The sequence below is a fragment of the Pseudocitrobacter sp. 2023LY-00077 genome (assembly GCF_055796175.1).
Window position 1 is genome coordinate 173,015 of record NZ_JBSPEI010000006.1, and the last position, 56,897, is coordinate 229,911.

The window sequence follows — 56,897 nt, forward strand, 5'->3', positions numbered from 1 at the left end:
GCGCCAGCGTCTCGGAGGCGGCATAAATTTCACAAGCGCTCTGCACGAAATGGCAGCGTCCGCCGTAAAACTCAATCTGTTCGATTTTGCGTTTTGCCGTGCATGAGGGCATGACGGCGATAAACGGCAGCCCCAGCAGGCGAGCAAAATAGGCTTCCGACACGGCGGTGGAACCGGAAGACGCTTCAATAATGGGCGTGCCTTCTTTGATCCAGCCGTTGCACAGGCCATACAGGAACAGCGACCGCGCCAGACGATGTTTCAGGCTGCCGGTTGGGTGAGTGCTTTCATCTTTTAAGTAGAGCTGAATGCCGGGAAACGCCGGCAGCGACAGACGAATCAGGTGCGTGTCGGCGCTACGTTGATAATCGGCGTTAATTTCGCTAATGGCGTTTTTGACCCAGGTGCTGTTCATGGTGATTTTCCATTTGTCATTTTGTGCCTAGCTTAGCGAAAGATGCGGAAAAAATTGTTGCTATCTCCACTTTAAAATAGACTTACAGGAGAAAAATTTTCTCCTGAGGTGGGCGATGTTAGATAAAATTGACCGCAAGCTGCTTTCGCTGCTGCAAACGGACTGCACCCTCTCTTTGCAGGCACTGGCCGATGCCGTTAATCTGACCACCACACCCTGCTGGAAGCGGCTCAAGCGGCTGGAAGATGACGGCATTTTGCTTGGGCGCGTGGCGTTGCTGGATGCGGAAAAACTGGGGCTCGGCCTCACCGCGTTTGTGCTGATAAAAACGCAACATCACAGCAGTGAATGGTATAGTCGTTTCGTGAATGAAGTCAGCCAGATGCCCGAGGTGCTCGGCTTCTGGCGCATGGCGGGCGAATATGACTACCTGATGCGGGTACAGGTCGCCGACATGAAACGCTACGATGATTTTTATAAAAGCCTGGTGAATCGCGTCCCCGGACTGTCGGACGTCACCTCAAGTTTTGCGATGGAACAGATTAAATACACCACTGCGCTTCCCATCGAATAACACTATCTCTGGAATTTTACTGCGTGCGATTATTTGCTCAATTAAGCTGGTATTTCCGCCGGGAGTGGCGTCGCTATCTTGGCGCCGTCGCGCTGCTGGTGGTTATCGCCATTCTTCAACTGATCCCCCCGAAGGTGGTGGGCTACGTCGTTGACGGCGTCACCCAACAACACTACACCGCGACGACCATCTGGATGTGGATTGGCCTTATGGTGGCGATTGCTATCGTGGTCTATCTGCTGCGCTACGTCTGGCGCGTGCTGCTGTTCGGGGCGTCCTACCAACTCGCGGTCGAACTGCGGGAAGACTTTTATCGCCAGTTAAGCCGCCAGCACCCGGAATTTTATCTGCGTCACCGCACCGGTGATTTAATGGCGCGCGCCACCAACGATGTTGACCGTGTCGTCTTTGCCGCCGGGGAAGGCGTGCTGACGCTGGTCGATTCGCTGGTGATGGGCTGCGCGGTGTTGATTGTGATGTCCACGCAAATTAGCTGGCAGCTCACGCTGCTGGCGCTGTTACCGATGCCGATTATGGCGCTGGCGATTAAGCGCTATGGCGATATGCTGCACAACCGCTTCAAGCTGGCGCAGGCAGCATTCTCCAGCCTGAACGACCGCACACAAGAGAGCCTGACCAGTATTCGCATGATTAAAGCCTTTGGCCTGGAAGATCGCCAGTCGGCGCTGTTCGCCGCCGATGCGGCGGATACCGGGGCGAAGAATATGCGCGTGGCGCGTATTGACGCCCGTTTTGACCCGACGATTTATATCGCCATCGGTATGGCAAATCTGCTGGCAATTGGCGGCGGAAGCTGGATGGTGATGCAGGGAACATTGACGCTCGGTCAATTGACCAGCTTTGTGATGTATCTTGGCTTAATGATCTGGCCGATGCTGGCGCTGGCGTGGATGTTTAATATCGTCGAGCGCGGCAGCGCCGCCTACAGCCGTATTCGCGCCATGCTGATGGAAGCGCCGGTGGTCAATGACGGCACCGAATCGGTGCCGGACGGGCGCGGCGTGCTGAAGGTCGCCATTGACCAGTTCCATTATCCGCAAACGGAAAAAGCGACGCTGACGAAAGTCCACTTCACGCTGCAGCCGGGGCAGATGCTGGGCATTTGCGGCCCAACGGGCTCCGGCAAATCCACTATTCTGTCGCTGATTCAGCGCCACTTCGACGTGGAAAAAGGCGAAATCGATTTTCACGATATCGCCCTGCCAAAACTCAAACTGGATGCCTGGCGCAGCCGCCTGGCGGTAGTCAGTCAGACGCCGTTCCTTTTTTCCGACACCGTAGGAAATAATATTGCCCTTGGTCGGCCCGGCGCGACACAAGAAGAGATTGAACACGTCGCCCGACTTGCCAGCGTCCATGAGGATATTCTGCGTCTGCCGCAGGGTTACGATACGGAAGTGGGCGAGCGTGGGGTGATGCTCTCCGGTGGGCAGAAGCAGCGCATTTCGATTGCGCGTGCGCTCTTGCTTAACGCAGAAATCCTGATCCTCGACGATGCGCTCTCTGCGGTGGACGGTCGTACCGAGCACCAAATTTTGCACAATCTGCGCCAGTGGGGCGAAGGCCGCACGGTGATTATCAGTGCACATCGTCTGTCGGCGTTGACGGAAGCCAGTGAAATTATCGTGATGCAGCACGGGCATCTCTGCCAGCGCGGGCAGCATGAACAACTGGTGACGCAGCCGGGTTGGTATCGCGATATGTACCGCTATCAGCAACTGGAAGCGGCGCTGGATGAAGAACCGTCGGAGGTGACCGATGCGTAATTTTGGTCAACTGTGGCCGACATTAAAAAGATTGCTGGCCTACGGCTCACCGTGGCGCAAACCGCTCTCTATTGCGGTGGTGATGTTGTGGGTAGCGGCAGCGGCGGAAGTCTCGGGGCCGGTGCTGATAAGCTACTTCATCGATAACATGGTGGCTAAACACACGTTGCCGCTGGGCACCGTTGCGGGGCTGGCGGCGGCGTATATCGGCCTGCAACTGCTGGCTGCAACGCTGCACTATAACCAGTCTCTGCTGTTTAATCGCGCGGCGGTGGGGGTGGTGCAACAACTGCGTAGCGATGTGATGGATGCCGCGCTGCGTCAGCCGCTGAGTGAATTTGATACGCAACCTGTCGGGCAACTGATTTCGCGCGTCACCAACGACACGGAGGTGATCCGCGATCTCTACGTCACCGTCGTTGCCACGGTGCTACGCAGCGCCGCGCTGATTGGTGCGATGCTGGTGGCGATGTTCAGCCTCGACTGGCGCATGGCGCTGGTGGCGGTTTGCATCTTCCCGGCGGTACTGACGGTGATGGTGATTTACCAACGCTACAGCACGCCTATCGTGCGTCGGGTGCGGACGTATCTGGCGGATATCAATGACGGTTTTAACGAAGTGATCAACGGCATGAGCGTGATCCAGCAGTTCCGTCAGCAGGCACGCTTTGGCGAACGCATCGGTGAGCATAGCCGTCAGCACTATCTTGCGCGTATGCAAACGCTGCGTCTGGATGGCTTCCTGCTGCGTCCGCTGCTCAGCCTCTTCTCTACGTTGATACTGTGCGGTCTGCTGATGCTGTTTGGCTTTACGTCGGTGGGCACGATTGAGGTGGGTGTGCTGTATGCGTTTATCAGCTACCTGGGCCGTCTCAATGAACCGCTGATTGAACTCACCACCCAGCAGTCAATGCTGCAACAGGCGGTGGTCGCCGGGGAGCGCGTATTCGAACTGATGGACAGGCCGCGCCAGACCTACGGCGACGATGCGCGTCCGCTGGAAAGCGGCGATATTGAAATTGATAACGTCTCCTTTGCTTACCGCGATGACCGGATGGTGTTGCAGGATATCTCGCTGTCGATTCCCTCGCGCAGTTTTGTGGCGCTGGTGGGGCATACGGGCAGCGGGAAAAGCACGCTTGCCAGTCTGCTGATGGGCTATTACCCGCCGAATTCAGGTGAAATTCGCCTGGGCGGTCGTCCGCTTGGCAGTTTGAGTCATCAGGTGCTGCGCCAGGGCGTCGCCATGGTGCAGCAGGACCCGGTTGTCCTGGCGGACTCTTTCTTCGCGAACGTCACGCTTGGCCGTGATATCAGCGAAGCGCAGGTATGGCAGGCGCTGGAAACGGTGCAACTGGCGGAACTGGCGCGTGGGCTGAGCGATGGTATCTATACGCCGCTGGGCGAGCAGGGGAACAATCTCTCTGTCGGGCAAAAACAGTTGCTGGCGCTGGCGCGCGTGCTGGTTGATACCCCGCAGGTGCTGATTCTGGATGAAGCCACCGCCAATATCGATTCCGGTACCGAGCAGGCCATTCAACAGGCGCTGGCTGCCGTGCGTGAACACACCACACTCGTGGTGATCGCGCACCGCCTTTCCACCATCGTCGATGCTGACACCATCATGGTGCTGCATCGCGGGCAGGCGGTGGAGCAGGGCTCGCATCAGCAACTGCTGGAAGCCAAAGGCCGATACTGGCAGATGTATCAGCTTCAACTGGCCGGGGAAGAGCTTGCCGCCAGTGCACAGGATGAAACGCTGACTGCCTGATGCACTTTTTTTAAGCAATTTACTAACAGACGCACCAGCGCGTGCAATTTTAAAACGCACCCTGCACTCGCATGGTGCGTTTTTGTTTCATTTCTTACTAAAACGCGTGCATGACCTTTCGCCTCATGCCGTTACCCGCCCATTCTTCTCAATTTTCATTTCTGGCACGCCCCTTGCTTTATCTATCTCGTGTAGCAGCAGCCATTACCGAATTCTGACTGGAGGGGATCTATGAAGCTGGTTACCGTGGTAATCAAACCATTCAAACTCGAAGACGTCCGCGAAGCGCTGTCTTCAATTGGTATTCAGGGACTGACCGTGACGGAAGTGAAGGGCTTCGGTCGTCAGAAGGGGCATGCCGAGCTGTATCGCGGCGCGGAGTACAGCGTGAACTTCCTGCCGAAAGTGAAGATTGACGTCGCGATTGCCGACGACCAGCTTGATGAAGTCGTGGATGTGGTGAGCAAGGCGGCGTACACCGGAAAAATTGGCGACGGTAAGATTTTCGTCGCCGAGCTGCAACGTGTGATTCGTATTCGTACCGGCGAAGCCGACGAAGCGGCACTGTAATTCCTGGCGCACAGTGATAGGGATCGAGAAAATGAAAATAGCAAAATTGAAAACCGGTTTGGCGGCTCTGGCGCTGTTGCCGGGCCTGGCGATGGCGGCTCCGGCGACGATCGATAAAGCCGATAACGCCTTTATGATGATTTGTACCGCGCTGGTGCTGTTTATGACCATTCCGGGAATTGCCCTGTTTTACGGTGGCCTGATTCGTGGGAAAAACGTTCTCTCTATGCTGACACAGGTGGCAGTGACGTTCGCGCTGGTCTGTGTGCTGTGGGTGGTTTATGGCTACACGCTGACCTTCGGTACCGGCGGCAGCTTCTTCGGTAACTTTGACTGGGTAATGTTGAAAGGCATTGCGATAACCGCACCGATGGGCACGTTTTATCAGTATATTCATGTTGCTTTCCAGGGCTCGTTCGCCTGTATCACTGTTGGCCTGATTGTCGGCGCGCTGGCGGAACGTATTCGCTTCTCAGCGGTGCTGATTTTCGTGGTTATCTGGCTGACGCTCTCCTATATTCCGATTGCGCACATGGTGTGGGGCGGCGGTCTGTTGGGCTCGCACGGCGCGCTGGACTTCGCGGGTGGTACGGTTGTACACATTAACGCGGCGGTTGCGGGTCTCGTCGGGGCGTATCTGATTGGCAAACGTGTCGGCTTTGGCAAAGAAGCGTTCAAACCGCACAACCTGCCGATGGTGTTTATCGGGACTGCCATCCTTTACTTCGGCTGGTTTGGCTTCAACGCCGGTTCAGCGAGTGCGGCGAATGAAATTGCCGGTCTGGCTTTCGTGAACACCGTAGTGGCAACCGCGGCTGCGATTCTGGGCTGGGTATTCGGTGAGTGGGCGCTGCGCGGTAAACCGTCGCTGCTGGGCGCGTGTTCTGGGGCGATTGCGGGCCTGGTGGGTATCACTCCGGCGTGCGGATTTATCGGTGTCGGCGGCGCGTTGATCCTCGGTATCGTTGCGGGTCTGGCGGGGCTGTGGGGCGTCACTATCCTGAAACGCTGGTTGCGTGTGGATGATCCTTGCGATGTCTTCGGCGTTCACGGCGTGTGTGGCATCGTGGGTTGTATCCTGACCGGTATCTTTGCCTCTACCTCCTTCGGCGGCGTGGGTTATGCGGAAGGCGTCACCATGGGCCATCAGGTGCTGGTACAGCTGGAAAGCATCGCCATCACCATTGTCTGGTCGGGCATTGTGGCATTCGTTGGCTACAAAGTAGCAGACCTGACCGTAGGGCTGCGCGTTCCTGAAGAGCAGGAGCGCGAAGGGCTGGACGTTAACAGCCACGGCGAAAATGCGTACAACGCCTAATCAGTGCTAACAAAAAAAGCCTCCGCTTGCGGAGGCTTTTTTGCTTTCAAACGTAATCTTATCCGCGATTACGCATCACGCCTTCCTGTACCGTCGATGCCACCAGTACACCATCCTGAGAATAGAACTCGCCGCGCACAAAGCCACGCGCGCTGGAGGCGGACGTACTTTCCACGCTGTACAGCAGCCACTCATTCAGATTAAACGGACGGTGGAACCACATGGAATGGTCAATTGTCGCGACCTGCATCCCTTTTTCCAGGAAACCAATGCCGTGTGGCTGAAGCGCGACCGGCAGGAAGTTGAGATCGGACGCATAGCCCAGCAGATTCTGATGTACGCGTAAATCATCCGGCACCGTCCCGTTAGCACGCAGCCAGACCTGACGTTTTGGCTCCGCGACGTGGCCCTTCAGCGGGTTGTGGAACTCAACCGGGCGAATCTCCAGCGGGCGCTCGCAGAGGAATTTATCTTTTAGCACCTGCGGCAACAGATGTTCCAGTGAACGGGCGATATCGGTTTCTGACGGCAGGCTCTCCGGCGCGGGGGCATCGGGCATGGTTTTCTGATGCTCGTAGCCCGGTTCTGGCGCCTGGAATGATGCGGTCATATAGAAAATGGGTTTACCGTTCTGAATCGCCGACACGCGGCGAGCGCTGAAGCTGTTACCGTCGCGCAGCACTTCGACGTCATAGACAATCGGCTTCAGGCTGTCGCCAGGGCGCAGGAAGTAGCTGTGGAATGAGTGAATCAGGCGCTCAACGGGAACCGTTTCTTTTGCGGCATAAAGAGCCTGACCCACAACCTGGCCGCCAAATACCTGACGCAGCCCCAAATCTTCGCTCTGCCCGCGGAATAATCCTTCTTCGATTTTTTCCAGATTCAACAATGCCAGTAAGTTAGATAGCGCCTGACTCATAAATTTCCTCAATAATTTTTATCATCGCCGCGGCGAGGGATTAGCACAGTATAACGCAGTTTTGCAGCTGGTCCGATGGGTGCAAAAGTCTGAATAAAGGGCACTTTGCAGGAAAAAAAAGGAGATCTGTGCCACACTTAACCCGTTATGACTGTTTATGAATGGTCGCTCTGGCAGGAAAAAATCCTGCGGATGCATGAGCGAAAAGGAGAACGCAATGAAAATCGTGCCAATGTTAAGTGGAATAGCCATCGCCGTCGCCCTGTCTGCCTGTGCAGATAAGAGTGCTGACATCCAGACCCCGGCGCCGAATCCGAGTGCTGCGGGTGCGACGCAAGCGGCGATTCAGCAGCCGAGTGTCACGGGTACTGTATGGATCCGTCAGAAAGTAGCTCTGCCACCGGATGCGGTGCTGACCGTTACCGTTTCTGATGCGTCGCTCGCGGATGCGCCGTCCAAAGTTATCGCCCAGAAAGTGACGCGCACCGAAGGGAAACAGGCACCGTTTAGCTTTGTGCTGCCGTTCAACCCGGCGGACATTCAGCCTAATGCCCGTATTCTGTTGAGCGCAGCCATTACGCTGAATGATAAGCTGATCTTTATTACTGATACCGTGCAGCCGATTATCAACCAGGGCGGCACCAAAGCTGACCTGACGCTGGTTCCGGTACAGCAGACGGCCGTGCCGATGCAGCAGAGCGGTGGAGCGGCAACGACCGTGCCATCAACGTCGCCGACCCAGGTTAATCCGTCTTCTTCGGACCCGGCGCCGACGCAAATCCCATAAGTCTTTCAATGCCCTCCTCGTGAGGGCATTTTTTTAGTAGATCCAGCGATACTTCTGCAAATCAATCTTCCCGCCGCCTGATACCTGCACGCCCTCGGCGAGCAGCGCCTGACGCTGACGCTGTAAATCAGGGCCGGTAAGGGAAATCGAGCCATGACAATTCACCACCCGATGCCAGGGGAGAGTAGAACCTTCCGGCAGACGCTTTAATACGCCGCCAACCTGCCGTGCTGCGCGCGGCGAACCCGCCAGACGTGCCACATCACCGTAGGTGGTGACAAAGCCCTCGGGAATCGAGGCGACAATTTGCCAGACTTGCTGGGGAAAGGAATCGAATGCGTCCATAGTCTGTTCCTGATAAACCAGCGTCCAGCATAATCAGCAACCTGCGTGCTGTGAAGGGGCGATTGCGCAAGAATCCAGCAGGTAACCGCAGATGGCTTGCAATTGCATGGCGCAGCAGGGATAATGCGCCAGCGCGTTAGGTAACTAACGCTCTCAATGGGGGCTCTGTTGGTTCTCCCGCAACGCTACTCTGTTCACCAGGTCAGGTCCGGAAGGAAGCAGCCAGGGCAGATGACGCGTGTGCCGGGATGTAGCTGGCAGGGCCCCCACCCATTTCTGCTCCCCAATCTCAACGTCTCTTATTTCCCTTTTTATTCTCAGGGTTATTTCCTTTGTTTTCATATTCTCGTCATATAGCTGTCATTCTTCTGTCATAAAAGTCCATTACTTTATTATTGGGGTATATTTTCACATTTGCGCTCATAAATATATTTGTGGATCGGTTATTTAATTTCCTGTATTAGTGATAATAACTTTTACAGGGGAAATGTTAAAAATGACCAGCGCCGTTTTGAATGTAAAAATCGACGAGACGTTAAAAGAAAAGCTTCGCCACTATGCGCAGGATAACGACCTTAATTTAAGTGTGGCAACGCAGCGACTCATCGCACTAGCGTTTGCTACCGAAGAGGCTGGTGTAACCGGACATGACGTGGACAGTCAACATACGGAAGAGGACACTTCCGCTTTTACGCCGAAAGAAATCAAAGCATTACGTAAACTGCTGAAGAAGAAAAAATGAAACAACAACCTTCTGTCGCCTGTAACTACACCGAAGCCTGTGAGCTGTTACGTTCAGGGTATGCGAAACATGTTCGTCTGAACTGGAATGTGGGCAGTGATGAATTCTTTCGTATTGCCTCGGACTGGTGCGATACCGGGGCAAAAATAAAAAAAGAGGGCGATAATTTTATTATTTCTCTTAAGGGCTTCCCGATCCCGCCACAACATTAATATCGACAGGATCGCAAAAGCTGGTTATATAATTTTGCGTAAGCGATTGGTATTCTGCTGCCCGGCAAGTGTTTGCCAGGGTGGCTGTAATAATTCAAAGGCATTACGCAATGTTTCATCCGGCAGCGTAAAAGGCAGGCGCAGGTTGCGTTCAAACGCGCCCGCCAGCCCGAAGCGCGTGCCTGTGCCCAGATGTATTCCCACGCTTTCCGCCCGGGCAGCAAACTGCGTGGCCAGCATCTCGGGCAGTTCAACCCAGAAAGAGAGGCCGCCTTCAGGCTGGGTAAAGCGCCACGCCGGAAAATAATCCTGCATCAGTGCGGCACACATGTCGCGACGTTGCGCCAGCATCGCTCTTCTGGCAGGCAATAAATGATCGCTATTTTCCAGTAACCACAGCGCCGCTAACTGTTCCAGCAGCGGTGAGCCGAGATCGAGCGTATCGCGCGCCTGAATCAGCGACGCGAGCGTGCGTGTCGAAGCCCGGACCCAGCCTAAACGTAACCCTCCCCAGAAACTTTTCCCGGCAGAGCCGATGGTAATCACCGGTGCATCGGAATTGAATGCCGCCAGCGGCGGGGGAGGCGGGGCGTTGTACCATAAATCGACCATCGTTTCGTCTACCACCAGCGTGGTGCGCGTGCGAGCACTAAGATCGGCGACAATCTGTCGTGTGGCGTGGTCCATGCAGCGACCGGTGGGATTGTGAAAATCGGGCATCAGCCACGCCAGACGCGGCGCGGTTTGCGCGATTATGGCCGCCAGACCGTCGGTATCCCAGCCCTGCGTGGGTAAAGATAAACCTACGGGGCGGCAGGATGCGCCCTGAATCGCGGCAATCGCTAATGGGTAAGTGGGATTCTCAACCACCACGCGATCGCCCGGCCCGGTCATTGCGCGCAATACCAGCGCCAGCCCGCTGAGCGCGCCGTTTACCAGCATTATCTCTTCCGCTTTTGTCGGCAGGCCGCGCGCGCAGTAGCGACGCGCAATGGCTTCCCGTAGCACCATCAGACCATGCTGGTCATAACCCGTGTGGTGCAGATAGCCCGGCAACATGGTTAATGCATGGCTGTAGGCCTGATGAATTTCAGCGCCTGCGCTCAGCGCGGCGGTAGAAAGATCCAGCGCTTGCGGCGCCGACATGCGGGTCGGAATTTCGCGGCGGCCTTCCGGTAACATTACCCACGAACCGCTACCGTGGCGACTTTGCAGATAACCTTCCTCACGCAGCTGCGCCAGTGCGCTGGCAATAGTGGTACGGCTGACGCCCAATACCGTGGCAAACTCACGTTCGCCGGGTAAACGACTCTCCAGCGGTAATCGCCCATCGAGGATCAGCAAACGCAGCGCCTGCGCCAGCTGTCGCCACAGCGGGGTGCGTGAGTTGGTCTCCTGCCAGTGGCCAAGCAGGCGAACCAATGAGTGTGTGGCCGAGCGTCGCGGTGTCATATGCAGTCCACTTTTTTAAAACTGGTCATTAATCATAATGCCATTTTCACGGATGATGAAGTTCTGAACGCTTATTCTGAGGTGCATCATGCTCCGTCGTCTTATCCAGCTTTATATCGGTTTGGCTCTTTACGGTGTCTCCACGGCGATGTTTGTTCGTGCGGATCTGGGCGCCGATCCGTGGAACGTGTTTCATCTCGGCGTTGCCAGCCTGCTATCGATGAATATCGGCCTGGTGATTATCGCCACCGGCGTGCTGGTGCTGCTGTTCTGGATCCCTCTGCGCCAGCGTCCGGGGCTGGGCACAGTCAGTAACGTGATTGTGCTGGGGCTGACCGCCGATGCGACGCTGGCTATTCTGCCGCCGCTGGAATCTCTGGTGGCGCGTAGCGCGCTGCTGGCTGCGGCAATCGTGGTGAACGCGCTGGCCACGGGGATGTATATCGGCGCCGGTTTTGGCGCGGGGCCGCGCGATGGCCTGATGACCGGGCTGCACGCGCGTACCGGCTGGTCGGTGCGGGTGATTCGTACCACGATTGAACTGTCAGTACTGGTGATTGGCGTGCTGCTGGGCGGAACATTTGGCGTTGGCACCGTGCTGTATGCTCTGGCGATCGGCCCATTAATTCAGCTTTGCCTGCCGTGGTTTCGTCAACCCAGCGGAACGCGCAGCGCGGCGGTAATTTCCTGAGAGTATTGCCGCGCTCACACTTGCTTTTTCGCCTTCAGGGTACACTCAGCCGCATGATTGAGTGACCCGAAGGCTATGAAAACCCTGAAGTTTAAGCGGATTTTGATAGAGGTGGTTTCGGCACTCTGCGTAACATTTTGTTTATTCGCAAAGAGGTTGAAATGACGCATCTCTCTTCATTATCGCTGCAACAATGCCTGGCGCGTCGCGACTGGGAAAATCCGCAGCTTACCCACTGGCATCGGCTGGCGGCGCATCCACCATTTAATAGCTGGCGTTGCAGCATCGACGCGCAGCATGACAGCGCATCGGCGGCTCGCCTGGTGCTGAACGGGGAGTGGCAATTTTGCTTTTTCGATTCTCCCGAAGCCGTGCCCGATTGCTGGATTAACGAAGAGTTACCGCAGGCCGTCGCCATGCCGGTGCCCTCGAACTGGCAAATGCAGGGTTTTGATACGCCCATCTATACCAACGTCACTTATCCGATTCCGGTTACGCCGCCAACGGTGCCTGCACATAACCCGACCGGCTGTTACTCACGCACCGTTCAGGTTGATGCGCAGTGGCTGGCGCAGGGGCAGACGCGCATTATTTTCGACGGCGTCAATTCGGCGTTTTATCTTTGGTGCAACGGTCAGTGGGTGGGCTATTCCCAGGATAGCCGATTGCCCGCGGAGTTCGATCTCAGCGCGTATCTTCATGCGGGCGAGAACCGTCTGGCGGTGATGGTGTTGCGCTGGTGCGACGGCAGCTATCTGGAAGATCAGGACATGTGGCGGATGAGCGGTATCTTCCGCGACGTCACGCTGCTGCATAAGCCTGAGACGCGTATCGCGGATTATCAGGTGACGACTGCGCTGAATGGCGAATTGACCCACGCGATGCTGAATGTGGCGGTGACGCTGGAGGGGGCGTTTGCGGCAACGCAGGTGACCGCTACGCTGTGGGAAGGCGAGCGGCAGATCGCCCAATGCAGCCAGTCGCCCGGCAGCGCAGTGGTGGATGAGCGCGGAGGCTGGGCCGAGCGTCTGACGCTGGCGATGCCGGTTGATGCGCCCAGGCTGTGGAGCGCTGAGACGCCAAACCTGTATCGGCTGGTGGTGGCGCTGCATCGCGCGGACGGTGAATTGATTGAAGCCGAAGCCTGCGATGTGGGTTTCCGTCATGTCGAAATCAGCAACGGCCTGCTGAAGGTGAACGGGAAACCGTTACTCATTCGTGGTGTAAATCGGCATGAACATCACCCGGAAACGGGTCAGGCGGTGGATGAAGCCACAATGCGCCGCGACATCGCGCTGATGAAGCAACATAACTTTAATGCGGTGCGTTGCTCTCACTACCCTAATCATCCGTTGTGGTATCGGCTTTGTGACCAGTACGGCCTGTACGTTGTCGATGAAGCCAATATCGAAACCCACGGGATGGTGCCGATGAGTCGTCTGGCGGACGATCCGCTTTGGCTTCCGGCGATGAGCGAGCGCGTAACCCGGATGGTGGCCCGCGATCGCAACCATCCGTCGATCATTATCTGGTCGCTGGGCAATGAATCCGGGCATGGCGCGAATCATGATGCGCTTTACCGCTGGCTGAAGAGTGCCGATCCTTCTCGCCCGGTACAGTACGAAGGCGGCGGGGCGAACAGTGCGGCGACCGATATCGTGTGCCCAATGTACGCGCGCGTCGATCAGGATCAACCCTTCCCGGCGGTGCCGAAATGGTCGATTAAAAAGTGGATCGGCCTGCCGGATGAGACGCGTCCGCTGATCCTGTGCGAATACGCCCACGCGATGGGCAACAGCTTTGGCGGCTTCGCCAAATACTGGCAGGCGTTTCGTATGCATCCGCGTTTGCAGGGTGGTTTTGTCTGGGATTGGGTCGATCAGGCGCTGACCAAAACCGATGAAAATGGCCAGCCATTCTGGGCTTACGGCGGCGATTTTGGCGATACGCCAAACGATCGCCAGTTCTGTATGAACGGGCTGGTTTTTCCGGATCGCACACCGCATCCGGCGCTGTATGAAGCCCAGCGCGCGCAGCAATTTTTCCAGTTCCGCCAGGTGAGTACCGCGCCGTGCGTGATTGAGGTGACCAGTGAGTATCTTTTCCGCCAGACGGATAACGAGCAGCTGCGCTGGTCGCTCACGTGCGAGGGTGAGGTGATTGCACAAGGGGAAGAGACGCTGGATATCCCGCCGCAGGGCACCCAGCGGATCACGCTTTCCATTCCGACTTTACCGAGCGGCGAAAGCTGGCTCAACGTGGCGGTGCATCAGCAGGATGCCACCGCCTGGTCGCCAGCTGAACACTTATGCGCGTGGGATCAGTGGCGACAGCCGTCACCGCTTGCGCTGCCAGAAGTACCCCCGGCGGGCTTTGCACCCCAGCTGGCAACTAGCGAAACCGCGTTTGACGTCATTCACGGCCAACAGCGCTGGACGTTCGATCGGGCCAGCGGGTGTCTGAGCCAGTGGTGGCGCGATGGAGAAGAAAGTTTGCTGACCCCGGTCAGCGATAATTTCACCCGCGCGCCGCTCGATAACGATATCGGCGTCAGCGAAGTGACGCGCATCGACCCGAACGCGTGGGTAGAGCGCTGGAAAGCGGCAGGGATGTACGCGATGACGTCGCGCTGCGTGCTGTGTCGGGCTGAGCAACAGGCTCAGGCGGTAAGCGTTGAAACGCAGCATGTGTGGGAATATCAGGGCAACGTACTGTTTATCAGCCACAAACGCTGGCAGATAGATGCGCAGGGCGTACTGCACGGTGATGTCGAGGTTGAGGTTGCCCGCGATATTCCCGAACCGACGCGTATTGGCCTCAGTTGTCAGCTTACCGCTGTTGAAGCACAGGTAAGCTGGCTGGGCCTGGGGCCGCATGAAAACTATCCCGATCGCCAGCTTGCCGCCCGTCAGGGCCGCTGGACGCTACCGTTTTCTCAGCTGCACACGCCCTATATATTCCCGAGCGAGAATGGGCTGCGCTGCGACACCCGGCAACTGAATTACGGCCGCCATCGCTGGCAGGGTCATTTCCACTTTGGCCTGAGCCGCTACAGCCAGCAGCAGCTGCATGAAACCAGCCATCATCACCTGTTACGCGAAGAGCCCGGCTGCTGGCTGAATCTCGATGCTTTTCATATGGGCGTCGGCGGTGATGATTCATGGAGCCCCAGCGTATCGCCGGAGTTTTTGCTCCAGGCGCGGCGGGTACGCTACGCGTTTAGCTGGCAGCAGAACTAAACTTATCACCAGACGCAGCCAGGTTTTCTGGCTGCGCTGTCACTTCGGAGGTTTACCTGATGAAGTATGTTGATGGTTTTGTTGTTGCTGTTCCCGCGGAAAATAAGGAGGCATACCGCGAGATGGCCGCAAAAGCAGCGCCGCTGTTTAAAGAGTTCGGCGCAACCCGCATTGTGGAATGCTGGGCGGATGATGTGCCTAACGGCAATCTGACCGATTTTCGCATGGCGGTGCAGGCCGAAGAGCACGAAGAAGTGGTCTTCAGCTGGATTGAATACCCATCTAAAGACGTCCGCGATGCGGCGAATGAGAAAATGATGAACGACCCGCGTATGAAGGCGCTGGGGGAATCGATGCCGTTTGACGGACGACGCATGATCTACGGTGGTTTCCTGCCCATCGTCGACGAGTAGCCAGGCTGGCTGTGCGGCGTGCCGCCAGCCAGACGCATGTCAGGAGACTTTGGTAAACAAGCAGTGGCGGTCAATTACCTCGCCGTCACCGCGAAAAATCCCGCCGCCTGTATAATGCAGCGTTTGCGGCCATTCTGGCTCGGGCTTCACGCGCGCGGCGACCACTTCAAAAATAAAGAAGTTGTAGCGCTCGACCAGCGCATCATCATACAAACGACACTCAAAGCTGGCGTGGCATTCCGCAATGCCCGGCGCAGCGACCTGTTCGCTTTTTTCTGCCGTAAGATCAAAATGGGCGAATTTATCGGTGCTGTCGCCGCGACAGTTGCCGATGCCGGAGACGATATCGGCCATGCTGGCGTCGGGCAGATTAATCACACATTCGCCGCTCTGGCGGATTAAGGAATAGCTGACGTTGCCGGCAGAAATCATCAACCCCACCAGCGAGGGCGAAAACTCAAGAATGGTGTGCCAGCCCAGCGTCATAATGTTGTTTTTGCCCTGCCAGTGGCTGCTGACCAGCACCACCGGGCCGGGCTCCAGCCAGTGACGCACGTCTTCCAGAGGCCAGTTTTGCTTGTTCATCGCGCTCTCCTTCTCGTTGGCTTTACCTTAAGCATAGCCCTTAGTGCGAGCGCAAATTCTCCTCGGCCCAGATAATAAAATCGGTTTTTGGCAGCGCTTTGCTGTACAGCCAGCCCTGGCCGTAATGCACGCCGTGCTGGTACAGCCACTCCTGTTGGCAGGCATTTTCGATCCCTTCGGCCACCACATCCAGCTTCAGGCTTTTCGCCATTTCGATGATATGCGGCGTGACCTGCTGGTATTCCAGGGCATCCACAAACGATTTATCGATTTTCAGGGTATCGACTTCCAGGTCCTGCAGATAACGCAGGCTGGAATATCCGGTACCAAAATCATCGATATAAATCGCGTGCCCTGCTTTGCGATAGCTCGCGATGGCAGGCAGCGTGGTGGTTGGGTCGGCAAAACCGCGCTCGGTTAATTCCAGGGCAATTTGCGAGGGCCTCACCTGGCTGTGGTTGAGCTGCTGTCTTAATAGCTCAGGGAGCGTTGCAGAACGGAGATCCTCAACCGAGAGATTAATGGAGATATGGAGCTCCGGATGAACATGGAGCCATTTCCCCAAATCGTGGAATACGTTTTTTACCACCGTTTCCGTGAGTCGGGTGATAAGCCCGGTTTGTTCGGCGAGTGGAATAAAGATCTCCGGCGATAAATAGCTGCCATCAGTTTGCTGCCAGCGCGCCAGTGCTTCAGCCCCAACGATTCGCCCGCTTTTTAGCGAAACAATCGGCTGATAGTGAACGGTAATGGCCGATTCATTTAAGGCGTCCAGCATGCGGTGATGGGGAGATTGCAGGCGTCGTAACAGGCGCATAATAAACCAGGCGGCCAGTAAACTGATTAAGATGCCAATCGGTAACCAGATAAGCAGTTGATGATGCCAACTGGCGACTTTCGGTTGGACCGGCGACCAGGTGACCACGGCCAGATCAAGCTCGGGATAATGCCGTACGGTGTAAATCGTGTTATTGACCGTCAGGGTTTCCAGCCCCTCTTTTTGCATACGTTTGAACACCGCAATATCAATAGGCTGACTGCTTGCCAGCACGCGATCTCTTACCGTGCCCAATAGTGCTGACTGAATATTGCTGAGTTCAGAGGGAATAACGTCGATAAAGGAGAGGGGGTCAATAATCACCATATGCTGCTTACTGGCAATGGCAATCATGTGATGATCAAGGCCAAGATCGTTCTTCGCGGTAAACCAGGTTCGGTAGCCATCGGTTGTCACGCGATCGGGTTCCGGGTAAGTGACGGGGGCGCTTTGCACCTCCAGCGAGGAACATATCGGCGTTGAGCCCTTGAGATAAAGCACTTCCTGAACATAGCGCCAGGAGTAGGAGAGGCGGCGCATTTCAAGGAGTTGCTGTGGGCTACAGCCCGGATTTTTCGAGGCGTCAATCTGGACAAGCGCGGCTTTCGCTTGATCCAGCACCTGCAGCGTGCGCGCCATCACGCGAGAAGCATAGAGTTCCTGTTCATCCCTGAACTGGGCGTCCGCTTCTCGATGAGCCAGCCAGATGCTCAGTAAAATCGGCAAAAATATCGCCAAAATGAGCACGCCCGTCACCAGACCCACCAGATGTCGTGTTGTCACAGCGTTGTCCTTAATGTGGCAAAGTACGACAAGTATATCCCATCAAAATAATAAGCTTATTAAACAATAGGGTTATTCTGAGATTGATTGCGCAAATTATCGTCGATGTGCCAGCGCGCGCACCAGACGATCGCCGATCATCTGCACGCCCTGCACCATAATGACCAGCGTCACGACCGTCGCGACCATGATTTGATCGTTAAAACGCTGATAGCCGTAACGAATGGCTAAATCGCCCAGACCACCGCCGCCAATCACGCCCGCCATCGATGAAAAACCAATCAGCATCACAACCGTTAAGGTGATCCCCGCCAGCAGGGCCGGCAGCGCTTCCGGTAGCAGCGCTTTGCTGATCACGTGCCAGGTGTTGCCGCCCATTGAGAGCACCGCCTCAATTCGCCCGGAATCGACTTCATCCAGCGCATTTTCAGTGAGCCGCGCGAAGAAAGGAAAGGCACCAAGGGTAATGGGGACAATCGCCGCCGTACTGCCGAGCGTTGTGCCAATTAGTAATCGGGTGAACGGGATCAGCGCAATCAGTAGCACAATGAACGGCAGTGAGCGTCCGGTATTGACCAATGCGCCAAGCAGCGCATTTAAACGCGGCATCGGTACCAGCCCGTGGCGGCGGGAAATAAACAGCAGCACGCCTAATGGCAGGCCGATCAGTACCGTAAACAGCGCCGCCAGACCCACCATATACAGCGTCTCCAGCGTGCCGTTGAGGAGAATGGGCCAAAGATCGTTCCAGCTCATGCGACCACGCATAAAGGCCTCCCGTTGATACCGTGACGAGCCAGAAAGCGACGCTCTTCATCGGCATCGCCTAGCAGCATTTCACGCAAGCGCGACCAGGGTGATACCAGCAAGTCGGCAATTTTTCCGCTCTCCTGCAATTCACCGTTTTCCAGCAATGCTGCGTGGTCGCAGAGGTTTTTCACCACTTCCAGTTGATGGGTGATGAGGACAATCGTCAGCCCAAGCTGACGATTGATGGTGTCGAGCAGCGTTAACACCGAGGCGGTGGTTTCGGCGTCCAGCGCGCTGGTGGCTTCATCGCAAAGCAGCACATCCGGTTTCGCCGCCAGCGCGCGGGCAATGCCGACGCGCTGCTTCTGGCCGCCCGAAAGCTGTGAGGGAAATGCCTGCGCTTTATCCGCCAGCCCGACTAAAAACAGCAGTTCTTCAATACGCTGCTGACGTTCTGCTTTCGCCACGCCCGCGATTTCCAGCGGAACGGCGATGTTGTCCGCCACCGTTCGCGCATGAAGCAGATTAAAGTGTTGAAAAATCATGCCCGTGCGCAGGCGGTGCGCCCGAAGTTGGGGTTTATTGAACCGCAAGATATCTTCGCCGTTGAACAGAATGCGGCCCGCCGTGGGCCGCTCCAGTAAATTCAGGCAACGAATCAGCGTGCTTTTCCCCGCGCCACTCCGCCCGAGGATACCGTAAATGGCCCCCTTCGGGACGTGAAGCGAGACGTTGTTAAGCGCCGGTCGGCCTGTTCCGGCGTACTGTTTACTCAGCCCGTCGAGCGTAATCATGACTGAGGCGCACTGACCGGGATCACCGAACCGTTGTAGTGCTGGCGGATAAATTCCGCAACCTGCGGTGAGGTCAGATCTTTCGCCAGTTCTTTGATGCGCGGATCGTTGGCGAGCTGCGGGTTAGTCACCAGAATATTGGCATACGGATTATGGGTCGCGCTTTCCAGCCCCAGCGCATCTTTCGCTGGCGTTAAACCGGCCTCCAGCGCGTAGTTGCCGTTAATCACGGCGAGATCCACGTCGTCCAGCGACCGCGGGATCTGCGGCGATTCGATCTCCAGGATCTTCACGTTATGGGGATTTTCGACAATGTCTTTCGGCGTCGCGAGCGTACTCGCCGGATCGCTGAATTTGCTATCGAGTTTAATCAGCCCTTTACTTTGCAGCAGGAACAGCGCGCGGCTTAAGTTGGTGGTGTTATTGGGTACGGCGATGGTCGCGCCTTCCGGCAGCGATTTCAGATCCTTATGCTTGTGAGAATAAATGCCCAGCGGTTCTATATGCACCGTTGCCGCCACGGCGAAGGTTTTTCCTAATGCTTTTTCCTGGTCTTTAAGATAAGGCACGTGCTGGAAGTAGTTCGCATCCACATCGCCGTTTGCCAGCAGCTCGTTGGCGTTGACCCCGCTGGTGAGTTCCACCACCTGCAGGTCGAGTGACGGGTCCTGTTTTTTAATAAAGTTGAGGATTTCCGCGTGCGGAACCGGGTCCGCCGCGATGCGCAGCGGTGCGGCACCTGCGCTCCAGGCCAGAGAAAGAGAGAGCGCGATACCTGCCAGTTTGAATGCAGCATTTTTCATGGTGTGATTCCTTTATTATTGTTTTCAGGCGATAAGTTGTTCGCTGCGAGCGCGAAGCACATCGGAATAATGACGTTCCGCGACGTCCGGATGCGAACGCAGGCGGCCTTTTAAGTAGTTCCAGCCCACATCGCGCAGAAGCGGATTGTGCGGGTCGCTTTGCGGCCCATGCGCTTCTCGCGCCAGTGCTTCCGGCAAATCGTAGACGGGGACGACCGCATCCAGTTGGGCACCGAGAAAGAAGGCGATCGACAGGCGGTCCTGATGGGCGGGAGGTGAAACTACGCGATGCACGGTTGCGCGCAGATACCCATTGGTCGCCAGCTCGAGTAATTCGCCAATGTTGACGACAAAACTACCCGGTAGCGGGGCGGCGTCGATCCACTCACCTTCACGCACTTCGACCTGCAACCCTTTTTGTTGATCCTGCAACAGGAAACTGAGGAAACCGGAATCTTTGTGCGCGCCTACGCCCTGGGTGCTGCTTTGCGTCTCCTGCTGGCCCGGATAGCGAATCAGCTTGATATGTTCGTTAGGCTTGTCGCCATACAACGTATCAAAGGCATGCGCAGGCAGTTGCAGCGCTTGCGCGAATGCGCGCAGCAGCGTCATTGCCATCTCCGTCATCGCACGTTGCCACGCCAGAAGTACCGGTTTCAGCGTGGGCAGCGCCTGCGGCCACAGATTGGGCCCCTGTAAGCGCAGCCAGCGCGGATCGTCCGCATTCAGATGCAACGCCTGACGCTCCGCGCCAATATCAAACTGCTCGCGCCAGTCGGGCTGGCCGCGTGTCAGTTCCGCAGCGCTGCGGTTGTAACCGCGAAAATGCGGGGAGTGGACCATCGCCACCTGCTGTTTTTGTGCGTCTGGCAGGGCAAAGAACCGTCGGGCCTGATGCTGGAGTTGCTGCGAAAGGGTGTCATCGATGCCGTGATGCGTCAGGTAAAAGAACCCTACGTCGCGTGCGGCATGACGCAATTGTTCAAGAAAAACATCGCGTTCAGCGGCAGAGTGATAGTGCGCCAGATTGAGAACGGGCAGTGTCGTCAGGCTCATTGTTATCTCCAGAGTGCTGGGGGAAAAGGGCATTTTTATGAGTGAAGGGATAACAACAACAACGCATGATGATCGCTCCTGATGAGATGAGATGAGATGAGATGAGATGAGATAGCGCCAGCGTGCCTGATCCGATGACGCGTCACCAATAACGATATTTTCTATTTTATGCCGTGGGTGGGTGCTGAGCTTTTGCGAAAAAGAGATAAGGCCAAAAACCGTAATAAGTGAAGGGTTGATCGTCACCGAATAATGCCTTAGCATATTGTTATGTTATAACATACGAGTTGAGGGCGTTATGAAAACAAATATCCATCCGCATTATCGAACCGTGGTCTTCCACGACACCAGCGCCAATGAGTATTTTAAAGTCGGGTCGACCATCAAGACCGATCGCGAAATTGAGCTTGAAGGAGAGACATATCCCTATGTCACTCTTGAGGTTTCCGCGAAGTCGCATCCGTTTTATACCGGGAAACAGAAGTCGTTTTCCAGCGAAGGTAGCGCCGCGAAATTCCGTCAGCGCTTTGGCCGTTTTCTTGATGTGAGAGGCCAGTAATGCAGGTACTGAATTCATTACGCAGTGCAAAACAACGCCACCCGGACTGCCAGATTGTGAAGCGCAAAGGGCGGCTGTATGTCATTTGCAAAACCAATCCGCGTTTTAAAGCGGTGCAGGGTCGTAAAAAAAGACGTTAATTTTTTCCATTATTGCGCCACTGTTCCAGGGTTTTTCGCTGCTTGCCGTCGGCATCGAAGTTGTCGGCGGCAAGCCAGTGACGAAACGCCGTATCAAGCGCGGGCCATTCGCTATCCAGAATCGAAAACCAGTCCGTATCGCGGTTATGCCCCTTAATCACCAGCGCCTGACGAAAGCGCCCTTCAAACTGGAAGCCTAAACGCAATGCAGCATTGCGCGACGGTTCATTCAGACTATTACATTTCCATTCGTAGCGACGGTACCCGAGCGTATCAAAGGCGTAGCACATCAGTAGCCACTGGGCTTCCGTTGACATCGGTGTGCGGCTAAGCAGCGGCGAAAAGTGCACGTGCCCAACCTCCACCACGCCATTATTGGCATCAATGCGCATTAGCGACAGTGAGCCTACCGGCTTATCGGTACTTTTATCAATCACCGCAAAATGGATAGGATCGCTGAGATTTTCCACGCTGGCGACCCACTGGCGAAAATCGTCCACACAGCTGTCGGGTTCGCGCAGCAGCCATGTCCAGCTGCGCGTATCGGCGGCAAGCTGGTGGGCGGCAAACAGCGCATCAGCATGATGAACGGCCAGGGGCTCCAGGCGACACCAGGCGCCGTCAAGCACCACACGTGCCGGATGAGAACGCGGTTGCCAGTCGGGTAATGCATCACCAACGGGTTGATTAAACTGATTAAGCTGACTCATAACCTCTCCTTGCTGTAAGTGGACGAGATGAGAGTAGAGACTTACTGGTTCCATAAAAAGTGCCATGGATGTATCTTTTTATGGTGCCACGAGGAGCCCTGATGAATATCCCTGACGATCCCTTTTTTACTTTCCTGCAACGCGCGCTGGCAATGCGCGGCCCGCAGACGCTACAGCGCGCCCTTTACAACGCGCTGAGAGACGCCATTTTGCAGGGGCAACTGCAGGCAAACAGCCGCCTTCCTGGTTCGCGCATTATGTCGCAGCGGCTGGTGATTTCCCGTAATACGGTCAATAGTGCGCTGGAGCAGCTGGCGCTGGAAGGCTATTTACTGCGCGACAGGCAGGGAACGCGCGTGGCGTCACTCCCCAAATCGCAGGCGACAGCTTCACCGCCGACGTTACCCGCCGCCGTGGCCGCGCGGTTTCGCCAGCTCCCGCCCGCGACGCCCCGTGAATCGCCGCCGATGCTCTTTACGCCGGGAACGCCCGCGATTAACTATTTTCCCTTACCGTTGTGGCGGCGGTTGCTCGATCGTACCTTGCGGGAGGAGGGGAGCTTGCTGCTGGGCTACGGTGATTCCGCCGGAGAACCGTCGCTTCGCGAGGCGATTGCCCGTCACCTCGCGCTTTCACGGGGAATCGACTGCGATGCCAGCCAGGTCGTTATCACCGAAGGCGCGCTGAAAGGGGTAAATCTCTGTACCCAACTGTTGAGTGAGCCGGGGCAACTGGCCTGGGTGGAAGAGCCGGGTTACTTTGGCGCAAAAAGCGCCTTTCTGGCGGCGGGGTTATCGCTTGAGGGGATTCCTGTTGATGATGAAGGTATGCAGTTTGCGCAGGTCGCTTCGACGCCGCGTCTCATTTTTACCTCACCGTCGCATCAGTATCCCACGGGCAGCGTGCTGAGTGCGGCGCGGCGTCTGGCGCTGCTGGAGTTTGCGCATCGCGCGGGTGCGTGGATCATTGAAGACGATTATGACAGTGAGTTTCGCTACAGCGGTGAGCCGATCCCGGCGATGCGCGGAATGGTGAGAGACGCGCCGGTAGTCTATTTGGGGACCTTCAGCAAAACGTTGTTTCCGTCGCTGCGGTTGGGTTTTATGGTGTTGCCGCCTGCGCTGGTCGCTGCCGCGCAACCGGCGATTCGCGCCCTGCTGCGCGGTGGGCATCGCGCCGAGCAACGCACGCTGGCGACGTTTATTGAGGAGGGCCATTACGCGCGGCATCTGGCGGCGATGCGACGGCTTTATCGTAAACGGCAAACACAGTTACGCGAAGCGCTGGCGCAGGAGCTGTTGATTCCGCATCAGGTACTGGCCGGTGAGGGTGGGCTGCACCTGACGGTTCTTATCGACGGGATTGATGATGTGGCGGTGGTAAAACTTGCCCGCCAGCAGCAGATGTCGCCGGCGGCGCTCAGCCAGTTTTATCTGAATGCGCAGCATCAGCGTTCTGGCCTGGTGCTGGGTTATGGCAATACGTCCGCATCGCGCTTTATTCCAGCGATACGGACGCTTCAGCGGATTATTGCGTCGCTTCCGCGCGGGTCAGGGTGAAGACATCGTAGAACGAGAGTTCGCCTTTTCTGGCGACCATTTTTTCAAGCTGCGCCCGGGCCTGCGCGCTGACGCGGGGTGAGTTCTTGATGGATTGAATCAACTCTTCCGGCACGAAGCGCGTGTTGTACCACTCGCCGTTATAGCAGACGCGGAAATCCAGCACGTCAATATCTTCGTAGTGATAACGCGGGTAAACGTCGAAGAAGAAAAACGCATTCAGCAGGGCAAACAGTACCCACAGCAGCCAGACGGAACCTTCGAGCGTTTCAGAGCGCATCATGACAATCAGCGTGGCGAAAAACGCCGCGTACATCGCCAGGAAAAGGCCGGGGTGATTGCGGATAAAACTGATGCTAAAGCGCGGCCTGTTGTCGCGCTTTTCACGGATATTCAGTTCATTGATAGTTTGCGTAAGTAATCGCTGGATTTCTGTCATCATTGGGCTCTGCAACTCAGGGCGGATTCACCTATTCTATGTTGCATTAACCAATACAAAAAGTAACAGATTAGTTTCAAAAAAGCATAACAGTCGTATCAGCTCAGCATTTTAAGAATGCGGGCCGGATTGCCCCCAACGACCGCGTTATCAGGTACATCTTTCACCACCACCGCGCCCGAAGCCACCACTACGTTATCCCCAAGGGTGACGCCAGGGTTTATTACCGCACGTCCGCCAATCCAGACGTTATTACCGATAACCACCGGTTTGCCATATTCATAACCGCTGTTGCGTTCGGTGGCATCCAGAGGATGGGTCGCCGTATAAATATGTACGCCCGGCGCGAGCATGCAATTATCGCCGATGGTAATGGGGCACACGTCCAGCATTACGCAATCAAAATTGGCGTAGAAATTGGTGCCGAGAGTAATGTTATAGCCGTAGTCGCAGCGGAAATTGGGCTCAATATAAGCATCGTGGCTTTTATCGAAGAGTTCAGCCAGCAACTGATGGCGTAATGCTTTTTCGTCGGGCGACGAATGGTTGTAGCGGTGCAACAACTGTTTGGCGCGCAGGCTATCGGCTCTGAGCGTTGCATCAGCCGGGCGATAGAGTTCGCCGGCGATCATTTTACGTTTCTCTTCACTCATTGTGACACTCCTCGTCAGTCGAGAGTGTTCACCATAAGAGGCACAGGAGCAATTGGGAACGTTCCCTGTTAATCAATGTGAAGTTAATCACAAACTTACCTGGGGAAGTGGAACGTTACGATCGTTAGTTGACTTGACTGACGCCTGTAGCAATTGCAGAAAATAGCGATTAACGAATAAATTTCCAGACGGTGGATGGGATCTTGTCGTACAGCTTATTCATCGTCAATTCAGCCAGACGATGATCGGCAGCTGAGTAAAATACCGCCAGTTCATTGTCAGAAAGTTCATATTTATTTTTTTCAATGACGCGTTCCAGCGTATCAATTGACTGGCAACGGCGCAGTCGCATCAAATAATCCGTTTTAGTTAATGGTTTCTCAGACATAATTCACCCATGTGATTGTAATTATCTTAACAAGAGAGACTAACGGGGTTAGCCCGGCTGGCGTTGACGAAACAGCGGAAGAGTTTGTTCCCGGACTTGCGCCATTTTTGCAAGTCTTCACTATTTATGCCGTAGTTACTGAACAACATGAAAGTATCATCCAGATATTCGTCAATTTGTGCAATCAATTTATTATCTTCGTTGTACTTAATTTTATAATTAAGCGCAAAAGTTGCGATATGCTCGATCAACTCATTAAGTTGAAGATTGATAGCCGAGGTGGGGTCATTAACCCAACCATGGTTACTCTCTTCAAGATTGGCGAGGCAGTCATGATAGAGCGTTTCGCAGAGGAATCTGAGTTGCGCGATATCATGCCTTTTTGGCGAGTATTCGTCCATAACACATCCCCTTATTCGTGAGTAAACGACGAGAACAAACAGTGTGTGGGATGGGGTAACTACCGGCTTACCTGGCGCAGACGCACAGTCCTTATGCACTAACTATAATCTACTCTGAAAGAGATTTCACCGAGCTATTACGAAAAATTACAATTAAGTCTGTTTTCCTTAATTCCCCGATAATGAAATGTGGCTCAGATTAAGATTTTTCAATGTATCGCCAGAGAAACATTATTTGAATCATTAGAATTCATTCACTTACCCATTATCCACACGAATATTGCGGCAGGCAGATGCCTGGATTTTCAGCAGGTCTAAGGCGATTCGCCGCAGAGTATCAGAGAAAACACCTTACACTTCGGAGTTTTCCTAAACATTTAAGCGTGGAAACCCTCCCGGTGATGAATCATCACTATTAAAGATAACCGCTGTTTTTTTAATTATAAAAATTTATTACTGCATTTTAAAAACGTTTATAACAATAAGTGCAATTATAAAAAGGCATAAAAAAAGGGCCGCGTCAGCGGCCCTTTTCAGCATCGGTCAGACTTAGTGACGTTCTGCCGGTTGGCTGTGCTCAGTCTCTTCAACTTTGCGGCCAAAGCGGCGGCGAACCACCACGAAGAACACCGGTACGAAGAAGATAGCCAGAACCGTTGCGGTGACCATCCCGCCCATTACGCCGGTACCTACTGCGTTCTGTGCGCCGGAGCCTGCGCCGGTACTGATAACCAGCGGCATAACCCCGAGGATGAACGCCAGAGACGTCATCAGGATTGGACGCAGACGCATACGTACCGCTTCAAGCGTTGCTTCAATCAGGCCTTTGCCTTCTTTCTCCATCAGATCTTTGGCGAATTCCACGATAAGTATCGCGTTCTTCGCCGACAAGCCAATGGTTGTCAGCAGGCCTACCTGGAAGTAAACGTCATTAGTCAGGCCACGGAAGGTGGCGGCCAGCAGTGCACCGATAACCCCCAGCGGAACCACCAGCATAACGGAGAACGGAATCGACCAGCTCTCATACAACGCCGCCAGACAGAGGAAGACCACAATCAGCGAGATCGCATACAGGGCAGGGGCCTGGTTACCAGAGAGACGTTCCTGGTAAGACATCCCGGTCCAGTCGTAACCGATACCCGACGGCAGTTTACCCGCCAGCTCTTCCATCAGCGTCATCGCTTCACCGGTACTTCTTCCCGGCGCTGCCTGACCGAGGATTTCCATCGACGGCAGACCGTTATAGCGTTCCAGACGCGGTGAACCGTATTCCCAGCGAGATGTCGAGAATGCGGAGAACGGTACCATCTGGCCATCAGAACCACGCACGTACCAGTTGCTGATATCTTCCGGCAACATGCGGTACTGCGCTTCGGACATCACGTACACTTTCTTCACGCGACCACGGTCGATGAAGTCGTTGACGTAGCTACTACCCCAGGCTGCGCCCAGCGTGGTATTGATGTCGCTGATAGACACACCCAGTGCCTGCGCTTTTTCCTGATCGATATCGATCTTGAACTGCGGGGTATCTTCCAGGCCGTTAGGACGCACGCCGACTAACAGATCCGGATGTTTCGCCACTTCGCCAAACAGCTGGTTACGCGCCTGAGTCAGTTTCTCGTGGCCGAGGCCGCCCTGGTCAATCAGCTGGAAGTCGAAACCGGTCGCCGTACCCAGTTCAACAATGGCTGGCAGGTTAAAGGCGAACACCATCGCATCTTTAATCTTCGAGAACTCGCCCATCGCACGCTGGGTAATGGCTTCAACTTTATTCTCTTCACCCGGACGATCCGCCCAGTCTTTAAGAGAAACGAAGGCAATACCGGTGTTCTGACCACGACCCGCAAAACCAAAGCCGTTAACCGCAAACACGGACGCAACGTTGTCTTTCTCTTTGGTGAGATAGTAATCGGTCATCTCATCCAGCACTTTCTGCGTACGTTCCTGTGTCGCACCCGCCGGAAGCTGGGCCATACTCAGGAACACGCCCTGGTCTTCATCTGGCAGGAACGAGCTTGGCAGACGAACAAACAGGAAGGCCATGCCGACCACGATGATGATATACAGCAGCAGATAACGACCGGTGCTGCGCAGGATGTTGCCTACGCTGTCGGTGTAGTGGTGCGTGCTCTTATCAAACATGCGGTTGAACCAGCCGAAGAAGCCTTTTTTGCCTTCGCCGTGATCGCCTTTGGCGACCGGTTTCAGCATCGTGGCACACAGCGCAGGTGTCAGAATCAACGCTACCAGTACGGACAGCGCCATCGCCGAAACGATAGTGATGGAGAACTGACGATAGATTGCCCCGGTAGAACCGCCGAAGAAGGCCATCGGGATAAATACCGCCGACAGCACCATCGCGATACCCACCAGTGCGCCCTGAATCTGGCCCATCGATTTACGCGTCGCCTCTTTCGGTGGTAGCCCTTCGTCGGACATAACACGTTCGACGTTTTCTACCACCACGATGGCGTCATCCACCAATAGCCCTATCGCCAGCACCATCCCGAACATCGTCAGGGTGTTGATGGAGAAGCCAAAGGCGGCAAGGATAGCGAAGGTACCCAGCAATACCACCGGCACCGCGATCGTCGGAATCAACGTCGCGCGGAAGTTCTGCAGGAACATGTACATTACGATGAACACCAGAAGAATGGCTTCGACCAGTGTTTTTACCACTTCGTTAATGGAGATCTGAACGAACGGTGTGGTGTCATACGGGTAAACAATCTGCAAGCCTGACGGGAAGAACGGTTCCATCTTCTTCAGTTCGGCACGGATAGCTTTCGCGGTGTCCAGCGCGTTCGCACCGGTTGCCAGCTTGATACCCAGACCGGAAGCCGGTTTACCGTTGAACTTCGCGATGATGTCGTAGTTCTCACCGCCCAGCTCAATCTTCGCCACGTCGCGCAGACGAACCTGCGAACCATCCTGATTCACTTTCAGCAGAATTTTGCCGAACTCATCGGTGCTGGTCAGACGCGTTTGCGCGATGATAGAGGCGTTAAGCTGCTGCCCCTTCACCGGCGGCGTACCGCCTAACTGACCGGCTGCAACCTGGGCGTTCTGTGCTTTGATCGCCGCGATAACATCAACCGGAGTCAGCTGGAAGTTGTTCAGTTTGGTCGGGTCCATCCAGATACGCATCGCGTACTGAGAACCAAACAGCTGAACGTCACCGACGCCAGACGTACGGCTGATTGGGTCTTTCATGTTCGCCGCAACGTAGTCGGAAATATCTTCCTGGGTCATGGTGCCGTTGGTGTTGATGACACCAACAACCATCAGGAAGCTACTGGAGGACTTCTCAACGCTGATCCCTTGTTGCTGAACTTCCTGCGGCAGCAACGGTGTTGCCAGCGACAGTTTGTTCTGCACCTGTACCTGCGCGATGTCCGCGTCGGTACCGGATTCAAAGGTCAGGGTGATCTGTACCGTACCGGTAGAGTCACTGTTGGAGGACATGTACATCAGGTTATCGATACCGTTCATATTCTGTTCGATAACCTGTGTCACGGTGTCCTGCACCGTCTGGGCATCAGCACCCGGATAGGTCGCGGAGATCGTCACGGCTGGCGGCGCAATCGTTGGATATTGCGCTACCGGCAGTTTCATGATCGCGAGTCCCCCGGCAAGCATGATGATGATTGCGATCACCCATGCAAATATCGGGCGATCGATAAAGAAATTAGCCATGTCTTAACGGCTCCTGTTTAAGTTAAGACTGAGTTTTTTCTGACGCTGCGCCGGCTGCGGCTTGTTCTTTATTGTCAGAAGTCACTTCCTGCGCTTTCACCTGCGCGCCGGGACGGACTTTTTGCAGGCCGGTGATAATCACACGGTCGCCGTCTTTCAGCCCTTCAGTGACCAGCCATTTATCGCCAATCGCCTGGGTTGCTTTAATATCACGCGTTTCAACTTTATCGCCTTCACCCACAACCAGCGCGGTAGCATCGCCACGCGGCGTACGGGTCACGCCTTGCTGAGGAACCAGCAGCGCATTCGGATTCACACCTTCCTGCAGGCGCGCACGAACGAACATGCCAGGCAGCAGAGTATGGTCCGGGTTCGGGAAAATAGCGCGCAGGGTGATAGACCCGGTGGTCTGATCAACCGTCACATCAGAGAACTCTAATGTGCCGCTCTGCGGATATTTAGTACCGTCATTCGTCACCAGGTCGACTTTCGCTTTGCCGTTTTCCTGCTTCAGCGTGCCGTTTGCCAGTTCCTGTTTCAGACGCAGGAAGTCGTTACTGGATTGCGTCACATCGACGTAGATTGGGTCGAGCTGTTGCACGGTTGCCAGCGCAGTAGACTGCCCGTTCTGCACCAGTGCGCCTTCCGTTACCGCGGATTTACCGATACGGCCGCTGATAGGGGAGGTGACTTTGGTATAGGCCAGGTTGATACGCGCGGTTTCAACAGCCGCTTTGGCTGCAACAACGGCTGCATTAGCCTGCTGTGCATCCGCCTGCGCGGTGTCGTAGTCCTGTTGACTGATGTACTGCGTACCCAGCAGTTTCTGGTAACGCTTCACGGTCAGTTGAGCAATGTTGGCAGCAGCCTGTGCCTTCGCCAGGTCACCTTTTGCGCTTTCGTAAGCGGCCTGATAAGTGGCAGGATCGATCTGATACAGAGACACGCCAGCCTCGATATCGCCGCCTTCAGTAAAGTTTCGCTTCAGAATGATACCGCTGACCTGCGGACGAACTTCTGCAATACGATACGCGTTGGTGCGTCCAGGGAGTTCAGTCGTGATTTGAAGAGGTTCAGATTTGAGCGTCACGACGCCAACTTCTGGCATCTGCTGTGCTCCTTGTTGAGCCCCTTTGTCGTCACATCCTGTAAGCGCTAAGCTGCCTGAGAGCATCAGAACGACCGCCAGAGGCGTTAACCCTCTGTTTTTGTTCATATGTAAACCTCGAGTGTCCGATTTCAAATTGATCAATGGTTCAGCGTCCACAAACCCATTGCTGCGTTTATATTATCGTCGTGCTATGGTACATACATTCACAAATGTATGTAAATCTAACCTCTGTAAATTCACCAACCTATGGCACGAAAAACCAAACAAGAAGCCCTCGCGACACGTCAACACATCCTGGATGTCGCCTTACGTCTATTTTCTCAGCAAGGCGTATCGTCAACCTCGCTGGTCGATATTGCCAGGGCGGCAGGCGTAACGCGCGGTGCTATCTACTGGCATTTCAAGGACAAGTCGGATTTATTTGGTGAAATCTGGGAGTTATCAGAATCCAGTATCGGCGATCTTGAGATTGAGTATCGGGCAAAATTCCCCGACGATCCACTCTCAGTTTTAAGGGAAATATTAGTATATATCCTTGAAGCAACGGTTGTAGAAGAGCGTAGACGCTTGATGATGGAGATTATATTCCATAAGTGCGAATTTGTCGGTGAAATGGCTGTTTTACAGCAGGCTCAGCGAAATCTTTGCATGGAAAGTTATGACCGCATAGAGCAAGTGTTAAAAGATTGTATATCTGCACAAATGCTGCCCGCCAAATTGTTAACCCGTCGCGCCGCCATTCTGATGCGCAGTTATGTCTCTGGAATCATGGAAAACTGGCTCTTTGCGCCTGGCTCATTTGATTTGAAAAAAGAGGCGCGTGATTACGTGGCCATTCTGCTGGAGATGTTTCAGTTTTGCCCAACGCTGCATGAGAAATCAGGTTAATCAGAAAATCCGGTATTACCAGGAATAATCCTGGAAAGTGGCGCTATTCCGCCGATTGCAGAAGTGCTATTCTTCGCACGCGTTTATCCCCCGGTTTTCTCCGGCTTTTGCAATCACTCATGTTAAAACTATGCTGCATAACATTCGCTCGCGGAACACATTTTTCGCTTTTATAGTCGTTATTGCATGTCTTTTCTGTGCTGTCACCGCCGCGCAGGCGCGTGCCACAAGCGGCAATGACCTTCCCGATCGTGCCGAAATTCAGGCGCAAATCGATGCTATCAATAAGAAGAAAGATCCCACCCCAGCGGACAAGCTGGAGCTACAGGATCTGACCGAGACCGTCCAGTTCCTGGATAAAATCGATCGCGTCAAAGACGAAACCGTCCAGTTGCAGAAGAAAGTCGATCAGGCCCCGGCGCAGCTGCGCGAAGCCACTGAGAAACTGAATGCGCTGAGCGACGTCGATAATGACGATGAAACGCGTAAAACGCTCTCGACGCTGTCGTTACGCCAGCTGGAAGCGCGCTTAACGCAGATGGTCGATGACCTGCAAAATGCCCAGAACGATCTGGCGACCTACAATACCCAGCTGGTTTCGCTACAAACACAGCCTGAGCGCGTGCAGAACGCCATGAATGCGGCGTCACAGCAGCTTCAACAAATTCGTAATAGCCTGAACGGCACCACGGTAGGGGAAGGCGCGCTGCGTCCTTCTCAGCAAACCATGTTGCAGGTGCAGCAGGCGTTGCTCAACGCGGAACTCGATCAGCAACGTAAAAGCCTGCAGGGCAATACCACTTTGCAGGATACCCTGCAAAAACAGCGTGATTACATTACCGCGTACAGCACCCGCCTTGAGCACCAGCTTCAGCTTTTACAGGAAGCGGTTAACAATAAACGCTTAACGCTGACGGAAAAAACGGCGCAGGAAACCGCCTCGCCGGAAGACACGGCGCGAATTCAGGCAAACCCGCTGGTCAAACAGGAACTGGAAATCAACCACCAGTTAAGCCAGCGCCTGATTAACGTCACCGAAAGCGGTAACCAGCTGGTTCAGCAAAATATTAAAGTGAAGAACTGGCTCGACCGTGCGCTGCAATCCGAGCGTAACGTGAAAGAGCAGATTGCGGTGCTGAAAGGTAGCCTGCTGCTTTCGCGTATTCTTTATCAACAGCAGCAGACTCTGCCTTCCGCAGATGAGCTGGAAGACATGACCAACCGCATTGCGGACCTGCGTCTGGAGCAGTTCGAAATTAACCAGCAGCGTGATGCCATGTTCCAGAGCGAAGATTTTGTCGCCAAACTGGAAGAGGGGCACGCCAGCGACGTCAACCCTGAAGTGCATGACGCCCTGCTACAGCTGGTTGACGCGCGGCGCGAAGCGCTGGACTTAATTAATAAACAGCTGGGTAACCAGCTGATGATGGCTATCAACCTGCAAATCAATCAGCAGCAGTTGATGAGCGTATCGAAAAACCTTAAAGAGATCCTTACTCAGCAAATCTTCTGGGTAAACAGCAACAAACCGATGGGCTGGGACTGGATTAAATCCTTCCCCGGCGCGCTGAAAGACCAGTTTAAGGCGATGAAAATCACCGTAAACTGGGAAAAAGCGTGGCCAGCGGTGTTCATCGCCTTCCTGGCGGGCCTGCCGCTGCTGCTGATTGCCGGACTGATTCGCTGGAAACTGAGCTGGCTGCGCGCATATCAGGCGCGTTTAGCGGAGCAGGTAGGGCAATTACGCAACGACAGCCAGTTGCATACGCCCAAAGCGATTCTCATCGATCTGATAAGAGCCTTGCCAGTGGTATTAGTGATTCTGGCCGTTGGCCTGATTCTGCTGACCATGCAGCTCAACATCAGCGACCTGCTGTGGGCGTTCTGTAAAAAACTGGCAACCTTCTGGCTGGTCTTCGGCGTGTGCTGGAAAGTATTGGAAAAAGACGGCGTTGCCGTACGCCACTTCAATATGCCAGAACAGCTCACCAGCCACTGGCGTCGTCAGATTGTGCGCATCAGCCTTGCGTTGCTGCCGCTGCACTTCTGGTCCGTTGTGGCGGAGCTTTCGCCACTGCACCTGATGGACGATGTGCTGGGCCAGTTTGTTATTCTGCTGAACCTGCTGGTGATCGCCATTCTGGTGTGGCCGATGTGCCGCGATAGCTGGCGTGATAAAGAGTCGCACGGGCTGCGTCTGGTTACGATTACCGTATTGTCGCTGGTACCGATTGGATTGATGGTGCTGACGGCGACGGGCTACTTCTATACCACGCTGCGTCTCTCCGGTCGCTGGATTGAAACCGTCTACCTGGTGATTGTCTGGAACCTGCTTTATCAAACCGTTCTGCGTGGGCTGAGCGTCGCGGCGCGGCGTATCGCTTATCGCCGTGCAGTCGCGCGTCGTCAGAATATCGTGAAAGAAGGCGCGGAAGGTGCGGAGCCGCAGGAAGAGCCGACCATCGCTCTGGAGCAGGTCAACCAGCAAACGCTGCGTATCACCATGCTGCTGATGGTGTGTCTGTTCGCGGCGGCGTTCTGGGGCATTTGGTCAGACTTAATCTCCGTCTTTACCTATCTGGACAGCATTACCCTGTGGCATTACAGCGGCACGGAAGCGGGCGCCAGCGTGGTGAAAAACGTCACCATGGGCAGCCTGCTGTTTGCGGTGATAGCGGCCACCATTGCCTGGGCGCTCATTCGCAACTTACCGGGCCTGCTGGAAGTGCTGGTGCTCTCACGCCTGAACATGCGCCAGGGTGCATCCTACGCCATTACCACGATCCTCAACTACGTGATCATCGCCGTCGGCGCAATGACGGTGTTTGGCTCGCTGGGCGTCTCGTGGGATAAACTGCAATGGCTGGCGGCAGCGTTATCGGTCGGTCTCGGTTTTGGTTTACAGGAGATTTTCGGTAACTTTGTCTCCGGTATCATTATCCTGTTTGAACGCCCGGTACGTATTGGCGATACCGTGACGATCGGCACCTTCTCGGGAACGGTCAGTAAGATCCGTATTCGTGCGACGACCATCACCGACTTTGACCGTAAAGAGGTGATCATCCCAAACAAAGCGTTTGTGACCGAGCGCCTGATCAACTGGTCGCTCAGCGATACGATTACACGTGTGGTGATAAGCCTGGGCGTGGCGTATGGTTCCGATCTCGATAAGGTGAAAGAGATCCTGCTGAAAGCGGCGATGGAGCATCCGAAAGTGATGCACGATCCGGAGCCGATTGTACTATTCACCACCTTTGGAGCCAGCACGCTGGATCACGAGCTGCGTCTGTATGTGCGTGAACTGCGCGATCGCAGCTACACCGTCGATGAGCTGAACCGCACCATCGATCGTCTGTGCCGTGAAAATAACATCAACATTGCGTTTAACCAGCTGGAAGTTCATCTGCACAATGAGAAGGGCGATGAAGTGACGGAAGTGAAGCGTGATAACAACGGCGGTAACAACCTCGCGATAGCGGATTAATACCTCTGTTGTAGGCCCGGTAAGCGCAAGCGGCACCGGGCGGTTGTGTGGCGATTTTGCCGGATGGCGGCTGTGCCTTATCCGGCCTACGGATTGTGTGATTTTGTAGGCCCGGTAAGCGCAAGCGCCACCGGGCATTTATTCGGCGCGATTGTCCGGGGTCGTTGTCAGCTTCTTCGCGAAATCTCGCTTCACTATCTCCAGCGCGCTTAACACCACATCCGGCGCGATATCGTGACTCTCCAGCAGCATAATTAAATCCACCGCCAGCTTAACGTCATCCGGCGCATTTTCCAGCGACATACTTTCCTCTTTAGCGCGTCAGGCGCGCCAGTACGTTTTCAATGTCCTGCAAAGCCTGTCGGCAACGCGCCAGACGGGCATCAAAGGCGGTAATTTCGCGGCCAAGCCGCTGCTGCTCATCAAAGGTAGTCGCCTGCTGAAGCTGTTGCTCACGCGTCTGTTTCATCTCCAGCAATCGGCGTTCAAACTCCTGGGTTTGCAGGCGTTTGCGCTGCCAGCGCGTTTGTGCGGGTGAGGCGCTATCCCAGGCACGGAGTGTCCAGGCCTCACTTTCCCGGCTGATGGCCTCAATTTGTGCAGCCAGTTGTTCGGCAAGCCAGGCCACCTGCGGAAGCTGCTGTTGCTCAACGGCGCGCTGTAACTCGCTGAAATTCTTCTGCGCTTCATTCAGGCACGCCTGTAGCGTGGTGCTGCGGGTGTGAAACAGTTGCCGGTCAAAGCGGGGCGTCAGGGTGGCGTGCTGCGCCAGCGGCGCGATGCGCACTTGCAGCCGGGCAAGCTGGGCTTCCAGCGTTTGTAAAAGCTGCGCTATTTTCACGCCAATCTCCGTCGTATTTTTTATCGGCTATGCTACATTAGCAGCTGGTATTGATAACGATTCTCGCTATGCAACGCACTATTTTAATCATTATTGGCTGGCTGGCGGTAGCCCTGGGCACATTAGGCGTGGTTTTGCCGTTGCTGCCTACCACGCCGTTTATCCTGCTCGCCGCCTGGTGCTTCGCGCGCTCGTCGCCGCGTTTTCACCACTGGCTGCTTTATCGCTCCTGGTTTGGTGGCTATTTGCGCCACTGGCAGAAGTATCGTGCCATGCCGCGCGGGGCAAAGCCTCGGGCTATTATCTTAATTCTGCTGACTTTTGCTATCTCCCTGTGGCTGGTGAAGATGATGTGGGTACGCATACTGTTGCTGGTGATTCTGGCCTGTCTGCTGATTTTCATGTGGCGGATCCCGGTGATTGATGCGGAACAACAAAAGCCGTAAAGCGCATCAATGGTGTTGCAATTCTTATCAGCAGTCAGTAAATTCGACCGTTTTCGAGCACAGGCGCGCCGGTCAAAAGTTAATCAAATGTAACTTTGACCCATTTTGCACGCCTCGAGTAACATCGTTTTAAGCAGGCACAAACCTATGACCGCTACTGCACAGCAGCTTGAATTTCTGAAGAACAGCATTAAAAGCATTCACGACTATCCGAAGCCGGGCATTCTTTTCCGTGATGTCACCAGTTTACTGGAAGATCCGAAAGCCTACGCCCTCAGCATTGAACTGCTGGTGAATCGCTATAAAGATGCGGGTATCACTAAAGTCGTTGGTACCGAAGCGCGTGGTTTCCTGTTTGGTGCACCGGTAGCCCTGGCGATGGGCGTAGGTTTTGTGCCGGTACGTAAGCCGGGTAAACTGCCGCGCGAAACTATCGCGGAAAGCTATGAACTGGAATATGGCACCGATCAACTGGAAATCCATGTTGATGCGATAAAACCAGGCGATAAAGTGCTGGTTGTGGACGATCTGCTGGCGACTGGTGGCACTATCGAAGCGACCGTTAAACTGATCCGTCGTCTGGGTGGTGAAGTGACCGATGCGGCATTCATCATCAACCTGTTCGACCTCGGTGGTGAGCAGCGCCTGGAAAAACAAGGTATCACCAGCTACAGCCTGGTTTCCTTCCCGGGTCACTAAGCAAATCCCGATACTGAGCCTCGCCGTATTGGCGGGGCTGTGATAGCATTACCCCCCTCGTGAATCCACCTTCCAACGTCTCAGAGCCAGCCAATGAGTTATCAGGTCTTAGCCCGAAAATGGCGACCACAAACCTTCGCTGACGTCGTCGGCCAGGAACATGTGCTGACTGCACTGGCGAACGGCTTGTCGTTAGGGCGCATTCATCACGCCTATCTCTTTTCCGGCACCCGTGGCGTCGGTAAAACCTCTATCGCCCGTTTGCTGGCGAAGGGGCTGAACTGCGAAACCGGTGTTACCGCCACGCCCTGCGGCGTATGCGATAACTGCCGTGAAATCGAAGAGGGACGTTTTGTCGATTTAATCGAAATCGATGCCGCGTCGCGTACCAAAGTTGAAGACACGCGCGACCTGCTCGACAACGTCCAGTACGCCCCGGCGCGTGGGCGTTTCAAAGTCTATCTGATCGATGAAGTGCACATGCTCTCCCGCCACAGCTTTAACGCGCTGTTAAAAACGCTGGAAGAGCCGCCTGCGCACGTCAAATTCCTGCTGGCAACCACCGACCCGCAAAAGCTGCCGGTCACCATTCTTTCCCGTTGCCTGCAATTCCATCTTAAAGCGCTGGATGTCGAACAAATTCGTCATCAGCTTGAGCACATTCTCGGCGAAGAGAAAATTGCCTTTGAGCCGCGCGCGCTACAACTGCTCGCCCGTTCAGCAGACGGCAGCCTGCGTGATGCGTTAAGCCTTACCGACCAGGCCATTGCCAGCGGGGAAGGGCAACTGACCACCGCGTCGGTCAGCACCATGCTGGGTACGCTCGATGATGACCAGGCGCTTTCACTGATTGAAGCGCTGGTCGCCGCCGATGGTGAACGCGTCATGGCGCTGGTCAACGAGGCCGCACAACGTGGTATCGAGTGGGAAGCGCTGCTGGTTGAAATGCAAAGTCTGCTGCATCGCATTGCGATGGTGCAGCTGTCGCCGTCCGCGCTGGGCAGCGATATGGCCCCGGTCGAGCAGCGGATGCGTGATTTAGCGCGAACCGTACCGCCGACCGACGTTCAGCTCTACTACCAAACCCTGCTGATTGGCCGCAAGGAACTGCCTTACGCGCCAGACCGCCGGATGGGTATTGAGATGACGCTGCTGCGCGCGCTGGCGTTCCACCCGCGAATGCCGCTGCCGGAGCCGGAAGTGCCCCAGCACAACTTCGCGCCTCAGGCTGCAACGGCAATGATGACGCCGCCACCTGTACAGCAACAGGCTGCGCCTGCGCCACGCGGGCCGGATGTGCCACTACCTGAATCGACGAATCAGGTGCTGGCCGCCCGTCGCCAGCTTCAGCAGGGCAACGCAGGAGCGCCCAAAACAAAAAAGAGTGAACCGGCAGCCGCTTCCCGCGCGCGGCCGGTGAATAACGCTGCGCTGGAAAGACTGGCTTCGGTAACGGAACGCGTTTCTTCGCGTCCTGCGCCGTCGGCACTCGAGAAAGCTCCGGCGAAGAAAGAAGCCTATCGCTGGAAATCCACCCTGCCGACCCAGGAGGTCAAAGTAGAGGTGGCAACGCCAAAAGCGTTGAAGAAAGCGCTGGAGCATGAAAAAACGCCGGAACTGGCCGCGAAACTGGCCGCTGAGGCCATCGAGCGCGACGAATGGGCCGCGCAGGTGAGCCAGCTGGCGCTGCCGAAGCTGGTTGAGCAGGTGGCGCTGAATGCGTGGAAAGAGCAAAGCGGCAATACGATTTGCCTGCATCTGCGTCCCACCCAGCGACATCTGAACTCGCCGGGCGCGCAGCAGAAGCTGGCCGAGGCGCTGAGTACTTTAAACGGCGCACCCGTTGAATTGACTATCATTGAAGATGATAATTCAACCCAGCGAACGCCGCTTGAGTGGCGTCAGGCCATTTATGAAGAGAAACTCGCGCAAGCGCGTGAGGCGATAATCGCGGATAACAACATTCAGACTCTGCGTCGATTCTTCGATGCGGACCTGGACGAAGAGAGTATCCGCCCCATTTGATCGTGAGCCTGGCTTATGGTCGTCACCCTTGAATGAAAGAGAGAAGCCTATGTTTGGTAAAGGCGGTCTGGGTAACCTGATGAAACAGGCCCAGCAGATGCAAGAAAAAATGCAGCAGATGCAGGAAGAAATCGCGAAACTGGAAGTGACCGGTGAATCCGGCGCAGGTCTGGTAAAAGTGACCATCAACGGTGCGCACAACTGCCGTCGCGTGGAAATCGACCCAAGCCTGCTGGAAGATGACAAAGACATGCTGGAAGATCTGGTTGCTGCGGCATTCAACGATGCGGCGCGTCGCATTGATGAAACCCAGAAAGAGAAAATGGCCTCCGTGTCCTCCGGTATGCAACTGCCGCCGGGTATGAAGCTGCCGTTCTGATGCAAACCAGCCCGCTGTTAACTCAGCTTATGGAAGCACTGCGCTGCCTGCCGGGCGTTGGCCCGAAGTCCGCGCAGCGTATGGCGTTTACGCTGCTGCAGCGCGATCGCAGCGGCGGAATGCGTCTGGCGCAGTCGCTGACCCGCGCCATGTCGGAAATCGGCCACTGTGCCGATTGCCGCACCTTCACCGAGCAGGAAGTCTGTAACATCTGTTCGAACCCGCGTCGCCAGGAAAACGGCCAAATCTGCGTGGTGGAGAGTCCTGCGGACATCTACGCCATTGAGCAGACCGGGCAGTTTTCTGGCCGCTACTTCGTGCTGATGGGCCACCTGTCGCCGCTCGACGGCATCGGGCCCGATGACATCGGTCTCGACCGCCTGGAGCAGCGTCTGGAAACGGAATCGCTCACTGAAGTTATCCTCGCCACCAACCCGACGGTGGAAGGGGAGGCGACCGCCAACTACATCGCTGAGATTTGTGCTCAGCACGGTGTGGAAGCCAGCCGCATCGCTCACGGCGTGCCTGTGGGTGGTGAGCTGGAGATGGTCGATGGCACCACGCTGTCGCACTCGCTCGCCGGTCGCCATAAGATTCGTTTTTAATCAAACGAGAGCAGGATTTTCTGCTCTCGCTTGAAATTTTCCCCCACTATCCCCATTTCCCTTTCAACGCATTTTTTACCTTGTAATTGGCATTGAGGTATTTTCGACATGAAAGGACAAGAAACTCGTGGTTTTCAGTCTGAAGTGAAACAACTTCTGCATCTGATGATCCATTCCCTGTATTCCAATAAAGAAATTTTCCTGCGTGAGCTTATCTCTAACGCCTCGGATGCGGCAGACAAGCTGCGTTTCCGTGCGCTCTCCAACCCGGACCTTTACGAAGGTGACGGCGAGCTGCGCGTGCGTGTTTCCTTCGATAAAGATAAGCGTACGTTGACCATTGCCGATAACGGCATTGGTATGAACCGTGATGACGTTATTGACCATCTGGGGACTATCGCTAAATCCGGTACCAAAGCGTTCCTCGAATCGATGGGCTCTGACCAGGCGAAAGACAGCCAGCTGATTGGTCAGTTTGGTGTCGGCTTCTACTCGGCGTTTATCGTGGCCGATAAAGTGACTGTACGCACCCGCGCGGCGGGCGACGCGGTAGAAAACGGCGTCTTCTGGGAATCAGAAGGTGAAGGCGATTACACCGTTGCTGATATCACCAAAGCCGATCGCGGCACCGAAATTACCCTGCATCTGCGCGAAGGCGAAGATGAATTCCTTGATGACTGGCGCGTGCGCTCCGTTATCAGCAAATACTCCGACCATATCGCGCTGCCGGTTGAGATTGAAAAACGGGAAGAAAAAGACGGTGAAACCGTTATTTCCTGGGAGAAAATCAACAAAGCACAGGCGCTGTGGACGCGTAACAAGTCTGAAATTAAAGACGAAGAATATACCGAGTTCTACAAACACATCGCCCATGACTTTACTGACCCGCTGACCTGGAGCCACAACCGTGTCGAAGGGAAGCAGGAGTACACCAGCCTGCTGTACATCCCGTCGCAGGCGCCGTGGGATATGTGGAACCGCGACCATAAACATGGCCTGAAACTGTACGTGCAGCGCGTGTTTATCATGGACGATGCCGAGCAGTTCATGCCGAACTACCTGCGCTTTGTTCGTGGCCTGATAGATTCCAACGATCTGCCGCTGAACGTGTCCCGTGAAATCCTTCAGGACAGCGCGGTCACTCGCAGCCTGCGCGGCGCGCTGACTAAACGCGTCCTGCAAATGCTGGAGAAACTGGCAAAAGACGACGCGGAAAAATACCAGACCTTCTGGAAACAGTTTGGTCTGGTGCTGAAAGAGGGCCCGGCGGAAGACAGCCCGCATCAGGATGCGATCGCTAAGCTGCTGCGCTTCGCGTCTACGCACACGGACTCTTCCGAGCAGACCGTTTCGCTGGCAGACTACGTTTCCCGCATGAAAGAAGGCCAGGAAAAAATTTACTACATCACCGCAGACAGCTATGCGGCGGCGAAAAGCAGCCCGCACCTGGAACTGCTGCGTAAGAAAGGCATCGAAGTTCTGCTGCTTTCTGACCGCATCGACGAGTGGATGATGAACTACCTGACCGAGTTCGACGGTAAACCGTTCCAGTCCGTGGCCAAAGCCGATGAATCCATCGACAAGCTGGCGGACGAAGTGGACGAAAGCGCCAAAGAAGCGGAAAAAGCGCTGACGCCGTTCGTTGAACGCGTGAAAACCCTGCTGGGCGATCGCGTGAAAGAGGTGCGTCTGACGCACCGTCTGACCGATACCCCGGCAATCGTCACCACCGACGCGGACGAAATGAGCACCCAGATGGCAAAACTGTTTGCCGCTGCGGGCCAGGCCGTGCCGGATGTGAAGTACATCTTTGAACTGAACCCGGACCACGTGCTGGTGAAACGCACGGCGGACACCCAGGATGAAGCCCAGTTTAAAGAGTGGGTTGAGCTCCTGCTCGATCAGGCGTTGTTCGCTGAGCGCGGTACGCTGGAAGATCCGAACCAGTTTATCCGCCGTATGAACCAGTTGCTGGTGTCGTAAACCTTTAACCCCTCACCCTAACCCTCTCCCGCAGGGAGAGGGGACCGATTGTGCCCATGGTTCATTTGGTGCCGGTCTTCTCCCTCTCCCTGTGGGAGAGGGCCGTGGTGAGGGCATCAAACCGCACTTTTCCCCCATTAACCGTTTCAGCGCCGCCCCGCTTCCTTGAGCCAATGGCGCGTTGGTGGTATCGTTTAGCGCTTTTGAAAAATTTAGACAACCTTTGAGGGGATTTTCGCAATGCGTATCATTCTGCTTGGCGCTCCGGGCGCGGGTAAAGGAACTCAGGCTCAGTTCATCATGGAGAAGTACGGTATTCCGCAAATCTCCACCGGCGATATGCTGCGTGCAGCTGTGAAATCCGGTTCTGAACTGGGTAAACAAGCCAAAGACATCATGGATGCAGGCAAGCTGGTTACCGACGAACTGGTTATCGCGCTGGTTAAAGAACGCATCTCCCAGGAAGATTGCCGTAACGGTTTCCTGCTGGACGGCTTCCCGCGTACTATTCCGCAGGCAGACGCCATGAAAGAAGCGGGCATCAACGTTGATTACGTTCTGGAATTCGATGTTCCGGACGAGCTGATCGTTGACCGTATCGTTGGCCGTCGCGTTCACGCGGCATCTGGCCGTGTTTATCACATCAAATTCAATCCGCCGAAAGTGGAAGGTAAAGATGATGTGACCGGCGAAGAGCTGACCACTCGTAAAGACGATCAGGAAGAAACCGTGCGTAAACGTCTGGTGGAATATCATCAGATGACTGCGCCGCTGATCGGCTACTACTCTAAAGAAGCGCAGGCGGGTAACACCAAATACGCGAAAGTTGACGGTACCCAGGCCGTTGCTGCCGTTCGCGCAGAACTGGAAAAAATCCTCGGCTAAGGCCGTTTTGCCGGATGGCGGTGCACGCACCTTATCCGGCCTGCATTTTTTTGTAGGCCTGATAAGCGCAGCGCCATCAGGCAACTATCCGCACCACCTCTTACAGCAATTAGTTTTTCTTCCCCGCTTTTCCGCTACAATTATCAACGATTTGAATCAATGAGAGGCGGTAATGCGTTATAAAAAGACAGGAATTCTGCTGGTAAACCTCGGTACACCCGATGCGCCAACCGCCGATGCGGTTAAACGCTATCTTCGGCAATTCCTCAGCGACCGACGCGTTGTCGACACTTCCCGCCTGTTATGGTGGCCGCTGTTACGCGGTGTGATCCTGCCTATTCGCTCGCCGCGCGTGGCAAAACTCTATCAATCCGTGTGGATGGAAGAGGGCTCGCCGCTGATGGTATACAGCCGCAGACAGCAAAAAGCGCTGGCGGAACGTCTGCCAGACATGCCCGTTGCGCTGGGGATGAGCTATGGCACGCCGTCGCTGGAAAGCGCCGTTAATGATTTGCTGGCGCAGGATGTTGACCATATCGTGGTACTGCCGCTGTATCCGCAATACTCCTGCTCGACGGTTGCCGCCGTGTGGGATGAACTGGCGCGCATCCTGGGTAAAACCCGCGCCATTCCGGGCATCACGTTCATTCGCGATTACGCGACCGATCATGACTATATCAACGCGCTGGCGGGGACGGTGAAGGCCTCTTTTGCGCGCCACGGCGAACCGGATTTGCTGATGCTGTCTTATCACGGCATTCCGCAGCGCTATGCCAATGAAGGCGATGATTATCCGCAGCGCTGCCGCGATACCACGCGCGCGCTGGTTTCCGCGCTGGAAATCGACCCGGATAAAGTAATGATGACCTTCCAGTCGCGCTTTGGCCGCGAACCGTGGCTGACGCCGTATACGGATGAAACACTGAAAATGCTGGGTGAGAAGGGCGTGAAACACATTCAGGTGATGTGCCCGGGCTTCTCTGCTGATTGCCTGGAGACGCTGGAAGAAATTGCGGTACAAAACCGGGAAGTGTTCCTCGAAGCTGGTGGGGTGAAATATGAATATATTCCGGCGCTAAATGACACACCGGAACATATCGATATGATGCAGGCGCTGGTGACGCCGCATTGCTAGCGAGTATGCAGTTGCTCGACAAAGAAAGCCGCGCCGTCCCGCAGCGCCTGGTCGGCGGTTTTCATCATCCGTGAATAGTGTAAGAACGCGTGCAGCACGCCGGGATACATCACATAACGGCTGGTTTGCTGATGCGCCTGTAGCGTTTGATGCAGCAGGCGGCTGTCGTCAATCAGCGGATCGTATTCCGCGCCGGCGATAAAGCAGGGCGGCACGTCACGGGTGAGATCGTTATTGAACAAGCAGTACCACGGCGATTCTTTGTCCTGCGCATCCTGTAAATAGGCGCGTTCGTAGCTTTCCAGATCCTCACGCGTTAACCCGTCCCAGCTTCCGCCCATCAACCGACGGCTGACGGAATCCTGCAAACCATATAGCCCATACCACAGCAGCGTCCCCGCAACGTGCCCGCAGTTTATCTGACGATCGCGCAGCCACAGCGCGCTGGCCAGCGCCAGCATCGCGCCCGCAGAATCCCCCGCAAAGCCAATTTGCGTCATATTGATGTGGTGGGCGGTATCGCGACGCTGAAAGAACTGACAAACGGCGACGATTTCTTCAATCGCCTGCGGATAGCGGGCCTCCGGCGAGAGGGTGTAATCAATGCCAATCACCGTGCAGCCGCTGTATTTTGCCAACAGCCGCATAATACGGTCGTGCGTGTTCAGATTGCCGAGAATAAAGCCGCCGCCGTGCAGATAAAACAGCGTCGCCAGGCTTTCTGGCTGCGGTGAGTAAATACGCGTTGCCACGGTGCCGAACGGCGTGGGAACCACACACTCGACGGTGGCCATCTCGGGTGCGCCCTCGTTCCAGAATTGTCTTTCGCGCGTGTAGTAATCGCGCTGAATTTCAAGCATTGCATCGGCGGGCCAGGGCGGCAAGTCGGGCCGCTCAAATTGCATGACCTGCTGCATTTCTGCCGAGATTTTCTCCAGTACGGGGATCTTATTTTCCGCTTTCATCACGCGCTCCTTAGTATCCTCGCGATATTGTAGAGTTCCCAGCGCGGGAAACTGCGATCTCGCTGACCGATATTGAACGCTGACCTGCACGACGTTCGTCGCATGCGGCTGGTGGAATGTGCTACCATTTCCCGCTCGGCTATCCACCAGTAAACAGAATCATGAAATTTCCCGGTAAACGTAAATCAAAACACTATTTTCCCGTTAACGCCCGCGATCCGCTGTTAAAACAAATTCAGCCTGAAAGCGAAAATGGCGTCTCCTGGGTGGTTGGCATTGACCAAACCCTGGTGGATATCGAAGCCAAAGTCGATGACGCGTTTATCCAGCGCTACGGCCTGAGCGCCGGGCATTCGCTGGTGATTGAAGATGATGTGGCGGAAGCGCTGTATCAGGAGCTGGTGCAGAATAACCTCATCACCCATCAGTTTGCCGGGGGAACCATCGGCAACACCATGCACAACTATTCGGTGCTGGCGGACGACCGCTCGGTACTGCTCGGCGTGATGTGCCGCAACGTAGAAATTGGCGGCTACGCGTACCGTTATTTGTGCAATACCTCCAGCCGTACCGACCTCAACTATTTGCAGGGTGTTGATGGCCCGATTGGCCGCTGCTTTACGCTGATTAGCGAATCCGGCGAGCGTACCTTCGCGATTAGCCCTGGCCATATGAACCAGCTGCGCCCGGAAAGCATTCCGGAAGCCGTGATCGCGGGCGCCTCTGCGCTGGTGCTGACCTCTTACCTGGTGCGCTGCAAGCCCGGTGAGCCGATGAAAGACGCCACCATGCAGGCGATTGCCTACGCGAAGAAATATAACGTTCCGGTCGTCCTGACGCTTGGCACCAAGTATGTGATTGCCGATAACCCGCAGTGGTGGCAGGCATTTCTCAAAGAGCATGTCTCGATTCTGGCAATGAATGAAGAAGAGGGGCTGGCGCTAACCGGGCTGGATGACCCGCTGTTGGCCTCCGATAAAGCGCTGGACTGGGTGGATCTGGTGTTGTGCACCGCCGGGCCGGTAGGGCTTTACATGGCAGGCTTTACCGAAAACGAGGCAAAACGTAAAACCCAGCATCCGCTATTGCCGGGGGCTATTGCCGAATTCAACCAGTATGAATTCAGCCGTGCGGTGCGTTTTAAAGATTGCCAGGACCCGCTGCGAGTGTATTCGCACATTGCGCCATATATGGGCGGCCCGGAAAAAATCATGAATACCAACGGTGCGGGAGATGGCGCGCTGGCGGCGCTGCTGCACGATATCACCGCTAATAACTACCATCGCAATAACGTGCCGAATTCCAGTAAGCACCAGCATCACTGGCTGACCTATTCGTCGCTGGCACAGGTGTGTAAATATGCCAACCGGGTGAGTTATCAGGTGCTGAACCAGCATTCACCGCGCCTGACACGCGGCCTGCCGGAAAGGGAAGATAGCCTCGAAGAGGCGTACTGGGAGCGGTAACGTAGTGTGTTGCCCGGTGGCGCTTCGCTTACCGGGCCTGGGCCGGATGGGCGCAGCCGCCATCCGGCACTTCGGTTTTAGCCTGTCACCGCCTCTTCAAGCGGCGGTTTTTCTAACAACCCCAGCATGGTTTTCGCAATCTCACGTTCGCCCATCACCACCTGATTGGCGCCGCGTTCACTGATATACTCCACCTCATCGTCATAATGCGCGCGGGCGATAATCTCAATGCCCGGGCATTTTTCGCGCGCGGTGGCGACAATCTCACCGGCTTCGTAGCCGTTCGGAATGGTCAGCAGCAGCCAGCGAGCGCAATCCAGATGCGCCAGATTGAGGATCTCTTCATTAGCCGCATTGCCCAATACCGCGCGAATACCGCGCTCGCGCAGTTCATCGACGCGCGTGCGGGAGGTTTCAATCACCACCAGCGGAATACCCTGCGCCATCAGCTTCTCGCCGAGCAGGCTGCCGACGCGACCGTAGCCAACCAGCAGCGCATGATTACAGATGTCCACCGGGATCTGCTTCTCGTCCTCAATCGCTTCTTCAAGCGTTTGCTCTTCCAGCGTCTCGGTTTTCTCGAGATATTTCTCCAGCAGGGTAAACAGAATCGGGTTGAGCATAATCGACAGGATCGCCCCTGCCAGCACCAGGTTCTGCCCGGCCTGCGGCAGCAGATCCAGCGCCATGCCGAGCCCTGCCAGAATAAAGGCGAATTCACCAATCTGCGCCAGGCTGGTGGCGATAGTCAGCGCGGTACGCTGCGAGTGACCGAACAGGCGTACGAGGAAGAACGCCGCTAATGACTTACCGAAGACGATGATTGCCAGCGTGCCGAGCACCGCCAGCGGCTGCTCGATCAGAATCATTGGGTCAAACAGCATGCCGACGGAAACGAAGAACAGCACGGCGAACGCGTCGCGCAGAGGCAGTGTATCGTGGGCCGCGCGGTGGCTCAGTTCAGACTCATTCAGCACCATCCCGGCGAAGAACGCGCCCAATGCAAAGGAGACATCAAACAGCTCAACCGCACCGAAGGCGATGCCGAGCGCTAATGCCAGCACCGAGAGGGTAAACAGCTCACGTGAGCCGGTGGCGGCGCTACGAGAGAGTATCCACGGCACCAGACGACGGCCTACCAGCATCATAATGGCGATAAAGGCGACGACTTTGCCGATGGTAATCGACATGTCCAGCGCCAGCGAAGCCAGCCCAACGTCGCCTTTTTCCATCATACCTGCGACGGCAGGCAGCAGAACCAGCGTTAACACCATCACCAGGTCTTCAACAATCAACCAGCCGATGGCGATTTGCCCACGCTGGCTATCAATGAGTTGCCGTTCTTCCAGCGCGCGCAGCAGCACCACGGTACTGGCGGTGGAAAGACACAGGCCGAACACGATACCGGTCATCAACGACCAGCCGAGCAACGACGAAAGCGCCATACCCAGCAGCGTTGCCACCGCTATCTGTAAAATTGCACCGGGAATGGCGATGGCCTTTACCGCCATCAAATCTTTCAGTGAAAAGTGCAGCCCGACGCCAAACATCAGCAGAATCACGCCCAGTTCCGCCAGTTCAGGTGCCAGTTGCGTATCGGCGACAAAACCCGGCGTGAATGGCCCGGCCAGAACGCCTGCTAATAAATAACCGACTAAAGGAGATATGCGTAATCTGTTGGCAATCATGCCAAGGAAAAATGCGAGAACAAGACCACCAACAATGGTGGTGATAAGCGGTGTGGCGTGATGCATTCCGTCTCCTTTCGTGGTGGTGCGTTGTTCCATTTTTGGCTCAGATGCGTGACATCATCCGGAAAACCAAAAAACCTTGTAATAGTTTATGACAAAATGGGTCATCATGTTTATGAATAAATGTTGAATTTTAATAAAAAAAGGAATTAATGATCGGAATAACCCCAAAAGTGGGATTGGCTGAGGAATAGCAGAGGAAATGCCGCAGTGGCTGGGGAACTACGCAGCCAAAGTTTGACTTTGGCTGCGTGAAAATTACTGTTTTTGTCGGTTATCAGGCAGGAATATGGTCAACATCCCCAGAAGTGGCAGGAAAGCACAGATTTTATAGACCAGTTCGATGCTGGTATGGTCAGCAACCAGCCCCAGTACCGCAGCACCTAAGCCGCCCATGCCGAAGGCGAAACCGAAGAATAAACCGGAAACCATGCCAATTCGGCCAGGTAAGAGCTCCTGAGCGTATACCAGAATCGCCGAAAATGCGGAGGCGAGGATAAATCCAATGATCACCGTTAAAATACCGGTCCATTCCAGCGATGCGTAGGGTAAAACAAGCGTAAACGGTGCAACGCCAAGGATAGAGCCCCAAATAACATATTTACGCCCAATTTTATCGCCAACAGGCCCGCCAATCACGGTTCCCGCCGCGACCGCAAACAGGAAGGCAAAGAGGTGTATCTGCGCATTTTGGATGGATAAGCCAAACTTATGCATCAAATAAAAGGTGTAATAGCTGCTGATGCTCGCCATATAGAAGTATTTTGAAAAAATAAGCATCAGAAGTACGCAAACGGCCAGAATCACCTTATTGCGCGGCAGTGGATTAATAATCGCGGCTTTAGGTTTACCTTTATTAATGCGGTGCTGTGCGGCATACCAGCGGCTGATTTGAGCCAGTACAACAATCGCCAGCAGCGCTGCCAGCACGAACCAGGCGACGTTGCCTTTACCGTACGGGGCAATAATAACCGCCGCCAGCAGCGGCCCTAACGAACTGCCAAAGTTACCGCCAACCTGGAAGATTGACTGCGCCAGGCCATGACGTCCACCGGACGCCATACGCGCCACGCGCGAGGATTCCGGGTGGAAAACTGACGACCCGGTACCGACCAGCGCAGCGGCCAGCAGAACGGTATAGAAACTGCCCGCCAGCGCCAGCAGAATCAGGCCGCTTAGGGTAAAGCACATGCCGATAGGCAGCGACCACGGCATCGGGCGCTTATCGGTCACGTAGCCGACCACCGGCTGAAGCAGCGAGGAGGCGAGCTGGAAGGTGAGGGTAATCATCCCGATCTGCACGAAACTGAGCGAGAATTCAGCCTGTAGCAGCGGGTAGATAGCCAGAATTAACGACTGAATCATGTCGTTAAGCAGGTGAGAGAGGCTGATGGCCCCGAGAATTTTAAACGACGTGCGTGCCTGTTGCTGGGGCGCAGAGGAGCCGGACAGCCCAGGGCTGGTTTCACTGATTGCCATAGATTCCACTTATATTTGATGGTGCGATGTTGGAGATAATCGATGTTGTAATAGTTATCAGCCTAAGATACCTGTCTGCGGCGTATGAAGGAAGTCTCATTTCTAAAATGAAATTCGACTATTCTTTCAGAGCGTTGTAATTTCGGCACTTGTCATTCAATCAGGGAGTGGATCATGAAATTTGTTCGACGGGGCATAGCGCTGGCGATGCTGGCCGCGCTGTCTTTGGCAAGCACAGGCGTTCAGGCCTGGGAAAAAGATAAAACCTATAAAATCACAATATTACATACTAACGATCATCACGGTCACTTCTGGCGCAGCGAATATGGCGAGTACGGTTTAGCGGCGCAAAAAACGCTGGTGGATGGCATTCGCAAAGAGGTGGCAGCGGAAGGCGGGAGCGTGCTGCTGCTCTCTGGCGGCGATATTAATACCGGCGTGCCGGAGTCGGATTTACAGGATGCAGAGCCCGATTTTCGTGGCATGAATCTGGTGGGTTATGACGCGATGGCGGTCGGTAACCATGAATTTGATAACCCGATGAGCGTGCTGCGCCAGCAGGAAAAGTGGGCGAAGTTCCCGTTCCTGTCGGCCAACATTTATCAGAAAAGCACTGGCGAGCGCCTGTTTAAACCGTGGGCGATCTTTAAGCGCCAGGATCTCAAAATTGCCGTGCTTGGCCTGACGACCGACGATACCGCCCGTATAGGTAACCCGGAAAACTTTACGGATATTGAGTTTCGTAAGCCTGCCGAAGAAGCGAAGCTGGTCATTCAGGAACTTCAGATGAATGAAAAACCTGATTTTATCATCGCCGCTACGCACATGGGCCACTATGACAACGGTAACCACGGCTCTAACGCGCCGGGCGATGTCGAGATGGCGCGCAGCCTGCCTGCCGGGGCGCTGGCGATGATTGTGGGTGGTCACTCACAGGATCCGGTTTGCATGGCGTCGGAGAATAAAAAGCAGGTCGATTATGTGCCAGGCACGCCGTGTGCGCCGGATAAACAGAACGGCATCTGGATTGTTCAGGCCCATGAGTGGGGGAAATACGTTGGGCGCGCCGATTTTGAGTTCCGCAACGGTGAACTCAAGCTGGTGCATTATCAGCTGATCCCGGTGAACCTGAAGAAGAAAGTGACTTACGATAACGGGCAAAGTGAGCGCGTACTTTACACGCCGCAAATCCCGGAAAGCGCGCAAATGCTCTCGCTGCTGAGCTCGTTCCAGAATAAAGGCAAAGCGCAGCTCGGTGTCAAAATTGGTACGGTGAATGGTCATCTGGAAGGCGACCGTAGCAAGGTCCGTTTTGTACAGACCAACCTGGCACGCGTGCTCCTTGCGGCACAAATGGCGCGTACCGGCGCTGATTTCGCGGTAATGAGCGGTGGCGGCATTCGTGATTCTATCGAAGCAGGGGATATCACCTATAAAAGCGTGCTGAAAGTTCAACCGTTTGGCAACGTGGTGGTCTATGCCGATATGACCGGCAAAGAGGTGACGGATTACCTCACCGCTGTGGCGCAGAAAAAACCGGACTCCGGTGCCTACCCGCAGTTTGCCAACGTCAGTTTTGTGGCGAAAGACGGCAAGCTGACGGACCTTAAAATAAAAGGCGAACCGATTGATCCGGCGAAAAACTATCGCCTGGCGACCCTTAGCTTTAACGCCAGCGGCGGCGATGGTTATCCGCAAATTGATAAATTACCGGGCTATGTGAACACCGGGTTTATCGATGCGGAAGTGCTGAAGCAGTTTATCGAACAGAACTCACCAATAGATGTGAATGCTTACGAACCGAAAGGGGAAGTGAGCTGGGAATAGGGGCCCTCACCCTAACCCTCTCCCGCAGGGAGAGGGGACGGATTGTGCTCAATGCAAATACGAACTCGGTTTTCTCCCTCTCGCTGCGGGAGAGGGCCGGGGTGAGGGGGCCTGGCACTCAATCCCTGCGCGCAATATCCGCGAATTTTGCATCAAGGATCTTCGCCAGATCGCTCGCCGCGAGTTCAATATCCAGCCCGCGCTTGCCGCCAGAAACATAGATGGTGGCAAAATCCTGCGCGGGCGCATCAATCACCGTCGGCAGGCGTTTTTTCTGCCCCAGCGGGCTGATACCGCCGACCAGATACCCGGTCGTACGCTGCGCCACCATCGGGTCTGCCATATCGACTTTCTTCGCGCCCAGCGCCTTCGCCACTTTTTTCAAATCAAGCTGCCCGGCCACCGGCGTGACCGCCACGGCCAGATGTTTCATATCGCCATTGATGGCGACCAGTAACGTTTTGTAGACCTGGTCCGCATTCAGACCCAGTTTACGCACCACTTCGTCACCAAAGTTGGTTTCGCTCGGATCGTGATCGTAGGCGTGAGTCTGGAAAGAAATTTTGTTTTTTTCGAGTAACTTAACGGCGGGAGTCATAATCATCCTTTCTTACTACTGAACAGACATGCCCTAAGCATACGCCTCTGGGCTGGCTAAAAAATAGTATTATCTTGCGCAATAGTAATGGAAGTGATGATGACTTTGAGCGACAATCAAAGGATCCGGAGTGCGAACTTCGGGATAATAATAATGATGAAATTCCTCTTTGACGGGCCAATAGAGATATTGGCCATTTTTTTATTTCAGCATCTGCGGCAGGTTGCCTTCGCCATACAGATGCAGCGCGCCAACTGCCACCACATAGCGCCCCGGCGGCAGCGCCAGCAGCGTATCGCGCCACGCCTGATTACGCTGCACCATCAACACATCATACAGCGACTGGCTAAAGGTATTCGGCAGCGGTGAGTTTCTGTCGGTCGGCGGCTGTTCCAGCCACCAGCCAATCATCACCTGCAACAACCGTGCGTTGGTGTGCCAGTGGGTGAGGGTGTCCTCCAGCAGCGCCAGCCCGTTATCAGGCAACTGGAGTAACAGCGCAATCTGACTCGATGCGCCCTCCAGCTCCTGAATGGGAAGGGAAGCCTGCCGTGCCGCCTGCAAGAGTTGATAATCAATCCCGTAATCCGGACGCAGGCCCAGCTTTTGCGCCTGCGTTGTCTGCATCACCATCGCGATTTGCCACAGTGGCTGGGTATCGAAACGCGCAAGAGGTATGCCTTGCTCATCGGCCAGTCTTTCCAGCTCGGCAAGCTGTGTTGCCGTCAGGCGTTCGGCAAGAGGGGCGCAAAGAGGAAGGTTGTCAAAAGGCGCTTCATTGCCGGAAATATCCGCCTCAACGATCAGCGCATCGGCCTGCTGGAGCTTTTTGACCAGCTTCGGCGGCAGTGGCGACATATCGCGCGTGCCCATATGAATGCTGCCGACCAGATGGAGCTCACGACCGCCGGGCAGGGAGATATCAACGGCGGGCCAGCTATAGGGGGCGCCTCGCAGCGCATGCCACAAGCGTTTTAGTTGATTTAACAGACCCATACGCGCTCCCTTTGAGAAAGGTTCATGCTAGCGCGACCATCGTAAAGGTGCAAATCTCCCTCCTGAAACTGAATCAGGAGGGAGTAGGGATCATGCCTTCGGTTTAAACCGCAACAACCGATTCGCGTTGCTCACAACCGTAATGGAAGAGAGCGCCATTGCCGCCCCGGCGACCACCGGGTTGAGCAGCGTCCCCGTAATCGGCCAGAGAATACCGGCGGCGATGGGGATACCCAGCGAGTTGTAAATAAACGCGCCCAGCAGGTTCTGCTTCATGTTGCGAAGCGCCGCGCGGGAAATCGCCAGCGCATCCGCGACGCCCATCAGGCTGTGACGCATCAGTGTGATGGCGGCGGTTTCAATCGCCACATCGCTGCCGCCGCCCATCGCAATACCGACTTCCGCCTGTGCCAGCGCCGGGGCGTCGTTGATGCCGTCGCCGACCATCGCCACTTTCTGCCCCTGGTTTTGCAGCGCTTTAATGGCTTCGGCTTTGCCGTCCGGCAGCACGCCAGCAATCACCTCATCAATACCCGCTTCCCTGGCGATGGCATTGGCGGTGGTTGGGTTGTCGCCGGTCAGCATCACCAGACGATAACCTTCGCGGTGCAGACGCTCAAGCGCCGCAACGCTATCGGCACGCAGCGGGTCGCGGATGGCGAACAGCGCAGCGGCTTTGCCGTCAACTGCCAGCAGCACCGGGGTGGCGCCCCGTGAAGCCTGCGCGTTGATGTCACTTTCCAGCTCGGTGGTTGAGATCTTCTGTTCGTTGAGCAGCGCCTGGTTACCCAGCAGCAGCGTTTGCCCCTCCGCTTCGCCGCTGACGCCCAGCCCGCGCAGGGTGCGGAAGGCGTTAACCTGCGGCAACGTTGTATCCCCCGCTTTTTCCAGAATTGCTCGCGCTAACGGGTGGCTTGAACCTTGCTCCAGCGCGGCGGCAAGACGCAGCGCCTGCGCTTCTTCTACACCTGAGAAGGTTTTCACTGCCACAACCTGCGGCTTGCCTTCCGTCAGCGTGCCGGTTTTATCAAACACCAGCGTGGTCAGTTCGCTTGCCCGTTGTAGCGCGTCGGCATCACGAACCAGCACGCCGTACTCAGCCGCACGACCCACGCCAGAAATAATCGACATTGGCGTTGCAAGGCCGAGGGCACACGGGCAGGCGATAATCAGTACGGTGGTGGCGATCACCAGAGTGTAGACAATCTGTGGCGCCGGGCCAAAGAAGTACCAGATGGCGGCGCTGAACAGCGCGATGGCGACCACGGCAGGCACGAACACCGCCGAGATTTTATCCGCCAGTTGGCCGATTTCGGGTTTACTGCTTTGCGCCTGGCGCACCATTTTAATAATGCGCGACAGCGTGGTATGGCTGCCCACCGCGCTGGCGCGGAACAGAACGGAACCGTCCTGTACCACCGTCCCGGCGTGAATAGCATCGCCATTGCTTTTTTCCTGCGGCACAGGTTCACCGGTGAGCATCGCTTCGTCAAACCAGGCTTCGCCCTGGGTGATTTCGCCATCGACCGGCACGCGGTCGCCGGTAGTCAGACGCAGCGTCATACCCGGCAGAACCTCGGCCAGCGGCACGGTTTTTTCGCCGTTTTCCGTCACCACGCGGGCAGACGGCGGCGTCAGATCGAGCAGTTTCTCCAGCGCTTTTGATGAACGCTGACGGGCGCGCGCTTCCAGCATATGGCCGAGGTTAATCAGACCGATGATCATCGCGCTGGCTTCATAATAGAGATGACGTGCTTCCATCGGGAACCACTGCGGCCACAGGTTGACGCTCATCGAGTAGAGCCACGCAACGCCAGTACCCAGCGCCACCAGCGTATCCATCGTCGCGGTGCCGTTTTTCAGGCTTTTCCATGCGCTGCTGTAGAAGTGGCCGCCGGCGAAGACCATTACGGCCAGCGTCACCAACCCGATGACAAGCCACAGCGAGCGGTTGGCGTCGGTCACCATCATGTTGTCGCCGATCATTCCCCAGACCATAACCGGGATACCGACCAGTAGCGCGACAATCGCCTGCCAGCGGAAGCGCTTCATGGTGGCGAGCGCGGTTTCCTGCTGGCGCTCACGACGTTTCAGGTCATCTTCAATCGCTTCCGCGCCGTAGCCTGCTTTCTCTACGGCGTGGACTAGATCAGCGGCGGAGGCGCTGCCCATCACCAGCGCAGTGCGCTCCGCAAGGTTTACCCGTGCCTGTGCGACGCCCGGTACCGCCTGAAGGGCTTTTTGCACGCGAGAGACGCAGCTGGCGCAGCTCATTCCGTTGATCAGCAACTGCTGGCTGTCATCCAGATCCTGGGCTGCCGGAAGCTCAGGGGTGACCGCTGTCAGTGCTTCCGACGGGGTTACTGCTTCCGCCAGCGGTTTAGCCTTTGGGTGGCTTAACTCTGCGCCGTAACCCGCTTCAATAATGGTTTCGATCAGCGCTTCCGCGCTGGCGCTACCGGTAACGTGGGCTTCGGTAATGGTGACATCAGCCTGCTCCACGTCAGGACGTTTTTCCAGGCTCTCTTTAACACGTTTAACGCAGTGGCCGCAGGAGAGGCCATCAAGCGTCAGGTCGATAGTATTGGACATAACAAACTCCTTATCTTCTGAGTGTGAATAAGCTTAAACCTTCCCGCAAGGGGAAGGTCAAGGCGGTTTTTACAATGATGATGAAGAGACGTAAAAGAGCGCTCGGTTGGGGCGGCAATCAGGCGCGGGCGGGTTTCAGTTCGGGGTCAACCAGACTGTAAATCTGCTGGTGGAGTTGAGGCGCGCCTGCCAGTTCTGCCGCGTGCGCGGCGACATCTGCGCGCATCACGAAACCGTGCACCTCTCTGTTCTGGAAAAGCTGTGCGTTACCTGTCGCGTCGCCCGTCAACAGGCTGCCGGGGCGAAGGATGGCGTAATCGAGCGTGCTGGTTTGCAGCCAGCTTTCGGCCAGGGACTTTTCGCGGACCGACTGACCAAATGCCGCGCGTGCGCGGGGAGAGAGCCAGTGCCAGCTTTCGCCGCAGCCCAACGACGTCACCAGGATCATGCGCGAGAGTCCCGCTTTTCTGCGGCATCAATCACTGTGCGGTGCGCGAGATACTCCTGTGCGCCGCCCATGGATGACAAAATAGTGGCGTTTGCCCCCGCCGCCTCACAGGCGAGGGTAACCAGCTCGGTGTTACAGGCATCGCCGGTGAACACGGTGACTCCCTGTTGTGTAAGGCGCTCGGCGACATCCGGCTTGCGTACCACGGCATATACCGGGCGCCCTTCAGCCAGCGCGTGAGTCAGCATTAGTGCGCCAACGCCGCTACCGCCCGCGCCGAAGATTAACCACGGTCTCATCCGGCATCTCCTTTCAACGTGGCAGCAAGCATACGGAATGCCGTAACCTGATCGGCCAACAGTTGACGATGATCGTCACGGCCCAGGAATATCTTGAGCATCGCGCTTTCCGCCGCGTTGAAGAACAAAATTGATGCCGTATCCATGCCCATGAACTTGCGCTCAATGAGCGCGATATGCGTACAGTTTTCCGCTTTAATATGGCCGCTCATGCCGTGTTTCCCGCGCAGGTTAAAGTAGCCGTGGCGATGGAAGCCGGAAGGCAGGTCGCCGCTAAATTCGAGGATCACGTCTGAAGTATGGACCAGCGTCGTGACTTTGCCCCAATCAACAACGCTCTGCCAAACGGTGTCAAACTTATCGCCGGAGACCAGCGTTGCGTTCGGCAGATTCTGGACGACATCCAGCAGCGTGGTTTTATATTGTGTCGCAATGGCCTCCAGCGTGCCGTCTGGTTCCGTTTTCAAAAGATCCTGTAAAGAAACATGGCTCATAGGTTACTCCCTGATTGGTTTTCAACCACAATGCGCGGCGAATTAAGTTGCTGAATTAACTCATCAAGAGACTGCAAAATATTGCTGGCCCAGAATCGACCCTCATGGGTCAGGCGCAGGCAGGTGGAAG

At 55.4% G+C, this 56,897-nt stretch carries 53 protein-coding genes, 1 other RNA gene, 1 pseudogene and 1 other annotated feature (2 of these 56 running past the window's edge); of the genes and pseudogenes, 27 read left to right on the top strand and 28 right to left on the bottom strand.

The features are described 5' to 3' along the window. A protein-coding gene (locus tag ACWWFX_RS10045; protein WP_276222315.1) for a PLP-dependent cysteine synthase family protein crosses the window boundary here: on the bottom strand, positions 1-415 show its 5' portion. It extends 635 nt beyond the left edge of the window; only the first 415 of its 1,050 coding nucleotides appear in the window; the start codon lies at positions 413-415; its stop codon lies off the left edge, out of view. A gap of 115 nt (positions 416-530) precedes the next feature. On the opposite strand from ACWWFX_RS10045, the gene ACWWFX_RS10050 reads away from it, so the two are divergent. From ACWWFX_RS10050 to amtB, 5 genes are all read left to right on the top strand, one after another. After that, the gene (locus ACWWFX_RS10050) at positions 531-989 is read left to right on the top strand and encodes an Lrp/AsnC family transcriptional regulator (RefSeq protein WP_015965558.1); all 459 of its coding nucleotides are present in this window, start codon (positions 531-533) and stop codon (positions 987-989) included. 23 nt (positions 990-1,012) lie between these two features. Further along, the gene (locus tag ACWWFX_RS10055; RefSeq protein ID WP_276222318.1) at positions 1,013-2,776 is read left to right on the top strand and encodes a SmdA family multidrug ABC transporter permease/ATP-binding protein; all 1,764 of its coding nucleotides are present in this window, start codon (positions 1,013-1,015) and stop codon (positions 2,774-2,776) included. Further along, positions 2,769-4,547, top strand: a complete 1,779-nt coding sequence (locus tag ACWWFX_RS10060; protein ID WP_276222319.1) for a SmdB family multidrug efflux ABC transporter permease/ATP-binding protein — start codon at positions 2,769-2,771, stop codon at positions 4,545-4,547. Before ACWWFX_RS10055 ends, ACWWFX_RS10060 begins: the two co-directional genes overlap by 8 nt. Before the next feature lie 231 nt (positions 4,548-4,778). Further along, positions 4,779-5,117, top strand: coding sequence for a P-II family nitrogen regulator (gene glnK / locus ACWWFX_RS10065; protein WP_015965555.1), 339 nt, complete (start codon positions 4,779-4,781; stop codon positions 5,115-5,117). Between the two features lie 31 nt (positions 5,118-5,148). Next, entirely contained in the window at positions 5,149-6,435 is a 1,287-nt protein-coding gene (gene amtB, locus ACWWFX_RS10070; RefSeq protein WP_473223725.1) for an ammonium transporter AmtB, read from the top strand. A 58-nt stretch (positions 6,436-6,493) separates the two neighbouring features. On the opposite strand, the gene tesB is transcribed toward amtB, so the two are convergent. Then, a complete protein-coding gene (tesB, locus tag ACWWFX_RS10075; protein ID WP_015965553.1) occupies positions 6,494-7,354 on the bottom strand; it encodes an acyl-CoA thioesterase II in 861 nt (286 codons plus the stop codon). A gap of 217 nt (positions 7,355-7,571) precedes the next feature. On the opposite strand from tesB, the gene ACWWFX_RS10080 reads away from it, so the two are divergent. Next, a complete protein-coding gene (locus tag ACWWFX_RS10080) occupies positions 7,572-8,141 on the top strand; it encodes a YbaY family lipoprotein (RefSeq protein ID WP_276222321.1) in 570 nt (189 codons plus the stop codon). Positions 8,142-8,174: 33 nt separating this feature from the next. On the opposite strand, the gene ACWWFX_RS10085 is transcribed toward ACWWFX_RS10080, so the two are convergent. Continuing rightward, positions 8,175-8,486 (bottom strand): MGMT family protein, encoded by a 312-nt coding sequence (locus ACWWFX_RS10085; RefSeq protein WP_473223726.1) that lies wholly within the window; start codon positions 8,484-8,486, stop codon positions 8,175-8,177. A 166-nt stretch (positions 8,487-8,652) separates the two neighbouring features. Between ACWWFX_RS10085 and ffs the strand changes: the two genes are divergently transcribed. From ffs to ACWWFX_RS10100, 3 genes are all read left to right on the top strand, one after another. After that, positions 8,653-8,749, top strand: an RNA gene (gene ffs, locus ACWWFX_RS10090) — signal recognition particle sRNA small type. A gap of 233 nt (positions 8,750-8,982) precedes the next feature. Continuing rightward, a complete protein-coding gene (locus ACWWFX_RS10095; RefSeq protein ID WP_015965550.1) occupies positions 8,983-9,228 on the top strand; it encodes a hypothetical protein in 246 nt (81 codons plus the stop codon). Further along, a complete protein-coding gene (locus ACWWFX_RS10100) occupies positions 9,225-9,440 on the top strand; it encodes a hypothetical protein (protein WP_015965549.1) in 216 nt (71 codons plus the stop codon). Before ACWWFX_RS10095 ends, ACWWFX_RS10100 begins: the two co-directional genes overlap by 4 nt. A gap of 24 nt (positions 9,441-9,464) precedes the next feature. On the opposite strand, the gene yczR is transcribed toward ACWWFX_RS10100, so the two are convergent. Further along, the gene (yczR, locus tag ACWWFX_RS10105) at positions 9,465-10,892 is read right to left on the bottom strand and encodes a MocR-like transcription factor YczR (protein ID WP_473223727.1); all 1,428 of its coding nucleotides are present in this window, start codon (positions 10,890-10,892) and stop codon (positions 9,465-9,467) included. Between the two features lie 88 nt (positions 10,893-10,980). On the opposite strand from yczR, the gene yczE reads away from it, so the two are divergent. The 3 genes from yczE to ACWWFX_RS10120 all read left to right on the top strand — a co-directional run bounded on the left by yczE (position 10,981) and on the right by ACWWFX_RS10120 (position 15,235). Beyond that, positions 10,981-11,583, top strand: a complete 603-nt coding sequence (gene yczE, locus ACWWFX_RS10110; RefSeq protein WP_015965547.1) for a membrane protein YczE — start codon at positions 10,981-10,983, stop codon at positions 11,581-11,583. A 161-nt stretch (positions 11,584-11,744) separates the two neighbouring features. Beyond that, positions 11,745-14,822 (top strand): beta-galactosidase, encoded by a 3,078-nt coding sequence (locus ACWWFX_RS10115; protein ID WP_473223728.1) that lies wholly within the window; start codon positions 11,745-11,747, stop codon positions 14,820-14,822. Between the two features lie 59 nt (positions 14,823-14,881). Beyond that, positions 14,882-15,235: a DUF1428 domain-containing protein gene (locus ACWWFX_RS10120; protein ID WP_113858798.1), complete on the top strand. Its 354-nt coding sequence runs from the start codon at positions 14,882-14,884 to the stop codon at positions 15,233-15,235. A 39-nt stretch (positions 15,236-15,274) separates the two neighbouring features. Here ACWWFX_RS10120 and ACWWFX_RS10125 read toward each other — a convergent pair whose 3' ends face one another. The 6 genes from ACWWFX_RS10125 to ACWWFX_RS10150 form a co-directional block, all read right to left on the bottom strand. Beyond that, positions 15,275-15,820 (bottom strand): flavin reductase family protein, encoded by a 546-nt coding sequence (locus tag ACWWFX_RS10125; RefSeq protein WP_473223729.1) that lies wholly within the window; start codon positions 15,818-15,820, stop codon positions 15,275-15,277. A 40-nt stretch (positions 15,821-15,860) separates the two neighbouring features. Then, positions 15,861-17,420 carry an EAL domain-containing protein gene (locus ACWWFX_RS10130; RefSeq protein ID WP_456147297.1) on the bottom strand — a complete coding sequence of 520 codons (1,560 nt, stop codon included), beginning with the start codon at positions 17,418-17,420 and terminating at the stop codon, positions 15,861-15,863. Between the two features lie 96 nt (positions 17,421-17,516). Beyond that, complete coding sequence (locus ACWWFX_RS10135; RefSeq protein WP_473223757.1) at positions 17,517-18,176, bottom strand: methionine ABC transporter permease; 660 nt, start codon at positions 18,174-18,176, stop codon at positions 17,517-17,519. Next, positions 18,173-18,964: a methionine ABC transporter ATP-binding protein gene (locus tag ACWWFX_RS10140; RefSeq protein ID WP_276222328.1), complete on the bottom strand. Its 792-nt coding sequence runs from the start codon at positions 18,962-18,964 to the stop codon at positions 18,173-18,175. Before ACWWFX_RS10140 ends, ACWWFX_RS10135 begins: the two co-directional genes overlap by 4 nt. Continuing rightward, positions 18,961-19,767 (bottom strand): MetQ/NlpA family ABC transporter substrate-binding protein, encoded by an 807-nt coding sequence (locus ACWWFX_RS10145; protein ID WP_276222329.1) that lies wholly within the window; start codon positions 19,765-19,767, stop codon positions 18,961-18,963. Before ACWWFX_RS10145 ends, ACWWFX_RS10140 begins: the two co-directional genes overlap by 4 nt. A gap of 24 nt (positions 19,768-19,791) precedes the next feature. Continuing rightward, the gene (locus tag ACWWFX_RS10150; RefSeq protein WP_473223730.1) at positions 19,792-20,823 is read right to left on the bottom strand and encodes an isopenicillin N synthase family dioxygenase; all 1,032 of its coding nucleotides are present in this window, start codon (positions 20,821-20,823) and stop codon (positions 19,792-19,794) included. Positions 20,824-21,121: 298 nt separating this feature from the next. Here ACWWFX_RS10150 and ACWWFX_RS10155 point away from each other — a divergent pair, with 298 nt between their 5' ends. Both ACWWFX_RS10155 and ykgO read left to right on the top strand, forming a co-directional pair. Further along, positions 21,122-21,382, top strand: a complete 261-nt coding sequence (locus ACWWFX_RS10155) for a type B 50S ribosomal protein L31 (protein ID WP_015965539.1) — start codon at positions 21,122-21,124, stop codon at positions 21,380-21,382. Further along, the gene (ykgO, locus tag ACWWFX_RS10160) at positions 21,382-21,522 is read left to right on the top strand and encodes a type B 50S ribosomal protein L36 (protein ID WP_005125190.1); all 141 of its coding nucleotides are present in this window, start codon (positions 21,382-21,384) and stop codon (positions 21,520-21,522) included. Before ACWWFX_RS10155 ends, ykgO begins: the two co-directional genes overlap by 1 nt. On the opposite strand, the gene ACWWFX_RS10165 is transcribed toward ykgO, so the two are convergent. Beyond that, complete coding sequence (locus ACWWFX_RS10165; RefSeq protein WP_456147300.1) at positions 21,519-22,232, bottom strand: GNAT family N-acetyltransferase; 714 nt, start codon at positions 22,230-22,232, stop codon at positions 21,519-21,521. The two genes, ykgO and ACWWFX_RS10165, sit on opposite strands and share 4 nt — an antisense overlap. Positions 22,233-22,333: 101 nt before the next feature. Here ACWWFX_RS10165 and pdxR point away from each other — a divergent pair, with 101 nt between their 5' ends. After that, positions 22,334-23,791 (top strand): MocR-like pyridoxine biosynthesis transcription factor PdxR, encoded by a 1,458-nt coding sequence (gene pdxR / locus ACWWFX_RS10170; RefSeq protein WP_473223731.1) that lies wholly within the window; start codon positions 22,334-22,336, stop codon positions 23,789-23,791. Here the strand turns inward: pdxR and ACWWFX_RS10175 are convergent. The 6 genes from ACWWFX_RS10175 to acrA form a co-directional block, all read right to left on the bottom strand. Continuing rightward, positions 23,760-24,230 carry a YlaC family protein gene (locus ACWWFX_RS10175; protein WP_149462176.1) on the bottom strand — a complete coding sequence of 157 codons (471 nt, stop codon included), beginning with the start codon at positions 24,228-24,230 and terminating at the stop codon, positions 23,760-23,762. The genes pdxR and ACWWFX_RS10175 overlap by 32 nt on opposite strands. Positions 24,231-24,328: 98 nt before the next feature. Continuing rightward, the gene (maa, locus tag ACWWFX_RS10180) at positions 24,329-24,883 is read right to left on the bottom strand and encodes a maltose O-acetyltransferase (protein ID WP_253898061.1); all 555 of its coding nucleotides are present in this window, start codon (positions 24,881-24,883) and stop codon (positions 24,329-24,331) included. A 169-nt stretch (positions 24,884-25,052) separates the two neighbouring features. Continuing rightward, positions 25,053-25,271, bottom strand: coding sequence for an HHA domain-containing protein (locus tag ACWWFX_RS10185; protein ID WP_015965534.1), 219 nt, complete (start codon positions 25,269-25,271; stop codon positions 25,053-25,055). Positions 25,272-25,297: 26 nt separating this feature from the next. Then, on the bottom strand, positions 25,298-25,672 hold the full coding sequence (tomB, locus tag ACWWFX_RS10190; protein ID WP_015965533.1) for an Hha toxicity modulator TomB: 375 nt from the start codon (positions 25,670-25,672) through the stop codon (positions 25,298-25,300). A 549-nt stretch (positions 25,673-26,221) separates the two neighbouring features. Then, positions 26,222-29,371 carry a multidrug efflux RND transporter permease subunit AcrB gene (acrB, locus tag ACWWFX_RS10195; RefSeq protein WP_276222335.1) on the bottom strand — a complete coding sequence of 1,050 codons (3,150 nt, stop codon included), beginning with the start codon at positions 29,369-29,371 and terminating at the stop codon, positions 26,222-26,224. 22 nt (positions 29,372-29,393) lie between these two features. Next, positions 29,394-30,587, bottom strand: coding sequence for a multidrug efflux RND transporter periplasmic adaptor subunit AcrA (gene acrA / locus ACWWFX_RS10200; protein ID WP_149462103.1), 1,194 nt, complete (start codon positions 30,585-30,587; stop codon positions 29,394-29,396). A gap of 141 nt (positions 30,588-30,728) precedes the next feature. Between acrA and acrR the strand changes: the two genes are divergently transcribed. Beyond that, positions 30,729-31,370 carry a multidrug efflux transporter transcriptional repressor AcrR gene (gene acrR, locus ACWWFX_RS10205; RefSeq protein ID WP_276222338.1) on the top strand — a complete coding sequence of 214 codons (642 nt, stop codon included), beginning with the start codon at positions 30,729-30,731 and terminating at the stop codon, positions 31,368-31,370. 130 nt (positions 31,371-31,500) lie between these two features. Next, a complete protein-coding gene (gene mscK, locus ACWWFX_RS10210) occupies positions 31,501-34,854 on the top strand; it encodes a mechanosensitive channel MscK (RefSeq protein WP_276222340.1) in 3,354 nt (1,117 codons plus the stop codon). Positions 34,855-34,992: 138 nt separating this feature from the next. Here the strand turns inward: mscK and rsmS are convergent, their stop codons facing one another. Together rsmS and priC are read right to left on the bottom strand one after the other, a co-directional pair. Beyond that, positions 34,993-35,157, bottom strand: coding sequence for a pleiotropic regulatory protein RsmS (rsmS, locus tag ACWWFX_RS10215; protein WP_473223732.1), 165 nt, complete (start codon positions 35,155-35,157; stop codon positions 34,993-34,995). A gap of 10 nt (positions 35,158-35,167) precedes the next feature. Continuing rightward, positions 35,168-35,695: a primosomal replication protein N'' gene (gene priC / locus ACWWFX_RS10220; protein ID WP_473223733.1), complete on the bottom strand. Its 528-nt coding sequence runs from the start codon at positions 35,693-35,695 to the stop codon at positions 35,168-35,170. A 68-nt stretch (positions 35,696-35,763) separates the two neighbouring features. Between priC and ACWWFX_RS10225 the strand changes: the two genes are divergently transcribed. The 8 genes from ACWWFX_RS10225 (at position 35,764) to hemH (ending at position 43,852) form a co-directional block, all read left to right on the top strand. Next, on the top strand, positions 35,764-36,141 hold the full coding sequence (locus tag ACWWFX_RS10225; RefSeq protein WP_276222347.1) for a DUF454 family protein: 378 nt from the start codon (positions 35,764-35,766) through the stop codon (positions 36,139-36,141). Positions 36,142-36,288: 147 nt separating this feature from the next. Beyond that, positions 36,289-36,840, top strand: coding sequence for an adenine phosphoribosyltransferase (apt, locus tag ACWWFX_RS10230; protein ID WP_015965525.1), 552 nt, complete (start codon positions 36,289-36,291; stop codon positions 36,838-36,840). 93 nt (positions 36,841-36,933) lie between these two features. Beyond that, complete coding sequence (dnaX, locus tag ACWWFX_RS10235; protein WP_276222349.1) at positions 36,934-38,865, top strand: DNA polymerase III subunit gamma/tau; 1,932 nt, start codon at positions 36,934-36,936, stop codon at positions 38,863-38,865. Next, positions 38,199-38,262, top strand: a sequence feature (DnaX frameshifting element). It overlaps the preceding gene by 64 nt. 49 nt (positions 38,866-38,914) lie before the next feature. Continuing rightward, positions 38,915-39,244 carry a YbaB/EbfC family nucleoid-associated protein gene (locus tag ACWWFX_RS10240; RefSeq protein WP_015965523.1) on the top strand — a complete coding sequence of 110 codons (330 nt, stop codon included), beginning with the start codon at positions 38,915-38,917 and terminating at the stop codon, positions 39,242-39,244. After that, positions 39,244-39,849, top strand: coding sequence for a recombination mediator RecR (gene recR / locus ACWWFX_RS10245; RefSeq protein WP_456147306.1), 606 nt, complete (start codon positions 39,244-39,246; stop codon positions 39,847-39,849). Before ACWWFX_RS10240 ends, recR begins: the two co-directional genes overlap by 1 nt. 108 nt (positions 39,850-39,957) lie before the next feature. Continuing rightward, positions 39,958-41,832: a molecular chaperone HtpG gene (gene htpG, locus ACWWFX_RS10250; protein WP_473223734.1), complete on the top strand. Its 1,875-nt coding sequence runs from the start codon at positions 39,958-39,960 to the stop codon at positions 41,830-41,832. Between the two features lie 240 nt (positions 41,833-42,072). After that, entirely contained in the window at positions 42,073-42,717 is a 645-nt protein-coding gene (gene adk / locus ACWWFX_RS10255) for an adenylate kinase (protein ID WP_149462095.1), read from the top strand. A gap of 172 nt (positions 42,718-42,889) precedes the next feature. Next, positions 42,890-43,852 carry a ferrochelatase gene (gene hemH / locus ACWWFX_RS10260; protein ID WP_276222356.1) on the top strand — a complete coding sequence of 321 codons (963 nt, stop codon included), beginning with the start codon at positions 42,890-42,892 and terminating at the stop codon, positions 43,850-43,852. Here hemH and aes read toward each other — a convergent pair. Next, positions 43,849-44,817, bottom strand: coding sequence for an acetyl esterase (gene aes, locus ACWWFX_RS10265; protein ID WP_473223735.1), 969 nt, complete (start codon positions 44,815-44,817; stop codon positions 43,849-43,851). The genes hemH and aes overlap by 4 nt on opposite strands. Before the next feature lie 161 nt (positions 44,818-44,978). Here aes and ACWWFX_RS10270 point away from each other — a divergent pair, with 161 nt between their 5' ends. Further along, positions 44,979-46,283, top strand: coding sequence for an inosine/guanosine kinase (locus ACWWFX_RS10270; RefSeq protein ID WP_473223736.1), 1,305 nt, complete (start codon positions 44,979-44,981; stop codon positions 46,281-46,283). A 77-nt stretch (positions 46,284-46,360) separates the two neighbouring features. Here ACWWFX_RS10270 and ybaL read toward each other — a convergent pair whose 3' ends face one another. Both ybaL and ACWWFX_RS10280 read right to left on the bottom strand, forming a co-directional pair. Further along, positions 46,361-48,037, bottom strand: coding sequence for a YbaL family putative K(+) efflux transporter (gene ybaL, locus ACWWFX_RS10275; protein ID WP_473223737.1), 1,677 nt, complete (start codon positions 48,035-48,037; stop codon positions 46,361-46,363). Positions 48,038-48,292: 255 nt separating this feature from the next. Then, positions 48,293-49,513 carry an MFS transporter gene (locus tag ACWWFX_RS10280; RefSeq protein WP_015965515.1) on the bottom strand — a complete coding sequence of 407 codons (1,221 nt, stop codon included), beginning with the start codon at positions 49,511-49,513 and terminating at the stop codon, positions 48,293-48,295. A 174-nt stretch (positions 49,514-49,687) separates the two neighbouring features. Here ACWWFX_RS10280 and ushA point away from each other — a divergent pair, with 174 nt between their 5' ends. Continuing rightward, positions 49,688-51,340 (top strand): bifunctional UDP-sugar hydrolase/5'-nucleotidase UshA, encoded by a 1,653-nt coding sequence (gene ushA, locus ACWWFX_RS10285; protein WP_473223738.1) that lies wholly within the window; start codon positions 49,688-49,690, stop codon positions 51,338-51,340. Positions 51,341-51,458: 118 nt separating this feature from the next. Here the strand turns inward: ushA and ybaK are convergent, their stop codons facing one another. From ybaK to hutW, 6 genes and pseudogenes are all read right to left on the bottom strand, one after another. Further along, complete coding sequence (gene ybaK, locus ACWWFX_RS10290) at positions 51,459-51,938, bottom strand: Cys-tRNA(Pro)/Cys-tRNA(Cys) deacylase YbaK (RefSeq protein ID WP_015965513.1); 480 nt, start codon at positions 51,936-51,938, stop codon at positions 51,459-51,461. Between the two features lie 201 nt (positions 51,939-52,139). Then, positions 52,140-52,934: a TraB/GumN family protein gene (locus ACWWFX_RS10295; protein ID WP_473223739.1), complete on the bottom strand. Its 795-nt coding sequence runs from the start codon at positions 52,932-52,934 to the stop codon at positions 52,140-52,142. 90 nt (positions 52,935-53,024) lie between these two features. Next, positions 53,025-55,526 (bottom strand): copper-exporting P-type ATPase CopA, encoded by a 2,502-nt coding sequence (gene copA, locus ACWWFX_RS10300; RefSeq protein ID WP_473223740.1) that lies wholly within the window; start codon positions 55,524-55,526, stop codon positions 53,025-53,027. 118 nt (positions 55,527-55,644) lie between these two features. Beyond that, positions 55,645-56,273, bottom strand: a pseudogene (locus ACWWFX_RS10305) (NAD(P)H-binding protein). Further along, positions 56,270-56,767: a heme utilization cystosolic carrier protein HutX gene (hutX, locus tag ACWWFX_RS10310; protein ID WP_276222378.1), complete on the bottom strand. Its 498-nt coding sequence runs from the start codon at positions 56,765-56,767 to the stop codon at positions 56,270-56,272. The pseudogene ACWWFX_RS10305 and the gene hutX overlap by 4 nt, the downstream one beginning before the upstream one ends. Beyond that, positions 56,764-56,897, bottom strand: partial view of a heme anaerobic degradation radical SAM methyltransferase ChuW/HutW gene (gene hutW, locus ACWWFX_RS10315; protein ID WP_473223741.1) — the 3' end only. 1,225 nt of this gene lie beyond the right edge of the window; only the last 134 of its 1,359 coding nucleotides appear in the window; the start codon falls outside the window, past its right edge; the stop codon is at positions 56,764-56,766. Before hutW ends, hutX begins: the two co-directional genes overlap by 4 nt.

Coding starts and splice junctions, on each gene's coding strand:
- mscK (WP_276222340.1), top strand. CDS start 31,501: ATGCTGCATAACATTCGCTCGCGGAACACATTTTTCGCTTTTATAGTC.
- pdxR (WP_473223731.1), top strand. CDS start 22,334: ATGAATATCCCTGACGATCCCTTTTTTACTTTCCTGCAACGCGCGCTG.
- aes (WP_473223735.1), bottom strand. CDS start 44,817: ATGAAAGCGGAAAATAAGATCCCCGTACTGGAGAAAATCTCGGCAGAA.
- ACWWFX_RS10155 (WP_015965539.1), top strand. CDS start 21,122: ATGAAAACAAATATCCATCCGCATTATCGAACCGTGGTCTTCCACGAC.
- apt (WP_015965525.1), top strand. CDS start 36,289: ATGACCGCTACTGCACAGCAGCTTGAATTTCTGAAGAACAGCATTAAA.
- acrR (WP_276222338.1), top strand. CDS start 30,729: ATGGCACGAAAAACCAAACAAGAAGCCCTCGCGACACGTCAACACATC.
- hutX (WP_276222378.1), bottom strand. CDS start 56,767: ATGAGCCATGTTTCTTTACAGGATCTTTTGAAAACGGAACCAGACGGC.
- recR (WP_456147306.1), top strand. CDS start 39,244: ATGCAAACCAGCCCGCTGTTAACTCAGCTTATGGAAGCACTGCGCTGC.
- ACWWFX_RS10050 (WP_015965558.1), top strand. CDS start 531: ATGTTAGATAAAATTGACCGCAAGCTGCTTTCGCTGCTGCAAACGGAC.
- glnK (WP_015965555.1), top strand. CDS start 4,779: ATGAAGCTGGTTACCGTGGTAATCAAACCATTCAAACTCGAAGACGTC.
- ACWWFX_RS10165 (WP_456147300.1), bottom strand. CDS start 22,232: ATGAGTCAGCTTAATCAGTTTAATCAACCCGTTGGTGATGCATTACCC.
- ACWWFX_RS10145 (WP_276222329.1), bottom strand. CDS start 19,767: ATGAAAAATGCTGCATTCAAACTGGCAGGTATCGCGCTCTCTCTTTCT.
- ACWWFX_RS10095 (WP_015965550.1), top strand. CDS start 8,983: ATGACCAGCGCCGTTTTGAATGTAAAAATCGACGAGACGTTAAAAGAA.
- ACWWFX_RS10295 (WP_473223739.1), bottom strand. CDS start 52,934: ATGGGTCTGTTAAATCAACTAAAACGCTTGTGGCATGCGCTGCGAGGC.
- ACWWFX_RS10270 (WP_473223736.1), top strand. CDS start 44,979: ATGAAATTTCCCGGTAAACGTAAATCAAAACACTATTTTCCCGTTAAC.
- ybaL (WP_473223737.1), bottom strand. CDS start 48,037: ATGCATCACGCCACACCGCTTATCACCACCATTGTTGGTGGTCTTGTT.
- tesB (WP_015965553.1), bottom strand. CDS start 7,354: ATGAGTCAGGCGCTATCTAACTTACTGGCATTGTTGAATCTGGAAAAA.
- ACWWFX_RS10125 (WP_473223729.1), bottom strand. CDS start 15,820: ATGAACAAGCAAAACTGGCCTCTGGAAGACGTGCGTCACTGGCTGGAG.
- adk (WP_149462095.1), top strand. CDS start 42,073: ATGCGTATCATTCTGCTTGGCGCTCCGGGCGCGGGTAAAGGAACTCAG.
- ACWWFX_RS10085 (WP_473223726.1), bottom strand. CDS start 8,486: ATGGACGCATTCGATTCCTTTCCCCAGCAAGTCTGGCAAATTGTCGCC.
- tomB (WP_015965533.1), bottom strand. CDS start 25,672: ATGGACGAATACTCGCCAAAAAGGCATGATATCGCGCAACTCAGATTC.
- maa (WP_253898061.1), bottom strand. CDS start 24,883: ATGAGTGAAGAGAAACGTAAAATGATCGCCGGCGAACTCTATCGCCCG.
- copA (WP_473223740.1), bottom strand. CDS start 55,526: ATGTCCAATACTATCGACCTGACGCTTGATGGCCTCTCCTGCGGCCAC.
- yczE (WP_015965547.1), top strand. CDS start 10,981: ATGCTCCGTCGTCTTATCCAGCTTTATATCGGTTTGGCTCTTTACGGT.
- amtB (WP_473223725.1), top strand. CDS start 5,149: ATGAAAATAGCAAAATTGAAAACCGGTTTGGCGGCTCTGGCGCTGTTG.
- htpG (WP_473223734.1), top strand. CDS start 39,958: ATGAAAGGACAAGAAACTCGTGGTTTTCAGTCTGAAGTGAAACAACTT.
- ybaK (WP_015965513.1), bottom strand. CDS start 51,938: ATGACTCCCGCCGTTAAGTTACTCGAAAAAAACAAAATTTCTTTCCAG.
- ACWWFX_RS10175 (WP_149462176.1), bottom strand. CDS start 24,230: ATGACAGAAATCCAGCGATTACTTACGCAAACTATCAATGAACTGAAT.
- acrB (WP_276222335.1), bottom strand. CDS start 29,371: ATGGCTAATTTCTTTATCGATCGCCCGATATTTGCATGGGTGATCGCA.
- ACWWFX_RS10135 (WP_473223757.1), bottom strand. CDS start 18,176: ATGAGCTGGAACGATCTTTGGCCCATTCTCCTCAACGGCACGCTGGAG.
- dnaX (WP_276222349.1), top strand. CDS start 36,934: ATGAGTTATCAGGTCTTAGCCCGAAAATGGCGACCACAAACCTTCGCT.
- ACWWFX_RS10150 (WP_473223730.1), bottom strand. CDS start 20,823: ATGAGCCTGACGACACTGCCCGTTCTCAATCTGGCGCACTATCACTCT.
- ACWWFX_RS10080 (WP_276222321.1), top strand. CDS start 7,572: ATGAAAATCGTGCCAATGTTAAGTGGAATAGCCATCGCCGTCGCCCTG.
- ACWWFX_RS10115 (WP_473223728.1), top strand. CDS start 11,745: ATGACGCATCTCTCTTCATTATCGCTGCAACAATGCCTGGCGCGTCGC.
- ACWWFX_RS10100 (WP_015965549.1), top strand. CDS start 9,225: ATGAAACAACAACCTTCTGTCGCCTGTAACTACACCGAAGCCTGTGAG.
- ACWWFX_RS10185 (WP_015965534.1), bottom strand. CDS start 25,271: ATGTCTGAGAAACCATTAACTAAAACGGATTATTTGATGCGACTGCGC.
- acrA (WP_149462103.1), bottom strand. CDS start 30,587: ATGAACAAAAACAGAGGGTTAACGCCTCTGGCGGTCGTTCTGATGCTC.
- rsmS (WP_473223732.1), bottom strand. CDS start 35,157: ATGTCGCTGGAAAATGCGCCGGATGACGTTAAGCTGGCGGTGGATTTA.
- ACWWFX_RS10225 (WP_276222347.1), top strand. CDS start 35,764: ATGCAACGCACTATTTTAATCATTATTGGCTGGCTGGCGGTAGCCCTG.
- ACWWFX_RS10240 (WP_015965523.1), top strand. CDS start 38,915: ATGTTTGGTAAAGGCGGTCTGGGTAACCTGATGAAACAGGCCCAGCAG.
- ykgO (WP_005125190.1), top strand. CDS start 21,382: ATGCAGGTACTGAATTCATTACGCAGTGCAAAACAACGCCACCCGGAC.
- yczR (WP_473223727.1), bottom strand. CDS start 10,892: ATGACACCGCGACGCTCGGCCACACACTCATTGGTTCGCCTGCTTGGC.
- ACWWFX_RS10120 (WP_113858798.1), top strand. CDS start 14,882: ATGAAGTATGTTGATGGTTTTGTTGTTGCTGTTCCCGCGGAAAATAAG.
- ACWWFX_RS10140 (WP_276222328.1), bottom strand. CDS start 18,964: ATGATTACGCTCGACGGGCTGAGTAAACAGTACGCCGGAACAGGCCGA.
- hemH (WP_276222356.1), top strand. CDS start 42,890: ATGCGTTATAAAAAGACAGGAATTCTGCTGGTAAACCTCGGTACACCC.
- ACWWFX_RS10060 (WP_276222319.1), top strand. CDS start 2,769: ATGCGTAATTTTGGTCAACTGTGGCCGACATTAAAAAGATTGCTGGCC.
- ACWWFX_RS10280 (WP_015965515.1), bottom strand. CDS start 49,513: ATGGCAATCAGTGAAACCAGCCCTGGGCTGTCCGGCTCCTCTGCGCCC.
- ushA (WP_473223738.1), top strand. CDS start 49,688: ATGAAATTTGTTCGACGGGGCATAGCGCTGGCGATGCTGGCCGCGCTG.